Origin of the sequence: Pseudovibrio sp. Tun.PSC04-5.I4, from assembly GCF_900104145.1 — a bacterium.
Classification (GTDB): Bacteria; Pseudomonadota; Alphaproteobacteria; order Rhizobiales; family Stappiaceae; genus Pseudovibrio.
This window is the reverse complement of record NZ_FNLB01000005.1, coordinates 1-57671: the sequence shown is the minus strand read 5'-3', so window position 1 is coordinate 57671 and position 57671 is coordinate 1. Positions and strand designations below refer to the sequence as shown.

General features: G+C 50.3%; 46 protein-coding genes and 6 pseudogenes (1 of these 52 running past the window's edge). 11 read left to right on the top strand and 41 right to left on the bottom strand.

All coding sequences use genetic code 11. The features are described from left to right. The 4 genes in view from BLS62_RS04835 to BLS62_RS04820 are tightly spaced (at most 41 nt apart) and all read right to left on the bottom strand, a layout consistent with a single transcriptional unit that may run on beyond the window. Nucleotides 1–518, bottom strand: the 5' portion of a protein-coding gene (locus BLS62_RS04835) for a TrbG/VirB9 family P-type conjugative transfer protein (RefSeq protein ID WP_093177679.1). Its footprint begins 469 nt before the window's first position; only the first 518 of its 987 coding nucleotides appear in the window; the start codon lies at nt 516–518; the stop codon falls past the left edge of the window. Then, nucleotides 515–1273 carry a VirB8/TrbF family protein gene (locus tag BLS62_RS04830; RefSeq protein ID WP_093177676.1) on the bottom strand — a complete coding sequence of 253 codons (759 nt, stop codon included), beginning with the start codon at nt 1271–1273 and terminating at the stop codon, nt 515–517. The genes BLS62_RS04835 and BLS62_RS04830 overlap by 4 nt, the downstream gene beginning before the upstream one ends. Beyond that, nucleotides 1257–1436 (bottom strand): hypothetical protein, encoded by a 180-nt coding sequence (locus BLS62_RS04825; RefSeq protein ID WP_093177673.1) that lies wholly within the window; start codon nt 1434–1436, stop codon nt 1257–1259. Before BLS62_RS04825 ends, BLS62_RS04830 begins: the two co-directional genes overlap by 17 nt. 41 nt (nt 1437–1477) lie before the next feature. Beyond that, nucleotides 1478–2377 carry a hypothetical protein gene (locus BLS62_RS04820; RefSeq protein ID WP_093177671.1) on the bottom strand — a complete coding sequence of 300 codons (900 nt, stop codon included), beginning with the start codon at nt 2375–2377 and terminating at the stop codon, nt 1478–1480. On the opposite strand from BLS62_RS04820, the gene BLS62_RS04815 reads away from it, so the two are divergent. Then, nucleotides 2376–3083, top strand: coding sequence for a hypothetical protein (locus tag BLS62_RS04815; RefSeq protein ID WP_093177668.1), 708 nt, complete (start codon nt 2376–2378; stop codon nt 3081–3083). The genes BLS62_RS04820 and BLS62_RS04815 overlap by 2 nt on opposite strands. A 23-nt stretch (nt 3084–3106) precedes the next feature. Here the strand turns inward: BLS62_RS04815 and BLS62_RS04810 are convergent, their stop codons facing one another. The 19 genes from BLS62_RS04810 to BLS62_RS04710 form a co-directional block, all read right to left on the bottom strand. Then, nucleotides 3107–3886 carry a hypothetical protein gene (locus BLS62_RS04810; RefSeq protein ID WP_093177665.1) on the bottom strand — a complete coding sequence of 260 codons (780 nt, stop codon included), beginning with the start codon at nt 3884–3886 and terminating at the stop codon, nt 3107–3109. Continuing rightward, a complete protein-coding gene (locus BLS62_RS31290) occupies nt 3883–4404 on the bottom strand; it encodes a hypothetical protein (protein ID WP_200798467.1) in 522 nt (173 codons plus the stop codon). Before BLS62_RS31290 ends, BLS62_RS04810 begins: the two co-directional genes overlap by 4 nt. Nucleotides 4405–4603: 199 nt before the next feature. Continuing rightward, a complete protein-coding gene (locus tag BLS62_RS04790) occupies nt 4604–5068 on the bottom strand; it encodes a hypothetical protein (protein WP_093177655.1) in 465 nt (154 codons plus the stop codon). Next, nucleotides 5050–7410 (bottom strand): VirB4 family type IV secretion/conjugal transfer ATPase, encoded by a 2361-nt coding sequence (locus BLS62_RS04785; RefSeq protein ID WP_093177652.1) that lies wholly within the window; start codon nt 7408–7410, stop codon nt 5050–5052. The genes BLS62_RS04790 and BLS62_RS04785 overlap by 19 nt, the downstream gene beginning before the upstream one ends. Beyond that, nucleotides 7407–7730, bottom strand: coding sequence for a hypothetical protein (locus tag BLS62_RS04780; RefSeq protein ID WP_093177649.1), 324 nt, complete (start codon nt 7728–7730; stop codon nt 7407–7409). The genes BLS62_RS04785 and BLS62_RS04780 overlap by 4 nt, the downstream gene beginning before the upstream one ends. Nucleotide 7731: 1 nt before the next feature. Continuing rightward, the gene (locus tag BLS62_RS04775; RefSeq protein ID WP_093177646.1) at nt 7732–8058 is read right to left on the bottom strand and encodes a TrbC/VirB2 family protein; all 327 of its coding nucleotides are present in this window, start codon (nt 8056–8058) and stop codon (nt 7732–7734) included. Between the two features lie 7 nt (nt 8059–8065). Next, nucleotides 8066–8584 (bottom strand): hypothetical protein, encoded by a 519-nt coding sequence (locus BLS62_RS04770; RefSeq protein WP_143521514.1) that lies wholly within the window; start codon nt 8582–8584, stop codon nt 8066–8068. Nucleotides 8585–8601: 17 nt separating this feature from the next. Then, nucleotides 8602–9327: a zeta toxin family protein gene (locus tag BLS62_RS04765; protein WP_143521513.1), complete on the bottom strand. Its 726-nt coding sequence runs from the start codon at nt 9325–9327 to the stop codon at nt 8602–8604. A gap of 14 nt (nt 9328–9341) precedes the next feature. Then, nucleotides 9342–9668: a hypothetical protein gene (locus BLS62_RS04760; protein ID WP_093177637.1), complete on the bottom strand. Its 327-nt coding sequence runs from the start codon at nt 9666–9668 to the stop codon at nt 9342–9344. Nucleotides 9669–10447: 779 nt separating this feature from the next. Next, nucleotides 10448–10591: a hypothetical protein gene (locus BLS62_RS31005; protein ID WP_159436498.1), complete on the bottom strand. Its 144-nt coding sequence runs from the start codon at nt 10589–10591 to the stop codon at nt 10448–10450. 353 nt (nt 10592–10944) lie between these two features. Next, on the bottom strand, nt 10945–12339 hold the full coding sequence (gene ltrA / locus BLS62_RS04750) for a group II intron reverse transcriptase/maturase (protein ID WP_348271861.1): 1395 nt from the start codon (nt 12337–12339) through the stop codon (nt 10945–10947). A 693-nt stretch (nt 12340–13032) separates the two neighbouring features. Further along, nucleotides 13033–13497, bottom strand: coding sequence for a hypothetical protein (locus BLS62_RS04745; RefSeq protein WP_093177632.1), 465 nt, complete (start codon nt 13495–13497; stop codon nt 13033–13035). 319 nt (nt 13498–13816) lie between these two features. Beyond that, a complete protein-coding gene (gene ltrA / locus BLS62_RS04740) occupies nt 13817–15055 on the bottom strand; it encodes a group II intron reverse transcriptase/maturase (RefSeq protein ID WP_200798466.1) in 1239 nt (412 codons plus the stop codon). Between the two features lie 702 nt (nt 15056–15757). Next, on the bottom strand, nt 15758–16147 hold the full coding sequence (locus BLS62_RS04735; RefSeq protein ID WP_093177626.1) for a hypothetical protein: 390 nt from the start codon (nt 16145–16147) through the stop codon (nt 15758–15760). Continuing rightward, complete coding sequence (locus tag BLS62_RS04730; RefSeq protein WP_093177623.1) at nt 16147–16383, bottom strand: type II toxin-antitoxin system prevent-host-death family antitoxin; 237 nt, start codon at nt 16381–16383, stop codon at nt 16147–16149. The genes BLS62_RS04735 and BLS62_RS04730 overlap by 1 nt, the downstream gene beginning before the upstream one ends. Nucleotides 16384–16629: 246 nt before the next feature. Then, nucleotides 16630–16959, bottom strand: a complete 330-nt coding sequence (locus tag BLS62_RS04725; protein ID WP_093177620.1) for a hypothetical protein — start codon at nt 16957–16959, stop codon at nt 16630–16632. A gap of 52 nt (nt 16960–17011) precedes the next feature. Continuing rightward, nucleotides 17012–17404, bottom strand: a complete 393-nt coding sequence (locus tag BLS62_RS04720; RefSeq protein WP_093177617.1) for a hypothetical protein — start codon at nt 17402–17404, stop codon at nt 17012–17014. 383 nt (nt 17405–17787) lie between these two features. Then, entirely contained in the window at nt 17788–18378 is a 591-nt protein-coding gene (locus BLS62_RS04715) for a hypothetical protein (RefSeq protein WP_093177614.1), read from the bottom strand. Then, nucleotides 18375–18875, bottom strand: a complete 501-nt coding sequence (locus BLS62_RS04710) for a DnaJ domain-containing protein (protein ID WP_093177784.1) — start codon at nt 18873–18875, stop codon at nt 18375–18377. The genes BLS62_RS04715 and BLS62_RS04710 overlap by 4 nt, the downstream gene beginning before the upstream one ends. Before the next feature lie 414 nt (nt 18876–19289). Between BLS62_RS04710 and BLS62_RS04705 the strand changes: the two genes are divergently transcribed. Both BLS62_RS04705 and BLS62_RS04700 read left to right on the top strand, forming a co-directional pair. Then, entirely contained in the window at nt 19290–20168 is an 879-nt protein-coding gene (locus BLS62_RS04705) for a hypothetical protein (RefSeq protein WP_093177612.1), read from the top strand. Between the two features lie 759 nt (nt 20169–20927). Beyond that, the gene (locus BLS62_RS04700; protein ID WP_093177609.1) at nt 20928–21647 is read left to right on the top strand and encodes a LuxR family transcriptional regulator; all 720 of its coding nucleotides are present in this window, start codon (nt 20928–20930) and stop codon (nt 21645–21647) included. 443 nt (nt 21648–22090) lie between these two features. Here BLS62_RS04700 and BLS62_RS04695 read toward each other — a convergent pair whose 3' ends face one another. Then, nucleotides 22091–23020, bottom strand: a complete 930-nt coding sequence (locus tag BLS62_RS04695) for an alpha/beta hydrolase family protein (RefSeq protein ID WP_208990686.1) — start codon at nt 23018–23020, stop codon at nt 22091–22093. Nucleotides 23021–23730: 710 nt separating this feature from the next. Between BLS62_RS04695 and BLS62_RS32785 the strand changes: the two genes are divergently transcribed. Both BLS62_RS32785 and BLS62_RS04685 read left to right on the top strand, forming a co-directional pair. Beyond that, complete coding sequence (locus tag BLS62_RS32785) at nt 23731–24165, top strand: toll/interleukin-1 receptor domain-containing protein (protein ID WP_348271853.1); 435 nt, start codon at nt 23731–23733, stop codon at nt 24163–24165. A 31-nt stretch (nt 24166–24196) separates the two neighbouring features. Beyond that, nucleotides 24197–24670 carry a hypothetical protein gene (locus BLS62_RS04685; RefSeq protein ID WP_093175420.1) on the top strand — a complete coding sequence of 158 codons (474 nt, stop codon included), beginning with the start codon at nt 24197–24199 and terminating at the stop codon, nt 24668–24670. 536 nt (nt 24671–25206) lie between these two features. Here the strand turns inward: BLS62_RS04685 and BLS62_RS04680 are convergent. The 3 genes and pseudogenes from BLS62_RS04680 to BLS62_RS32100 form a co-directional block, all read right to left on the bottom strand. Continuing rightward, nucleotides 25207–26247, bottom strand: coding sequence for a restriction endonuclease (locus tag BLS62_RS04680; RefSeq protein ID WP_093175416.1), 1041 nt, complete (start codon nt 26245–26247; stop codon nt 25207–25209). Further along, a complete protein-coding gene (locus BLS62_RS04675; protein ID WP_143521469.1) occupies nt 26237–29197 on the bottom strand; it encodes a class I SAM-dependent DNA methyltransferase in 2961 nt (986 codons plus the stop codon). The genes BLS62_RS04680 and BLS62_RS04675 overlap by 11 nt, the downstream gene beginning before the upstream one ends. A gap of 443 nt (nt 29198–29640) precedes the next feature. Continuing rightward, nucleotides 29641–30285 (bottom strand): annotated as a pseudogene (locus BLS62_RS32100) (recombinase family protein). 229 nt (nt 30286–30514) lie between these two features. Here BLS62_RS32100 and BLS62_RS04660 point away from each other — a divergent pair. Beyond that, nucleotides 30515–30859 (top strand): hypothetical protein, encoded by a 345-nt coding sequence (locus tag BLS62_RS04660; protein WP_093177601.1) that lies wholly within the window; start codon nt 30515–30517, stop codon nt 30857–30859. A 13-nt stretch (nt 30860–30872) separates the two neighbouring features. Then, entirely contained in the window at nt 30873–31307 is a 435-nt protein-coding gene (locus BLS62_RS04655; RefSeq protein ID WP_093177598.1) for a hypothetical protein, read from the top strand. A 99-nt stretch (nt 31308–31406) separates the two neighbouring features. Here the strand turns inward: BLS62_RS04655 and BLS62_RS04650 are convergent, their stop codons facing one another. Continuing rightward, nucleotides 31407–32015, bottom strand: a complete 609-nt coding sequence (locus BLS62_RS04650) for a recombinase family protein (protein ID WP_093177781.1) — start codon at nt 32013–32015, stop codon at nt 31407–31409. Between the two features lie 702 nt (nt 32016–32717). On the opposite strand from BLS62_RS04650, the gene BLS62_RS04645 reads away from it, so the two are divergent. Then, complete coding sequence (locus BLS62_RS04645) at nt 32718–35678, top strand: class I SAM-dependent DNA methyltransferase (protein WP_143521469.1); 2961 nt, start codon at nt 32718–32720, stop codon at nt 35676–35678. Then, nucleotides 35668–36708 carry a restriction endonuclease gene (locus BLS62_RS04640; protein WP_093175416.1) on the top strand — a complete coding sequence of 347 codons (1041 nt, stop codon included), beginning with the start codon at nt 35668–35670 and terminating at the stop codon, nt 36706–36708. Before BLS62_RS04645 ends, BLS62_RS04640 begins: the two co-directional genes overlap by 11 nt. Nucleotides 36709–37244: 536 nt before the next feature. Here the strand turns inward: BLS62_RS04640 and BLS62_RS04635 are convergent. The 8 genes from BLS62_RS04635 to BLS62_RS04600 form a co-directional block, all read right to left on the bottom strand. Continuing rightward, nucleotides 37245–37718, bottom strand: coding sequence for a hypothetical protein (locus BLS62_RS04635; RefSeq protein WP_093175420.1), 474 nt, complete (start codon nt 37716–37718; stop codon nt 37245–37247). A 31-nt stretch (nt 37719–37749) separates the two neighbouring features. Further along, nucleotides 37750–38184: a toll/interleukin-1 receptor domain-containing protein gene (locus BLS62_RS32780; protein WP_348271853.1), complete on the bottom strand. Its 435-nt coding sequence runs from the start codon at nt 38182–38184 to the stop codon at nt 37750–37752. A 571-nt stretch (nt 38185–38755) separates the two neighbouring features. Then, nucleotides 38756–39166, bottom strand: coding sequence for a hypothetical protein (locus tag BLS62_RS04625; RefSeq protein ID WP_093177595.1), 411 nt, complete (start codon nt 39164–39166; stop codon nt 38756–38758). A 104-nt stretch (nt 39167–39270) separates the two neighbouring features. Then, nucleotides 39271–39858: a recombinase family protein gene (locus BLS62_RS04620; RefSeq protein WP_093177592.1), complete on the bottom strand. Its 588-nt coding sequence runs from the start codon at nt 39856–39858 to the stop codon at nt 39271–39273. A gap of 224 nt (nt 39859–40082) precedes the next feature. Further along, nucleotides 40083–41399 carry an HlyD family type I secretion periplasmic adaptor subunit gene (locus tag BLS62_RS04615; RefSeq protein WP_093177590.1) on the bottom strand — a complete coding sequence of 439 codons (1317 nt, stop codon included), beginning with the start codon at nt 41397–41399 and terminating at the stop codon, nt 40083–40085. Continuing rightward, nucleotides 41392–43137: a type I secretion system permease/ATPase gene (locus tag BLS62_RS04610; RefSeq protein ID WP_093177588.1), complete on the bottom strand. Its 1746-nt coding sequence runs from the start codon at nt 43135–43137 to the stop codon at nt 41392–41394. The genes BLS62_RS04615 and BLS62_RS04610 overlap by 8 nt, the downstream gene beginning before the upstream one ends. An 8-nt stretch (nt 43138–43145) precedes the next feature. Continuing rightward, the gene (locus BLS62_RS04605) at nt 43146–52001 is read right to left on the bottom strand and encodes a putative Ig domain-containing protein (protein ID WP_093177585.1); all 8856 of its coding nucleotides are present in this window, start codon (nt 51999–52001) and stop codon (nt 43146–43148) included. Then, entirely contained in the window at nt 51998–52741 is a 744-nt protein-coding gene (locus BLS62_RS04600) for a hypothetical protein (RefSeq protein ID WP_093177583.1), read from the bottom strand. The genes BLS62_RS04605 and BLS62_RS04600 overlap by 4 nt, the downstream gene beginning before the upstream one ends. 427 nt (nt 52742–53168) lie before the next feature. Here BLS62_RS04600 and BLS62_RS32095 point away from each other — a divergent pair. After that, a pseudogene (locus tag BLS62_RS32095) lies at nt 53169–53285 on the top strand (IS5/IS1182 family transposase); the annotation flags it as partial. 65 nt (nt 53286–53350) lie between these two features. Here the strand turns inward: BLS62_RS32095 and BLS62_RS04595 are convergent. The 5 genes and pseudogenes from BLS62_RS04595 to BLS62_RS04575 form a co-directional block, all read right to left on the bottom strand. Further along, a pseudogene (locus BLS62_RS04595) lies at nt 53351–53497 on the bottom strand (integrase core domain-containing protein); the annotation flags it as partial. 197 nt (nt 53498–53694) lie between these two features. Next, the gene (locus BLS62_RS04590; protein WP_280141823.1) at nt 53695–54300 is read right to left on the bottom strand and encodes an IS5 family transposase; all 606 of its coding nucleotides are present in this window, start codon (nt 54298–54300) and stop codon (nt 53695–53697) included. Nucleotides 54301–54315: 15 nt separating this feature from the next. Next, nucleotides 54316–55681 (bottom strand): annotated as a pseudogene (locus BLS62_RS04585) (ISKra4 family transposase). A 32-nt stretch (nt 55682–55713) separates the two neighbouring features. Then, a pseudogene (locus BLS62_RS32775) lies at nt 55714–56291 on the bottom strand (recombinase family protein). 121 nt (nt 56292–56412) lie between these two features. Further along, nucleotides 56413–57075: a plasmid pRiA4b ORF-3 family protein gene (locus tag BLS62_RS04575; protein WP_093177576.1), complete on the bottom strand. Its 663-nt coding sequence runs from the start codon at nt 57073–57075 to the stop codon at nt 56413–56415. Nucleotides 57076–57136: 61 nt separating this feature from the next. Here BLS62_RS04575 and istA point away from each other — a divergent pair. Next, nucleotides 57137–57671, top strand: a pseudogene (gene istA / locus BLS62_RS04570) (IS21 family transposase); the annotation flags it as partial.

Genomic DNA, 57671 nt, shown 5'->3' with positions numbered 1-57671 from the left:
GCGCGAAGGTAGAAGCTGTAGACCTGCCCATCTTCGGCGTAGACCTGAAGCGAACTGTCCACCCCTGCCGCCAGTGGCTTGATGACCAGTGTGTTGTCATTGCGAACCTGCGTATCAAACAAGGTCACATCAGCCACATCTGCGTTTTCAATCTTCACGCCTTCAGGAAGCTGGATCACGGTGAGCATGAACTCGCGAAGGCGGACACGGTAGACACAGGTCCCGCACTCAACTTGGGTATGAACACCGCTCTTATTGCCTGCTTTGTCCCATGCCTTCTGGATCTGGCCGAGTGGGACTGTGGTCCGGCTCATGGGGCCAAACTGGCCGCGCCGCTGTGCTGCTGCCTGTTGCAAGGCATCTTGAGGGACGCTTGCAGACACACTGGAGGCGACTTGCTGACCCTGATTGATCCGCTGGGTTGGTGTTTGCGGACCACGGTTCAAGCCTGTCTGCGCGGCCGCTGTGTTTGAAACAAGTAAGGTGGTTGCGACAAGAAGGGAGAAATAAGACTTCATGTGGTCGGTCTTTCCTGAACAGCCAGTTTTAAAATGCGAATGCCAAGGGGATTTTCAAACCGCTCCACTGTGGTGACCTCTTGCGGACGTGTGGTCAGTTCCAGATAGGCGCGAAGCTTGGCTTGTTCCGGCTTTTGCCTGCCAATCCGATCTGTCTGGATGAAATCAACGGCGTACTGATAGATCCCGCCATACGCATCAACCTGATTGGCGCTTTCAATGGTGATTGAGCGGTTCAAACCATCTTCAATTGCCTCATTGATGCGGCCCTCGTTTTCCTTCAGGAACTCACGGTAAAAGTCCTGGTCAGAATAAAGAGCAACTTCCTGAAACCGCGTCGCTTGAGAGATTGGATCAACGGCAAGGATCTGCGCCACATAGCGCCGTGCCATCTTCTCCAACATCAATTCAAAACCATCCACCTCAACAGAGACTGGCTCAACACGGTAGATGCGGTCATCTGCTGGATCGACGCGAAGCAAGGCAATTTGCGTTGTCTTCAAGGGCACCAAGACTGAGACCGCTTGCGCCAACAACACCGCTATAACGGTTGCGGCAACACCATAGCCAACCGCGATCCTGAAGAGTAACACCAGCCTTCGATGAGAGCTCTGGTACGCAAATGGATCAGCCTCCAGCACAGCTTTATGCTGGCCCCTGGGGGTATCGCGAGCGCCCAGCTCCGCACGTTCCAGTGCAGGCTCGATCTTCTCATCGCTCTCGCGCCGCTGTGATTTCCTAAGCTTTTGAAGCATCAATCCACTCAAAGGTTTGAGGTTGATAATCAAGCTCCAGACAGGCGCAAGGCGAGGGCCGCATCAGATCGGTATCAACCGGCTCATATGGCATCTCATCGTTGGTTGCACAGCCAGCCAGAAACAGGGCGAATGAGAGAGATGGGATGGACAATTTGGTCATTGGATTACTTCTCGGGTTAAAAGGTCAGGCTGTTGTTTTTGCTAGTCGGATTTCTTGCCCACATACATATCGCGCAGCTTCTCATAGCCCTTGGCAACGCCTTTGCCCGCCATGCCAATGCCTTTGCCGTAAGCCCCAGCCGTCTGTCCAACACCAGACATCATCATACCGGGAGTGGCAGCATTGAGTGTGACTTGCGCTAATGTGCCTGCCAGCGAGACCGCTTCTTGCACCAGCGCTACACCGGACCACGCGGTCAGGATCACCAGAACGTATTTGCCCCATGTTTCTGCTTGGAAGATATCGGTGCTGAGCTTCTGACCAGCGGGCATTAAAGAACCCACACCTGCTATAACCAGCAAGAACACCAGCGAGACCGCGACCAGTGTCAGGATCGCGCTCAGCAAGGTTGAGATCCCGGCTCCGATCTTGTCCCGGCCAAAGGGAAACGCGCTGATGGCAATCACATAAGGGGCCAGCAGGCACACGATCATGACGCGGAACAGGCCAATCGCCACATGGGTGACAAAGGCAATCATCATGAGAATAAAGGGCAGCATGAGCGCGGCGACAAACAGGACAACACCAGCCTTATCGAGCCATCCAGCTCCGTTCATCATGGCTTTTCCCATGCTGAAGGGCCGCGTAAAGGCAGTCTCCAGATTGGAGACCAGACCCGTGATCGCATCGGTGCCACTGCCTGCGCCCATGAGAGCGCCGGGAATGCCAAACATCAAGGTCGTGGTGGCCGTGTAGACCTGCCCGGCAAGACCGAATTTGAGGGCGGTCAGCACCCCGAACCCGAAAAAAATAAACACAAATTGGGTGACAACCCAGCTCATATCCGTGGTGCCTGTGACCAGCTTAAACCCCTGCCAGACCGCCCATAAACATGCTAGACTGGCAAATATTGTCACCATAGGATCATAGGCTATATTCATGAGACCATTGACGTACTGGTCACCACTTTCGACATACTTTTCAATCAACGGGCAGCTGATACAGGCATTACTCATTGCCCTCTCCTTTCTGGGGTTTACCAGTCTGGCCCGCGCCGAACCCGATATTGACAATCTGAAGGGCTCTATTGCTCTGAAAGGCACAGGCTCCACAAATATCATTGTGATTGATATCAGCGCCGCCACAATTCTGGATCTGGCTTACGCCAAATGGGCGTGGACCACGCTGAAAAGCCATGAAGAGGTCACTGCCGAACTTGCCAAATACGAGGGGGCCTACAAGGTCTTTGAACAAGCGGCGCAGGCTGAGTTTACTCCACGCTGGAAGGTCAAGATTAAAGCCACTCCAATCCTTCAATGGGAAAAGACAAAACGTAAGTTTCGGGCCCAGGTGGACCGGGAGGTATTCTTGCAAAGTACCGATCAGGTCGCCATTGCTCGCTACCGCGACCTGACCCTGCTGGAATACAAATGGTACGGAAACTTCGGCAACACTGCGCCGTGGCATCCTGAGGACTGGCAAGCCTTTGAGAGTTTTTATTGCGACAAGCACACTCGGTTCCTTGGCTTTGCAATGGACGGCTGTGCTATTCCCAACTGGCGCAGACCCGATACGGACGAATTGTACAAAAGCATGTACGAAGAACGAAAACGCGAAGGCCGGCTTGAATTCCTGCAAGACGGTTGATCTGGTCGTCACACAAAGGGAGGTCATTTCGAGCCTCCCTTTTTCTTCATGTCGCCTTTAGCCAGCTCACTCTCAATGGGAACGCCCTGAACAATGGACTGCGCCGCCGAAACCTTAAGCATCTGTGCAAGCAACTGATTGGTCTGGGACTGGCTTTGCAGCAGAGCGGTATTCACTTCAATAAGCACCTGCAGGCGATCATTGACGGTTTGAGCAGACGCGCCCGCACTCTTTAACTCCTGCGCCGCTTTGAGCGTTTGAACTGCGTTTTCCTGCGCCATGTCTGCCTGAGCCAGACCTTTAAACGCGGAATCGGCCACCGTATTGACACGGGCCTGATTGACGGCGTCCTGCGTCAAACTCTTCTCTTCCCAACTCATGGAATCCATGTCTTTTGTCTCGGCCACAAGACCATTTTGATAGGCATCAGACCTTGAACACAGCGAGCCCATGTCCACATCCTCAAAGCTGACATTGGGCATCATCTTGTCGAAGTCCGGGATCAAACAAGAATTGTCCGACATGATCTGACCGGTGATATCGCTGAAGTTGATTGACGGGATAGAGATCGAGGAGACCTCACCAATGCTTTTGAGCGTATTATCAACGCCAGCTCGCACATCCTTAGCCACATCAAGCTGCTCTTTGAGCGTCTTGATCTGATCTTTCATATGCGTCAGTTGTTTCTTGAACTCCGCCAATGCCTTCACATCAATGACCGGCTGCGCGGCAAAGCTGGCCCCAGCAGTCAGGCTGAGCGACAGTGTTAAAGCGGTGATCGCGAGAAACCGTGAGATCTTCATTGCCCGGCCTCCGCTTTTTGCGTGGCAGGTTTAGGTGATTTTCCTGAAAAAGTGACGACCGGCCCTTCAATCACTGATTTACGCGTAATCACGAGCTTTTCCGCCGGGCTTAAAAGAGGCGGGGAAGGAAGGAGGGTCGGTTCAACCTTTGTGATCACAGGAGAGGGCGGCGAACTAACCCGGATCAATTCAAAAAAGGTCACACCCTGTTCTTCAGCAACGTATCTTACCGTTTGCTGAAGCCGGGTAAGCTGGCGTTCAATTCCGCCTATATCCCTCTCTTGAGAGCTGTCGCTAAACAGATTATTAAATGTCACGACCAAGGCTATGGCTGCCGCGCCAAGCACGAGCCAGCCATCGCGTTTTTTTGTGTAGAGGGTCTTGGAATCAAGAGCCATTTTCATCAGCGCAAGATCGGCTGCATTGCTATCAAGGTTTTGCTGCAATGTGCCCTTGCCTGTTGGCAACGTGAGCATGACGGTTTCAAGATGGCGCAGCGAATTCGCAGTGTTCTGCATCCGAAGTTCCAACTGGGAGAGAAGGTCGCTCGTCCTCACCTGTTCCAGATGCGGAGCCCCATCCAGGTCTGCATTTCTGGCTGCATCCGATACTCGGGTCTCAATACCCAACGCATGGTCAAGCTTGCTCCTGAACTGAACATTCTGATCGGTATTTTCTTGCATCTTCTCGTCTCCAGACGGCATCAGATAATTTCCTTCAGATAGCCATGCGTAACAACGGATGGTGGTTAAGCTGGAAGTTGCGGCATTCTGTGCGCCAGGAGAGTGCCCACGGCTGCTTAGTCGGTGTCAGGAAGTCCAAGACACAAATCGGACACTCACGAGCATGCGGGTTAAGATCTTCGCTGATGAATTTGTAGCTGAACGCATCAGGCGTTCTGGTCGCCAGAACAACCAAGCCTTCAACCCGAGGCAACTGCTCCTGTTCGCCGTTGATGTAGACAGCTGCATAAATTTGGAATTCACCCGTGTGCAAGTCATGGGGAGCTGTGTGCCCGTGATGCAAAATAAGCTGGCGACAATCGCCTTCAAGAACTTCGACTGACTTGAAGATCGAGTGTATGGCCTGGGTGATCGAGGTCGTCTTTTCTTTAACAAGAGTGGAGCCCATTGCGGTCATCCCCGTTTGAGTTTGGTCTGCTGTTAAACGTGAGAAAGCCATTGATCCCCCCACACTTCTTGAATTTTGCGAAGTTCTGCTACCGGATCCGGGCCAGAGCGATAAAAGCGCAGTGCATCGCCATAAGGGGTCAGATCCACATCAATGATGGTGCTCTCATTGTAACTGGAGGCTTTGTCTCGCTTGATAACAAGAACCTGTCGCCCTCCCGCCAGATCGGTTTCACCGCGAATAAAGGCAATCTGATCTTCACTTAAGTTGAACGGCTCCAGATCCGCGTCACTGCCACCACAGCCGAACATGAAGAAAAGGGTTGGGGCATTGCTGATAATGCCATCGGCTTCCTTGCCATGGATGACCAGATCTGAGGGCGACTGAAACGCCATGCCAACAACACCGCCAAGCTTGCGGTATTCTTTGTACATCTGGCTTGCAAGGTCCCTGAACCCTTTGTTTTTCAGGAGATTTGCAGCCTCATCTATGAAGATGGAAAAGCCATTGCGGTTGGTGTGAGCTGCTTCAAAAATCGCACTGGAAATGTGTGTCACCAGAGCAGGACCAAGCAGAGGATCCTTGAGCGGTTCGGTCATGTCGATGCCGGTCAGATAGCTTTGATCCAAAAAGGAGCGAATGCTGTCTCGCGGGGCGTTGAAGATATGGCTGTAAGCCCCCGCTCCTTGTCGCTCACTGCTCACCCATTGCTGAAAGCTTTGCTTGATCTGAGTGTCAACCGGGAATGCTGTCTTATAAATATTGCTGAAGGTCCGCTCCCCGACATCCAGAACACTTGCCATATCGAGCACATCATTGATCTGATCACTCATGTCCTGGGTGTATTGCTCTCCCAGCATCACGCGCATCATGCGGTTTGCCCGTTGGCGGGCGTTTGTATCTGAAAGATCGCAATCAAGTGGGTTGAGGGAAAGCGTATCAAAGGACTGATAGCGTCCGCCCATCACCTCAATCATGTACTGGGCGCCATGCATACTATCAAAGATGTAATTCGGGACGCCTGGGAACTTGGCGATGCCGCCTAGCAGATGCATGATAAACGTGGATTTACCGCCGCCAGTTGGGGCAAACAAAAGGTAATGGCCCGCTACATCTTTTTTATCAAACACATGAAACTGAAGCGCATAGTTCTGCCCCGTTGGGGTCTTGAACAAACGCAAAGGACGGTTCCCGAATGGGGAGGAATACAACCCTTCAGGCGAATACTGGAACGGCCACAAAGCCGCGATATTGGAGTCAAAAAGACGTAATTTTCGCACCAGCTTATTGCGGCCCGGAAGACGGTTAAACCAGCAGTTTGCCGCTGGAGCTGTCTCCACTGAATGCCTGACACGGCGCGTGTTCAAGATCGCAGAGATCTGGTCCAGAACAGTGTTTAACTCCTCTTCCGATTTGGCGCGAACCGTGAACTGGAGCTGGGTCTGATACAGGGTGTTTGAGTTGTTGGTGAGCTCTTCCGTGGCAGCTTCCAACTGATCGACCATAGAAACAGATGTGAGGAACCCGTTTAACTGCTCTGCCTTCTTGCGGGTGTATTCAAGGATGGTCTTTTCCGTGTTGAGCGGAATGCAAATCTGCGTCACTTCCAGCTCTGCTGGCAGCGCAAGCACTTTGGAAATCATCATCCCGGAAACACTGTCTGGATATTCGCTCACACCAATGGTTCTGTGAATGTGCTTGCGCGGGGTCTGCGTGAGGATCGTCCCATCTTTATTGATGATCAGATCACAGGCAGGCAGATTTGCGTTGATGGAGCGGCTGACCCGTTTCACATTCTCCGGCATATGCCCGCACACCAGATAGGTGAGAAAGGCGGTCAGTTCACAGTGTGCCTTTAGATCCTCAGCGCCCTCAACCACCTCTATTTGGTATCTGTCAAAACCAGACAGCAGCGTTTTGGTATGTTTGTTTAAGGTCTCAAAGGTGGTCGCTTCCAGCACAACATACCAGTCCATGGTGTAAGCGCGTTTGAACAGATCCTGCTCGGCCTTGCCAATCTCGCGTAAGGCAGGAGAGGGCCACTCAGAGTCAAAGGAGATATCTTTTAATTGTTTGACGGCTATCAGGCGAAAAGCAGATCCAGACCCGCCAAGTTGGTGCAAGATATTGGAGCGTTGCTTAAACAGGGCCTCTTGCTCTGCCATATTCATGGTGTCGTAAGAAACGCCCTTCAACCGAAACACCCGAAACAAGGAGCCATCCTTCAAGGCAACGGTGGTGCGGTCTTCAAGCAGATGATCAAAGTCCAGCTCATCGGCAAGCCAGTCCTGCTCAAACCCGCCGCCATCAGCTGGGCGCAGCAACTTGTTTGCATAAAAGGCCGCGCCGCCCGCAAATCCCAAAGTCGCTGCGGTTGAAACAAAGATGCTCATTTTTTCAATCCTTTTTTCGTCGTCAAAGAGCGAGCGCCAGCCACAAGGCAGCGATCCTTTTTCCCCTTGAAGAAGGTGTGAGGCAGCAACAGTGTCGCCTCACAATGAGCATCCTTGCGGCGCAGCGTGATCGTGAAAATCAGCGCGGGCGGGATTGCGAAAATGCAGAGCAGCATGGCAATGGGAGGATCAATCACCGTTGTTAAGAGGATGCCGATGAAAAACACCCCGCCCAGTGCAAGAGCTGCAAACATGGGCGGCATACCAAAGATGGTAGAGGGCGATTGAAGATGCCGATAAACGCCGTCCTGCACTTTCATGTCAGCCTCCTACGCTGACAAGAGCGCGGATTGCTGTGGGGGCAGCGACAATAAGGACGGCCCCAAGAATGTACTGGAACATTTTTTGCCAGCGCATCTCGCCAAAGATTGCAGAGTAAACCCCGTAGCCGACAAGACCGATCCCAACGGCCACGGTGCCGATTTTGACCATGCCGCTTTCAAGGTTTTGAAAAGTTGTGACCGCAGGAGTTGCCCAGTCCCCGCTCCCAGCAGCAAAAGCGGCGGTCGGGGTTAAGAGCAGAACGGCAAGGAGAAAGAGTTTGACCTCACGAGTGAAAACCGAGCTTGAATGTTTGGAAGACTGCATGACAGACCTACTTCATAATGAGATAGAGAGCTCCAACGGCAAGCCAGTTGAGAGCGGTGAAGATATAAATCGGCAGTGAAGAGCGTTTGAGTTTTGATGTGAGAGCGCCAAGCTCAGCGGAGAACTGAGCCTGCTGCTTCAAAAGTCCCTCAATTGAGCTGACCTCAACATCATGGCGGATCTGACTGAGCGTAGTACCAAGATTGGAAAGCTCGCCTTGCATCTCATCGCTAAGGACCTTGGCACTTTCGCCCACCATGGCTTTCAGCTTTTCGCGCTCGCCCGTCAGACGGGTTTCAGCCTCCACCAGCAGCACTGACAAATCAGAGACAAACACCTCAAACATGGAGTAGAGCATCCAGATCGGATCATCAGATCCCAGGGACTTTCCGCTATGTTTTTTGGCAATAAGCGCCTTCACCTCATCAAGGGAAGAGATCTGCGCGCCCTCAAGCCCTCTTGACTTCTCGTCCTCGACAAAGTCGAAATTGGACTGATTCGCATCGATTTGAGCTGCTGTTGTCATCACATCCCCGCTCACGCTTACAAAGCCATGGCTTCAAGTTGCGAGGAAATGTCAGCCCAAACCTTCTTAATGCGCTGGCGTGACATGAGACCAAAGCCCTCATTTACGATTGCCTCCGAGAAGGTCAATCGTCGCTCGATCATGGTCTGAATGTCGTGATTGAAGGAGGAGCCGGTGCGCTGCGCTAAAGTAGGCACTGCGTAAATACGAGCCTGATTATCTTTAAACAACTTCAGCTCTTCGAACGGCTTGCCGTTTTTTTCTGCACGTCCTGAGTATTCATTCTTCCAAATGATGATTTTCTGTTCAGGGAATACTTCGAATAACTTCTCAATACAGGAGAGTGTCGCATCAATTGCCCCTCCCCCGCTCACGACCGTATGGATGGCAACCTCACAATCGTGCTCGCCCAAGAGAATCAGTACGTCGTTTTCGGCCAGATATTTCACCAAGGGCAGGAATGTGGTGGCTCCAGTGTCGATTACGAAGTGAATTTCGTCCTCAGCGCTAATTATACCCTCAATTATTTTATCGAAACTTCGATGGTCAATTTCGGCATTTTCCATCATTTGAATGAGAGTACAATTGAGCGCCTTATAAGAAGAAAATGTTGGGTTTACTGGATCTGTATCAATCGCAATAAGATTTCTATTTTTCAAACGTTGATACTCGGCAAGACAATGGGCAATAAAACTCTTACCGGCCCCGCCTTTTCCTTGCATTACAAAGTTCACGTATTTCATATTACTTATACCTATCACTCGTAATCGGGGATTTTGGAGGCCATCTGGAACCGGTTTTTAGCTACTGGCTGAGATGGGAGGAGCGGAACCGGGGGTGAATTAGTCCCGCTCCCCCCCGTTTTGGGTGGGGGTACAATGGCACTTCCCTGAGCCAATTCAGCCTTAGGGTTCAAAGCCTTAGCCACATTCTCATAAAAAGATGTTTTTGACATATCGATCTTTCCTTCATCACGAAGGGCCTCAAAGATCTTACGTTTAGATACACCTCTCCCGAGCTCTGCCTCTACCTGCGCACGCACAAGCTGAAACTGAGTTCGGGCATTTCCCCAAGGAAGCGCCATTGTTCGATTACCCGCGTGTAAGACGGGTATCCCTGATGTTTAATGTTTGGATAAATAAATTAGGCATAGCTCCGCTTATCGCGTTCCAAGACGAAATGCGTTAGGCCTCAAGCCGTTAACGGACATGAGATGAGCTACGACCAATTTGTGAGTTGTGGGTTCTCCCTATGCGAGTGCCAAGTTCTGTTTGGTACTTGCTAGGCTCTGATGGTTATGACCGGCAAAGTAATAGCCATCAGAGCCGCATAGCATTTGCCATGCGCAACAAGTGATGACGTGCATAAAGCATTATCACAACTTTATCCAGCCCCTTTTCAGTCACAATTAAGCAGTGGGCAAGAATTATTATAACTACAATTTTATTCAATATTTAGATCACGAGTCTTGCTGCGGATTTTTGATACAAAGTAGCGCAAATTCCTAATTATTTTATCCACAGATATACCTACCTAAAGATACTCCAATTTTGCGCAGCAAAAGGCGTTGAGCACAGCAGTGCGAATAAGTTCAGTTGTGCGGGTTGGCTTCAACTCGCACAATTTCCGCTAACCAGCTCCGGTTAGCATATCTTGCCAACTTCCACTCCCGTAATCTCCCGGAACCCCGCGGAAAGATCCGGAAACTCATGGGATCTCCCGGAAAGACCCGTAATCTCACGGAATAATAGAACGCATCTCACGGAAAGATCCGGAAATTCCCGTAATCTCCCGGAACTAACTCAGGAAAGTCCAAGATTGAGAAGGCCTAGGGGTTGAGCTGCTTGAAAGGGCAAAACTGTGTCAAGCGACGAAGAAGAGAAAACGTTCAAAAGCTGCCTCGCGAGCAACGCTCGCATGAGAGGCGCGGGGCGCTGTGCGAGCTGCAAGCGAGCCAGTGCCCCGCGCCGACACGGACTTGATCAGGCAAGCTGAGCGTTTTGGCATCGTGTCTCCTGCAAGGAGCCGATGCCAAAACGCGATGTTTGACTGACAAGTCAAGAGAAAATGCGCGCAGCTCTGAAGGCTGGAAGGCGCGGTGTGATCGGCAGATCGCCCGTGTCCTGGAAGCCTTCAGAGCAAGCCCAATATCACAGCGGATTTTCAAAGCCGGGGTATTTGATTTTTAGGGAAATTCGTATTAGTATACCGGAGTGGCAGGGAGCTAAGCCCCCTGCCGTTTACCTGCTATTTGAATTTGACCCGGAGAGACAGCGTCCAACTGCTCCTCGCGGTAGGGACACTCATTACTGAGTGCCCCCCGCACAGATCCGGACGAGCGGAACTACCGCATCCGGCTCCTACCTTGGGTGTTTGACGGCAAATCGCTTGTTAGGCCAAGGGTGAAGGACCCTCGGGACTGGTAACCACTCCTCCGCAATGTTCTCCATTCGCTGCCACGACATCTTATGTCTCTGGCTACGCCGCCGAAGCACACGCATCCAGATCGTTTTGACATAATGCCTGAAAGCTCGGATTGACCGAGAGTTGGTCGGCACTGCGTGGTAGGCAAAATAACCATTGAGGACTCGCTTCAGCCACACCCCTTGTTCCGGAATAGGGCGGTTGATATGCCGCCGCAGCACTTCTTTTATCTGTTTTAGCTTTTCCGTTCTGCGGTCACTCCTGCTCTTGCGCTGAAGTTGAAATGCTCCCTTTCGGGATCGCCCGCAGATATGGGTAAAGCCTAGAAAATTGAAGGTTTCTGGTCGCGATACTCCCCGCCTCTTTCGCCGATAGGCCGCGTGGCGCCCAAATTCGATGAGGCGGGTTTTATCGGGATGGAGCTGGAGGTCGAATTGTCCCAGTCGTTCCCGCAGCATTTTCTGGAAGTGCAATCCATCAGTTTCGTGCTCGAAGCCAACCACGATATCGTCCGCATATCGAACGACAATCATGGCCCCTTTAGCTTCCCGCTGTCGCCAGCGGTTTGCCCAAAGATCGAAAACATAGTGCAGGTAAATATTAGCCAGTAGCGGCGAAATTGACGCCCCTTGACCAGTTCCCTTATCACTAATCGATGTGACACCATCCTCCAGCACCCCGGCCCGTAACCACTTACGGATCAGGCGAATGATACGAGGGTCACCGACACGATGTTCCAGAAAACGGAGCAACCATTTCTGATTGACGTTGTCAAAGAAACCTAGGATGTCGGCATCGAGTATGAAGTTCACTCTGCGCGTTGTAATACCAACGTAAAGGGCGTCCAGCGCATCGTGCTGGCCGCGCTCTGGCCGGAAACCATAACTGAACCCGAGGAAGTCTTCCTCATAGATTTGGTTCAATATGGTTGCCGTTGCTCTCTGAACAATCTTGTCTTCGAGCGTAACAATCGCGAGTGGTCTTTCCCGACCATCTGCTTTGGGTATGTATGTCCGTAAAGCCGGTTTAGGTCGGTACGCTCCTGTTCGTACCTTGTGGTGTAGAGTTCTAATCTTTTGATCACTCTCCGCCTCAAATGCTTGCCACGTCACCCCATCGATTCCGGGGGCTGCATCACGGTTTATTGCGTAAAATGCCTCCCGCAGACTTGCTGGGCTCATGTGGTGAAGGAGCGCAGTGAACTTATCCTTCTTCTTGTGCTTTGCAGCGTTGCGTATGCGATCCAGCGCACTTAGCACGCTTTCCCGGTCCTGTGCCCGGCGCGTGTTTTGCTGCTTCGCATTCCCCTTGGTTCCCGCCCTTGGCTCCATCTACTCCGCCACCTTCATTGTTTCAGCTTTGTTCGCAGACTTCTTAGCTACTATGGCGAGATCGGACTTCTCGGTACCGTTCATCTTTGGCTACGACTCCTCGTCTTCCCATCGCGGACCAGCAGCTTTTATGAAGTCAGCTCTGGCCAGTATCCGAGACCTCCCGGCTCCCGTGTAAAGAATGTCCGTGCATGCTAGGGTCTAAGACCACGCTGGGTCGAGGACGGCACTTGCGATATAGCGCACCGCCTCGTGTTGCCTTCCGCCAAACCCGAGAACGTCGGCACCCAGAACATTTAAATTATCGCAGCTCAATGGCTAGCCTGCACTTCACCTGTCAACGCTTCGCGTATGACCTCACGATCATACCCGCATGACTCGGGGCCACTGTGGGTCGCTACTCCTTCAATGTAATGGACTTCCACCATCTATTCTTTACCGGTTTGTGCCGGCGCACCGGGTCTTTTCAATTTTTAGCGTGACAGAAATTGGTAAAAACCACATCTCTACACCTCCGGTTTAAAAGCAAGGCTGTTGCCTCAGTCAGGAGAGCCTATCTTTCCCGATGCGCTGGTTGGCTCAGCGCCGCTGCTTCTGCTTTTAAAACTTTCAATTCCTTTTAGCAGATGCACCCCGTGGTTGCTATGAGCAATGCACTCTGCCTTTCAGTGATCCCGTTGTTTTGCTGCGATTTCAGAACGCGGCCCATTCAACGTCTTGGCATCCGCTGCGCTGCATTTGCTGCGCTTCATGAGCGAGGTGCTGCGCTTCAAGAGCTTCTGCGCTCTGCTCATACTTGTGGCTGTGTTTCGCGCCGGTCCAGTCCCGTGCCTGTACACTCCATGAGTAATCAGGATCAAAGCGAGCTGACAGTATTTCAATCACTTCGGTAAAACTAAACGCTTCAATGACCTCCTGAAAGTCAATATCCACTTCGTGGATCAACCCTTCGTATTCAAGAACACAAATGGTGCAGGCAAACTCGCCTTCTTCCAATTCCGTTTCCAACCGCTGAAATACATCCAACTCATCATCAAGGCACTCTTCAACCGGCTCCGCTTCAGGGTCATGCTGTGCAGCCAAATGAGTTTCCTGTCTCTTGAAGGAGGTGCCACCAAGGAAGGTCTTAAGGGAGTTCAAAAGGTTACGAAGTGACATGTGATGTGCTCCTGTCTGGGAAGGTCCGTTTCATTTCTCTTGCCATTAAGAAACGGGTGTGCGGGAGCTTGTGAGGAGAGAGGCTGTCCATGATCTCCCGCAGTCCAGGGGACGAGGAAGATTGTGGTCAGGGGAGCGACGAACTAGCTCACGTGAGGGCGCAAGCCCTTGAAGCACTGCATCAGGTTAAAACGACAAGGAAGAATGAGAGAGGCGCGGCTTGCTGGAAGCTGGCATGGTCGAGTAGGCCGGGGGAATTTCACCCCCAGCCTCTCACAGAACCGTACGTGAGCCTCTCAACTCATACGGCTCTTCCTGTTCAACCAAAGCGATACAGTTTCCAATGCACAAGCAACTCTGGGGATTGCTTATGCAACCGCCCAATGAATGCTTTGCTCTGTCGGTAACTACGTCGCAGCTTCTTATATTTCTTCCGAGCCCATCTGATTAGCGCAAATTCGAGCAAGTTGTAGATGCGAGAGAGTTCCCGTCTGCCGAAATGTCCATAGTACCCTATCCACCCAGCCACAACCGGGTTCAGCACACGGGCAATATCTTCAATAGAACGCCCGCTCCATCTTTGAAGTTTCCACTTCCTGATGGCCGTACTGATCCTTTTGAGGGCCTTGCGACTAAGTGCAGGGGTGTATCCAGTGGACACGACTCCATGCTTTAGCATGACCCGTCTTGGCCGGAAGGTGAAACCTAGAAAGTCAAAACTGATCTCAGGATAGGCTCCTTTACGGTTACTATCCTTACAGTAAACAATCTTGGTTTTCTGAGGATGGAGGGATAAGTGACATTCCTTCAGGCGTTGCTCTAACGCTTCCAATAGTCTTTCCGCTTCACCTTGAGAAGCACAATGGTAGACACCATCATCCGCATATCGTTCAAAACGGACCTGCGGAAAGTGACGGCTTACCCAGACATCCAGCGCATAATGCAGAAACAGGTTTGCCAGCAAGGGGCTTACAACACCACCTTGAGGCGTACCGACAGTTCTGCTTTCTGTCATGCCATCGGGATGGACAACAGGTGCTTTCAACCATCTCTCAATGTAAAGCAGCACCCACTTGTTCTGGATGTGTTTCTTGACTGCTTTCATCAGGAGATCATGATGAATGGTATCGAAGAACCCCTGAATGTCCAGATCCACCACCCAGTTATACTTCCAGCAGCGCTGCCGGGTCTGGCGAACAGCATCGATTGCTGACTTCCCAGGCCGGTAGGCGTAGGAATTGGGATGAAAGATTGGATCAATCTGCGGTTCCAATACCAGTTTTACGACCGTTTGAGCCACCCGGTCTCCCACTGTGGGAATACCAAGTGGCCGTGTGCGGCCATCATCTTTGGGTATGTCCACCCTGCGAACAGCAGGCGGAAAATAGGAACCTGACGACATCCGATTCCATATCTTGTACAAGTTCTTCGGCAGATCAGCCTCAAACTCTTCCAAGGATACGAGATCGATCCCGTAGGTTCCCCTATTGGCTTTAACTCGCTTCCACGCTTCCCAGACAAGCTGTTTGGAAACATCGAAGGGCTTTGTGTTTGTCATTAAATCATCCCGTTCCCGGTTGTTTAATAATTTCCAATGAACAGGGCAGCCCCTTCGCTCCGGGTCCATTACAGACCTTTCCTCACTACTACGGACTGCTCCGCCCCTGTGCCCGGTCTTGGTACTCAGGCTCTTGCAGGTCCTCTGCTTGAGCTTCTCCCTTAACACCCGGACGACAGGTTCTCACGTTCCGTGCATAAGCCTGTATCAAGGTCGCGCCGTCTCTGTGCCGGATGCCGCTCAGCCAATAATCAGGTTTCCACTGAGCTTGTCCCAACTACCCCCCAGCAATTGGTTTTGACATCATCTGGCCGTTTCGACACCTCATCAACGGTTCACTTGCGTTCGCCTCCTTTGATACGCACCTGACATTTCTAGAATGCCTTTTCCTTAACGCTCACCACCATGGCTCTTAACCACAGCGGCTTAAGGTGGTTTGGAACCTCCTCCTGAAAGGCGGCTCCGAGGGGCCTACCCTCATCTTACGCACAGTTCGTCTCCGAAGAGACTTCGTGACACACTGGGGGGTGCGGCCACCGCTTGCCAGCTTCCAGCCCTTCAAGAAAACATGAGTGAGCTGGATTGTGAGCGCACAGTGGGATCAGCCGATCCCGCTGTGAGCTTGCAAGCCAGGTCGCCCCGCTTCTTAGATCACCGGATCTGGAAAGCTAGCCAAAACGAAAAAAGGGAGCTTGCGCTCCCCTACGTACGATGAGTGTTTTGAATTTGTCTTTTTTCAGCTCTTGCATCCTTCAGGACACGAGCAATTTTGCGCAAGAACTGCTCGGAGAATTGCCCTTGAGGTCTAAGGCTCTCAAAGTCGTATAGCTGTCCATCTCGAACGATATTGAACTCATCAAGCACAATGAAGGACCGCGCATCAAGATTAGCTCTCTTACGCTCCAAGTCTGGAATTTCAAGGTAGATACGCCCTTGTCCTTCTGGTTCTTGTGTCGTGCATGGGAAGAGTGCAAGTTGATCTCTAACCTTGATTACCAAACAGCAAGGGCGGCTCTTACGTCCTGCTTCTTCTCCGCGTTTGGCTTGGTATGCCCATAGATAACGATATTGGAAAAGGTCGCCCTGTCTCATTAGTCGTCATCTTTCAGTATGTTGTCTAATCCTTCATCCAGAAGGGCGGAAACCTCTGGCGGCTCTTCCCCTAGCTTGTAAGCGGCTTGAGTGTTGCTCGCTTTTTCGTAAGCCTCATAAGGGATCATCACGATTTTGGGTTTTCCATTCTTGCACAGCGTTACCGGTTGCCTCATTGCATCGTCTAACACGCTGCCGCACTCTCTATTAATCTGGGTGAACGAGTACTCTTTCATTTCAGTCCCTCCGGTGCTGTGACTTTGTGTATTATACAGAATATTCAGATAATGCGCAAAGTATGTATTTTTCGAACTGCTCTTCTTTTTTCCCACAGTGCTCACAATGAGTGGGCACACAAGCTCCCGACAATCGGTCCATCACAGTCAAAAAGAATATGGGAGCAATCCCGCGCCATGCCGCTGCGAGGCAAGCAAGCAAATCAAGGGGAAGCTTCTTGCCGTCCTAGTCTTTGGATCTGTCGTTTAGAAAAGGCTTGGTTGCTGGTAACCGACCGGGCTCAGCTCAACTTGCCGCCGATAGGCTGCAGCCTTGCTGGAAAGTTTCTCGGTGGGGATGTGAGCAAGGCTGGCGGTCGTCTGCTGCCATTGTGCAAGTCCAAATTTGGAAAAGTCCTTTTGCATGGCTTGCTTCAGTTCGGAGTCTGTTTCACTTAGGCGCATGAGCGCTGCCACCACAAAGGCTCCATCATACATTTCAAAGCAGTTATCAAAGGCGCGGCTGTCTTCATTACGAAGAAAGGCCAATCGGGCGTAACGAACACGCTGGTTGAAAGAAGGTAGTCGGTAAGTCATGGGCTCAGGCTTTCAATTATTTCAGGGGCAAATTGGGAGGGCTGCAGCCCCCCTAATCCGCATAACTGTAGACCCAGGCTTCAATCCCGTGCTGCTCCAATACCTCTACAAAAGCGCGGCAACCTTCCTCATAAATGATACGGGACTGAACCCGCATTCCACCACACAATGAGATTTTCCAGCCTCCCTCAAAGTGGCGCTCCCCCTCCCCCTGCTCCTTCAGGTAACGCACAAATTTTGAACGTGCATTCTGGATAACCACCCATGCTGCTCCGCAGTCCGCATGGTCGTTACATGCCGCATGCGCTTTAAGAGCAGCGCTGGTCGCGGCATCCCGTGCCATTTCATAGACCCAATCAAAGGAACCCTCTGCAGGCATTGGCAAAGCGCCCGCCTCACTTAGAAGTGTTTCCATGTCGGTGAGAATATCTTGGGTGATGTTCATTTGGGTCGCTCCCTGTGAGGTCCGTTTCATTTCCCTTGTCTAAAAACGGGTGTGCGGGAGCTGGTGAGGAGAGAGGCTGTCCATGATCTCCCGGAGCCCCAAGGTGAGGAAGATTGTGGTCAGGGGAGCGACGAACTAGCTCACGTGAGGGCGCAAGCCCTTGTAGCGCTGCATCAGGTTAAAACGACGAGGAAGAATGATGGAGGCACGGCTTGCTGAAAGCTGGCACATGACAGATTTCAGCCCATCAGCAAACATGAGCTGTTCTGTCTTGCAAGGTCACAGTGGGATAGGCAGATTCCGCAGTGACCTTGCAAGACAGAGCGCACCGGATCATTTCAACTGCAACCATCAGGGCGAGCGATCCCACCCGCCCTTACGATTCAAGCCTCATTGAGAAACCCTAGCAATCGCTCCATTTTCTCTAATGACAGATGTTGAATCTCAACATCGCAATATTCGCTGTCTGCCCTGACTTCAAACGACCCTCGCGCTTCAGGGGCAAAGCAGCGTATCGCTTTGCGCATACTGTACCGGCCATGGATATTCACCTGGGCTTCTGTTGGGGCAGCGCGTTCAACAGCTGCCGCAATCTTGCGTTTTTTGTTGTGATGATCGGCAATAGCTGCAAGTGCTTTGAATGCCAGCGGTAACGCTGGCTCTGTGATATGGCAGTTAATCTCATTGAGAACTTGCTGAGGCTGAGAAACAAATCGTCCTGGCGCAAACGTGCGGCGCAAATCGGGCTGCGCTCCCAATGCAGCATAGGCTTTCAGGTTGCGCCAATAGTGACTGTCTCCCAGATCATGGCGCAGGCTGGCACTGGTACTAATGCGGCCGCGTTGCTCCATGAAGCAAATCACCAAGGCTCCCATGGGAGCCTCTACCGTGACAGTGTGGCCTTGGGAGAGGATTATCCCCTCCCCCTCAAACAGCAGTTTAGCGACCGGTGAGACTGTTTCTTCCAGCCTCATGCAGCAACCCCAAGAGCAAAGCCACGCCGAGCAGGACGGGACGGGCGAGCGCTGCCGTGTGCCTCCCTGATATCTTCCATGGAAAAACCGCCACGGCTGTTAGATTTCCACGCAGCAGGGCGGAAGTTCCATTTCTGCTTTTTTCTTGCAAACTTGAAGCTTGCAGCCTTCAAAACCTCTTTATGAGGAAAGGTATTGCCACCAACCCAAAGCCATGCGCCACAGATCTCAATTTCCAGCCCCTCCAGATCAATAATGGCGTTTAGCGCGGCGTTGAGTTCTTCGCCGTAGTTTACATCTGCTTCTTCGCTCGTTTGGGTGCTGGTTGCATTGCGCAACTCATCAAAGGCAGCATTAACAAGCTTCATCATCTCCCCTCCTGCGGGGTTCAAATCTGGGTGGTATTTTTTGGCGGCAAGCTTGTAGGCCGCTTTGATTTCGGTTTGATCTGCACCGGAGGAAAGTCCAAGGATTGAAAGGGCGTCTGAGATTTTCATGAGTGTTGCTCCAGCATCTGTGAGGTTCGTTTCATTTTCCTTGCCAATAAAACGGGTGTGCGGGAGCTGGTGAGGAGAGAGGCTGCCCACATTCTCCCGGAGCCGCAAGGTGAGGAAGATTGTGGTCAGGGGAGCGACGATCTAGGTGCCGTGAGGGCGCGAGCCCTAACAGCCTCTCTTATGGGAGAGCATTGGGTAAGGACACCAGGCTACCAGCCCTGCAGGTCTGATGCCTCCTTGTGAACGCCAACCCTGTCTGCCGGGCCTGCGCAAAATATAACCGCCGGCATAAAAGCTACCCGAACACGCGCCAAAAGAATTGAGGTGCGTGATCCCATTGTTGCAACCTGCATCAACAACGACTATTTCCATACAAATATTGAGACCAACTAAATTCACCCTGAGAGTTGCTAAGTGATCACGCCGTTCAAAAACCGCCAGACCCTTCAAAAGCTCCGCCTTAAAATGGAAAAAGAACATCAGCTAACGGCTTTGGATCCCAAAGAAGACGCGCTTGAGCCAAAAAACTCCGCATGCGTGAAAAAAGCCTCTCGCGGCGAGGACCAAAATGACGGCAGTAAGAGCAGTCAAGAACGGGTGAAAGTATCTGAGGAATCAGTCGCTCTGTGGGCCAGCCTCACAACATGGGCCACTGAAGAGAACTGCGAGTACCTGAAACAAAACAACGTTCAAGGATTTGGTGTCAAGAAGGACAAGGACGGGCGCATGGTTGTGCCATTGCGTGACATGGACTTTAAGTTCCAATCCCTGCTGTTTATCGGACATGTAACAACCAATATAAAACATGGCCGCAGAGCAGGTTTGTTCCATGTGATTGATCCGCAAGGTCGTCTGAGTGAGGAGCGCAAACTCACTAGTCAAGAGACACTTGTGATCACTAGGAGCTACGCCAGCGCAGCTGTAGTGCATGAGATGGTGAAGGCACCGGTCATTGTCGCGTTTTCTGTTTTGAATATAATCAAATTTGCCAAATCTTTTCGTGAGAAATACCCGGATGTGACCCTGTTGTTTGCCTTGGACGCTATGGCTCATCAGAAGGTGAACCCACGCTTACCGGTGATGCAAGCTGCACAGGACGTTGGCGGCCATGTGATCATCCCTCCCTTTAGAGAAACAGAAAAATCCCAGGGATTAAAGGACTGGAATGATCTGGTCGGGCTGCATGGTAAGGATCGGGCAGAGCTGCTTTTTGCAGCGCAGGTGCGTTATGTTCTCGATAAAGAGCGTAACAGGAAGAACTCACGCGAGCAGGAACGTGGGTGTGTGCTTTGACGCCAGAAAAAACGCTCAGCCCTCCTTCCCTGCTTAAGGCTGATACGGGGTATTGTAGGAGAGTAACAAAGCCTCATACTGACGAGGACTTAGCGGACAAAGCTGGCATTCGCAGCAGTGCGGGAACACAGGCTGGTGGGAAGCCGTTGCAAGCATTGAGGGCCACGACCGGACCTTTACGTGTTTCTTGCAAGGGTTGCGCAAGTCTTTGCAGATGAGACTACGGTCTCTTTCTGGAGAGTTCTTCTCAGTATATGGTTATGTGAAGCGCCCGATAAGATAAGGGCATTTTGAGCTCAAAGCAGCTCTGGGATGGAGTTATCCCCGTTGTCCCCTCAGGCATATCGTTGAAGTTTTTGCATCTATGCAGGGCAAATAGAAGCGCGAAATCCGATCTCGACCATGTGTGAAAAAATATAGTATTTTCATTGGATTAAATGCGGAACAGTATCAGTAAGAAAATACTAACTAAGTGTTAATGCACTCTTTTCAATGGATTTTGCCAATAAAAATCTATTGCCAATTTTGAATCTGAAGTTTTTATATAAGATCTTTTTGAAGAAAACATGGTGCAATTTAATAGTACCAATATTCATGGGCACATTTATATTGGTGGCGAAGTAAAATTGAATACATTTATTTATTATTGGGAAAATAATTAGCCTCTTTTAGATGATGGGTAATAGCTTCACCTTATAAATCAGGTGAATATTTCGTAAGGTAAGATTGTTGGAGGCATTATATGTAGGGGCGTATAAAATGAACTCATTGACTGCTGCACTAGAATTTATTGAATCTGTTAATAATGAAGAGACACCTGATCTTGTTTCTAAGCGTCTTGCTGAACTTGGTCAGTCTTTTGGCTTTACAAGTTTTTGTCTTGCCGCGATCCCCGAAGCTAACGCATCCTTTGATGGGTCTATTATGTTGACTGGTTGGCGGCCTGAATGGCAACAACGTTATCTCGATCGTAATTACATACAAAATGATCCGATTGTCGCGAAAGCGCGTACTGCTAGTCGTCCATTCCTTTGGTCCAGCGTTGCCCGTGATAGTAATCTTTCTGCAGCTGCACAGCAGGTTCTGTCAGAAGCGCGCGATTACGGAATGTATGACGGAGTGTGTGTGCCAGTGCGTGGCCTTCAGAACTATCAAGGCATGCTGATTTTTGGTGGACCAGAAGTTCGACTGAACGAACGCGAAATCAGTGTTCTTCATCTGGTTGGTATTTATGCGAGTAATAAAGTGCGTGAACTAGCTGGTTCAAACATCAGGCGTCCTCGTCATCGCATTACTCCTCGTGAACTTGAGTGCCTGAAGTGGGCAGCTGCAGGCAAGACAAGTTGGGAGATCAGTAAGATCCTAAACATCTCTCAGCATACTGCGGACTGGTATCTGGCTTCGGCTGCCAGAAAGCTGCATGCTTCGAATAGAACACACGCGGTAGCTGAGGGTTTTCGGTTCGGCCTTATTCGATAAGTCTAAACGACACCTACTTATGCTCTCGGCAGGGTTCGAACCGCGCTTCCTGCTGTTTGCACTTTTACAGCATCCCGATTGTCGCAATTCAACCGATCTGTAATGTGCAGCTACTCACGAGGCGATTAAGGCGTTGACTGTAAGCTTTTCTCTGAGTGCTTCGTAAGCGACCGGTGAAGGTTGTAAAATCGCTCCCACTGGTCGAGTTTTTCCTCCAGATCGACGTCCCCCTTGTAGCTGAGAAGTTTGCCGAATGTGTTGCAGCGATTAGTTGAGCCCACCAGACAAAGCCGACCTTCGCCGCATTGCAGGAACACAGACTGGTGGGAGGCAGTTGCAAGCATTGAGGCTACACCTGTCCACCAGTAACCGTTTACATGAACGCATGACAATCATAGGGCCATATAAATAGAGGGGATGGAGTTTTATGGGCATGCCACCATCTACTGCATCACCCGCTCAAGAAACCTTTTCGCATGCGGGCCCCAAGTTTCTGATCCATCATCTCTTTGGAAGAGATCGTGGCCGTCTTCACCACTGGGTGGGTAAATGACCAACTCTTGCCCCGCATCACTTTCTGATTTATATGCCTTAAAATAGAATCGAGCCAATTTTGGGCTCTCATATTGATCGTTCTCAACATAAACCCAAAGAACTGGTATCTTGTTCGTGGAACCAAGTTTTTTAAAGCCCTGCTCTACTAAGTCTGGTTGGACAAGTTCATAGCGATTGTTATTCGCCACGCCAGGAGCAAACGCGATTACACCTTTTACCCCTTCTGGATTTTTGCTCGCAGCGGCAAGAACAGCGTTTCCGCCAGCCGATATTCCAGTCAGAACGATACGATCATCAATAACAAAAGGCTGACTCCGAAAATATTCCACTGTGCTATTAATGTCGTTAGCCCGCTCATCAAGGGATTTTTTCATGTCTGGCCAGGTCGAGGCCTCTAATGCCGTCCGTTTTCCTTCTGACCGTCCATATCCTCTGCGGATCAGAACCGCAACTGCATACCCCTTTGAAAGAAACCATCTTATTGCATTGTCGGGGCGATAGTTCCATGGACCATCACTGGGAGCTGTTTTATTTGCTCCATGATTGATAATCACCAATGGGAATGGAGCAGCGGCATCAGGCCGGAATGTAGTTGCTTCCAAAATTATCGTTCTGCTACTATCTTCAAGCTTAACTGGCACCCCCCAAGTCTGCATATTCAATGTGCCAAGCGGCTCACTGGTAGGCCCTATCTCGCGGTTATTGGATTGCCCATGAGATGGCTGGGTTAAAGATAAACATATCAAAACTGAGAAACTGGTGAACACTCGCCAGAACTTCTCTCTTTTATAAAACCCCAAAAGCATTTTCTGATCCATAGTGTATTACGAATGAGATACAATATGACTACAAGCAAAACACATATTCCGCATTGCTGCAAGTTGTGGTGGCAGGGCATGTTTCAGTGAGTGGGCTATACAGGTATTCAGCAGGGTGGATGGTTTTGGCAGGTATTGTCACACAGCAAATGCTTGTAATCAGGGCCACAAGCAGCCACTCAGGTGGTTCCATCATGGGTTGAGCCACGCTCACCTGGAGGCTTCTACAGTAGCTCTTATTGGCGATATGGAATTACTCGACTGACCATTAGCTGCCATTCGCTATGTCTCTGAACATCCTTAGCCACAGCGAAGACACAACTTAAGCTTGCGTATTTTTGACGTGTACAATAAGTTTTTCTTGAACTTGAATGGGGCACAAAGTGCATCAATTACTCCACGAAGTAGCGTAGTGGTGACGGAGAGAAAATGACATGGCTAGATGCACCGCACCAGTAAGGGGGCATAAATCAGCGGCCGCCGCTGCAAACTGCCCTGCATGTGGAAGTCGCGGTCGCTTCGGCGGTTACGGTGGTCACAGCAGCTACAGTTCAAACTCGTACCCTTCATACCTCCCCTCAGGGAGCAGTAGCAGTCGGAACGGGGGCGGTTCGGGGAACCGTACCAAAAAGCCGAGCTGGTCTGGAGCGAGTTCGACTGCTTCGTACACGCCTGAACAAGTGCAGGCGCTGACACCGGTTAGAGAAAGCGTGGAGAACCTAGCTGTCTCGCAGCCTGACCTTCGTGACGTGTTTCTCTGCCATGCATGGGACGACAGGCAAGGTTCAGCGAAGGAACTGCATGATCTGCTTGAAGCGCGTGGTGTCCGCGTTTGGTTCAGCGAAAAGGACCTTGGCCTAGGGGTGCCGATGATGCGTGCAATCGACAAGGGCTTGGTGAACTCACGCATCGGTATCGTTTTGGTTTCTCCAGCCATGTTGCGGCGCCTCCCAGCTGAAGGTGTTGCAGATAAGGAGCTTTCAGCGCTCCTTCGACGTGAGCGTCTCATTCCTGTTATTCATGAAACGACCTACGAAGAGCTTGAGCAGGTCAGCCTCTTGCTAGCTTCTCGAGCAGGTCTGAGCACAACTGAAGAGACGATGGCCGAAGTCGCGACCAAAATCGCAGAACTAGTTGCCACTTAGTTGCGATAGGGTTGAAGCCGGAAATTGTAAGATGACAAAACACAGTGAACTAATCAATATCATTAACCATTGTTCTGACGCTGATAAGCTCGAAAATTGGATTACCAATGCTGAGCGCGAAGGGGCAGAAGACGTAGCGGACGCTGCACGGCGGCGATTGATTAAGATAGTAGCTGCAACTAACGATAGTAGTTCAAGTGATCCGGTGGTCTTGGATTTCTGGAAAAGCATAATTGCACTCGAGTTCGTATTGTCCGGAGAGCGAAACAAAACTATTCGCCTTAGTCGAACTCGTCAAAAGATATCCCGCGTGGGGGTTCACAAAACACTCACCGATTTGACGCTTAAAACTACACCGTCGGAAGGGTATAATCTTCTGCGTGATAGGGGCATGTTGGATTTGAGTGCCGAAGCTGTTGTCCTTCGTTTTCCAAATCAATTTGACAAAGAAGTCTTGCAGGCGGCACGGACCAAACTGGAACTACATGACGATGAGAATGCATAATTCGTTGCCATTGAGGGTTCAGCCAACAATTCACAAGTTCAATGGTCCGCTGTTGGCCGGATCTCACAGCCGTTCCCGCTAGTTAGCGGCGTGACCATTGCTACCATTCACCTAGTTACCGAACAACCCCATCCAGAGCGAGACTCAACTTTGGATTGACCTTAATCAGCTTGTAGTCAGGGCCAACAGCTGCCACTCAGGTGGTTCCATCATGGGTTGAGACACGCTCACCCGGAGGCTTCTACAGTAGCTGTTGTGGGCGATATGGAATTACTCAACTGACCAATAGCTGCCATCGACCTAAATCTAGGCACATCCGGCTAGGAAGTGACTTCAACCATAGGTCGATTTTGGGCAGCTTGTTGCTGAGTGACCTAAGTTGACATTTGTCAAAGACTAAAGGCACCTTGAGTTAAATCGATATTTCAATCTCAAGTAAACCTCATTCAATTTTGTTTAGATCGAAATTTGGTGCCGAAGCGCAGTATGTTTCTTGGCGGCACAAAACACAGAACCGCTATTGATTTCTTGAGAAGTCATTCCTGCGTAAGATCAGGTACAAAAATTTGCTTGAGGGGAACTAGAACCCGGTATCGAGGTGCTAGATTTGCGTAGTTTTCAAACAGGATCATTACGAGCTGTTCACCATTGATCAGCCGCAGTTTTGCTCGATTGCGCTCAAGTTCGACCGCACCACGAGCAAAAGAGCCTAGGTTTATGAACAGGCCATATTCCCCATCCCCAAGCGTCCCTAATAGTTGGTCAACATCCGGCCTTGAGGTCTGGCTGGTTGTGCGCTTACATTGTACCTTTACAATAGGTGGCTGAAAGCCCAACGGGTCCATATGAGCAATAACATCGACCCCGCCGTCACCTGATTTTGGTGTTACGCGGGCAGTATACCCCATGCATTCCAAAAGATGCGCAATTAACTCTTCGAACTGATGGCCACTAAGCTCTTTCATTAGCCGCTTTATTACAAAATCACTCGTGCTGGTCTCGGCCTGTATTGTAGCGGAAACAGTAGCGGTGTCGTCATCAGCAATATCATCTTGTGCATCCGCCTGAGCCGCTGCCGCGTCTGGCGTGGTTCCATCACCCATGAGGTTTACTTTGCGTAGGAACTCGTTGGCGTGGCGACGCACCCTAAACATAGTCAGGAATGAACCGATTTCGTTCAAGGCAGTCTGGCTGAACTCGTCACGTGGAAAATGGCCTAACCATTCTACCTTTTGGTGTGTCGGGTATTCGTCATGATCATCCGGCACGTAAATTGCTTTGCCTGTAAAGCGCCCAATATTCACCATGCGATCAAATTTGGACGGGTATACTACAATGTCATCCGCTTTGATTTTATGCAGGAACTTAAACATTGAACCTGCATCGACTGGAATGGCCCCGGTTTTCTTGTCTGGATAAGCCGCGACCAACGCGGTTTTGAAGGCTTCACGGCTAGCGCCTATTTTTGTTAAATCGCCCATAGCGAGCCAACCGATGCCTACATAGCCGCCCTCAATAGGCCGGTCAGAGACATGCACACCCATGTGAACGCCCCAGACTGTTGGGTTACTTACCATTTTTCTTACCCTTTGATTTTGCTTTGACCTTTGCCGCCTTTGTCTTCGCAGATTTTTCAACTTTAGCCTCAGCCTTGGCGCGTGTTTGGTTCAGGTCGAACAGACGGGCCAAGATCTCATCCTCGGTCAACAGTCCAGCACGCCAATCATCGCCCCAGCCGTAAGCCTCTGCCACTGCCTCATCCAGCACCTTATGCGCATGATCAAGCCATGCAGGGCGGGCGTTATAGAGATTGGTAAGGGTGCGTTTCTTGAGCTCCTTGGCAGCGGCACCGTCTTTGGGCGCGATGCGATCTGGATAACCCGGTACTACCTCTGCCACGCGATCCACCAGATCGGCAGGGTTGAGCCAGTTTTCCCGTAACTCATTCAGCCGAGCAGCGGCGGCGGCGATTTTAACCGCGCGCGGATCGGCAACGTAATCGTCGGCTGGTATGTTGGGGGTGAGGCCCTCAGGGAAGGGATAAGTCTCAAACGTGGTGGAGGGGGTGTAGCGCGGCCGATCCTCAAGTGAGGTGCCCAACCGCAACGCCCAAAGTTCGTGAAAGCTACAATGCAAAATGCCGAATGTGGTGTTGTCATAGCGAGCGATGGCAACAATAGCAGAGTCTGGAACTAACTTGGCGTTTCGCCAAGCAAATAGGCGATATTTTGAAACACGCGGGGAAACGATCATTCTATGCAGCTTTGAAACGGCCTTTTTTTGAGCTGGCCGTGGATCACCGTGCAACCACCATTTCAGGCGATGCCAATCACGCCTTAAGTGTTCGCGTGTCGGTTTTACGTCGCAAACCACCTTTTCGAAGGGATCTTCGTATAGTGATGCATCTTCCTGTTTCATCGCAGGTCCAAAGTCGATGATCCATTTATCGGGATCTCTTTGCGTTATGGCAGAACCGTTACTCCAAGGAAAAATCACATCAGAATTGGGCCTGCCATTTGGGTTCAGTGGGCTCTTAAGATAAACTCGAGCAATTTCGCCAGAAATATCGAATGGCCCATTTTTTTGCGTACCTATGAAACAGACACCCTCATTAATTCGCAGCCGTGTTGCATCCGTTAAATCGAAGTCAAGCGCATTAGTTGTTAAATCAGAGTAGATAACCTTTACGACCTCACCGTTTAACACCACTTTCTTTGCAGCTTCTTTTCTAAAGCAAACAAGAGAAACCCTGACAGCAGCTCCTTCTACGGTCCAAGCTTCATCTGACCACGCGGCAGTGACGCACCCGTTCTTGACAATTTTCTGGATAATTGTTCGATTTGCGCCTCCTCGTATCGAATTAGTTGCTACCAGCCCTGCACGGGTGAGCAGACTATTTTCTATTTGCCCCCAAGCCTTTGCAAACCAGTAGCAGACCAAATCGCTACCGCCAGGAACCATTGTGGAAAATGCACTGCGCAATTTAAAGGTATAGTCTTCGCCGAGCTCAGCAATCATCCTCCTATCACCCAAGAACGGCGGATTACCGATCACAACATCTGCCTTGGGCCACTTAGCCTGCGTGCCGTCTGCGTTCAGCACCGCATCACGATTCTCAATCGTATTCAGAGTCCGCAAAATTGGATTTTTTGCCGCCTCAAAGCCGTTGCGACGCATCCATTGAATCTCTCCGATCCACACCGACACACGCGCTAGTTCTGCAGCGTAACTGGACAGCTCAATCCCTAGCACACATTCTGGCCCAAGCTGGGGGAAACCACGTGGCAGGCCAAGTGCCTCAGCCTCTAGGTTCACTCGGTGTTCGATATTCTTCAGCTCCAGTAGCGATATGTACAGAAAGTTCCCCGAACCGCAGGCCGGATCGAGCGCGCGAAACGCTTTGAGGCGCTCAATAAAATGCACGTGCAATTTCTCGGCCTTAGACAGTGCACGAGTACGGGCTGCGAGCTCCTTACCACGTAGTAACTTTTCCTTGGTTGCTTTTGGTGCTTTTTCTATCAAGCTCTCAATCTGGGCTTTTGCTCCTGCCCATTCAGACAAAAGCGGTTCCACGATCACCGGCGTCACGATCTGCATAATCTTATCACGGTCGGTGTAGTGCGCCCCAAGTTGGCTACGTTTCTCCGGGTCCAACCCGCGCTCAAACAGAGTACCAAGAATAGAAGGGTCAATATCAGACCAATCCAGCTTGGCCGCCAAAACCAGATCATCCAGATCATCGTGTTCCAAAGGCAAGACGTCATCGCTGTCAAATAGCCCGCCGTTAAACCAGTCAACAGTTTCAAAACCAACAAGCCCGCCGGTTTTCATTGCCCCAAACAAGGATTTAGCATGGATACCGAAAGTTTTTGGCTTGGGCAGGGCGGCTTTTATCATCCGCTCAAATATCTTGTTTGGAAGCAGATCCACATCCTCTGCGAACATGCAGAACACCAGCCGGTTGATGAAATGCGCCACCTCTTGCGGCGCATGGCCACGACTACGCAGGCGTTGGGCCATATTAGCAAATCTTTGGGCCGCCTCTTCTGTGACTAACTTCCGGGTCTTGGTTGGCTTCAGTTTGTCAGGATCGAAGAAGGCATTTCGCAACAGGTCGCGGTTGGCTGCATCGGTCAAATCTTCAAGCTGGATCGTGTGGACATTCTGAACAGTGTTTGTCCAGTTTGTGTGCAACCGGATAACGTCCATATCAGAGACGATCAACAGCGGCGGGTTTTCCAGTGCGATGGCATATTGCAGCAACTGATCAAAAGCTTTGTCCAGATTGGCGCGCTTGCCCTTGTACTCCCAAGCGAAGCTATTTTTGCGCCAAACGTCGGCCCAGCCTTCGCCACCACTCGTCTTGGAGGCGCCTTTTTCAAAGGTAAACCACTCCCCTCTAGGGTCCGCTGTGATTGGGTCCTCAATTTCCAGCAGTTTACAAAGGTCGTTGAAATGGGATTGGGACGCTGTCCGCTCTTTAAGCTCGACATTGTTCCACTTTTTGATGAACTCAGCAGGCGTCATAGATATCCAATAAGCATTACACAATCAATTTTGTAAGACACTAGCTGTGATTAGTCATGTTTTCTAGGCGAATGTGCCGGGATGAGTTTGAAAAACATGAAGCTCTGTCACCCAAATGCTCGTGGAATAACTTAGTAGGCAGATTCCATAGTCCTTATTGCTTAACGATCAGACATCTGCTGCAATCGACAGTTAATGACGGTTCTCCGTCCCTCTTGTCACAAGGCTATATCCGTTTTGGGCAACTCAAGTGATCACAGAGCGCTTTTAGCGTTAATGGCAAAATCCTTTCCAGAAACCTAGTTCAACCATTGATAGAACCGCTCGAATGGCAGCTCATGGCCCTGATTACAAGCTGATTGAGGTCAATCCTAGGTTTAGGTTTCGCTCTGGCTGGGCCTGTCCGGTCTCAGGTCGAACGGCAGGTATGGTCACAAAGCTACCTAATACATTGATGGCAACCCACATTGGTCATCACTGAGTGACTGCGCTTCCAATTGCAAGCGATGGTAGATTGAAGATCTGCGGACCCCAGCTAGCGTTGCTGCTTTCGCGATGCCTTGCCACTTCCCGTTGTTATCTGGATGAGGTGTTATGTGTGGCCTTAAAGCCTGCCACTGCTCGTCGGTTAGCTTTTGCGGCCTGCCAAGCTTCACACCCGCAAGCTTGGCACTCTCCAAGCCTGACCGAGTACGCTCGCGAATTACGTCACGCTCAAATTGCGCAAATGCTCCCACCATATGAAAGTAGAGCATTCCGCCTTGGCTATTCGTATCAACCTATTCCTTAATGGAGTGCAGATGCAAACCACGCTGCTGCAGATCCTCCATCAAAGCAAGGAGGTCTTGCAGGGATCGGGAAAGACGGTCCAGCCGCCAAACTACAATGGTATCCCCGTCTCTGGCTTTGTCGAGAAGGCGCGCGAGCTGAGGTTTGACAACAGCATTGCCCCACACCCCTCTGTCAGCTAGAATCTCTTCGCAGCCAGCCTCCTGCAAAGCTTGCTCTTGCATTCTTAGATTCTGCTCTTCGGTAGAGACACGGGCTCTGTTGCAAAGATTTTTTTGCCTAGCACCAAAACGGCACAAGCTAGGAGGCTGATCGACTGAATTTTGACCGGATTGGGAAATTCCGAAGTGATGCTTAGCGTATTGAGGGATGTACTGGAATGATTTTCTAGTTTTTCGGTCCAAGCAAAACTTTGCAACAGAGCCGAAATTACAGCCACCAGCGTCGAGGGGCTCGAAGCGATGGCCCAACAAGTCAAAGAGAGCTCATTGAGCGAAGGTAGTCCATAAAAGGAGAGTTGTTCGGGATATGTCAGATGTACCAGGAGCCAGTCTCGTTGAAATAGGTCAGCGACTGGAAATAATTAGGCATGAACAGGATTTAGATCCTCCTGTATTCGCTGCTCAATTAGGGGTTAACGAGGCAGATTACGTCGAGTGGGAAGCTGGAATGGCGCGGATCCCGCTTGCGGCTGCACTGGAGGTCAAGAAACGGACGGGGCAACCCCTTGATTACATCTATCTGGGGAGAGACCCAAGCCAAGTACAGTCTTTAGAAGAACTATCTCTCCTAAGAAAGATCCACCTATTTTTTGTCGTAAAAAAGATAAAGCTTCTGCTTTGGTGGGCAAAGAAACGCAAAAATTCCAACTAAGGAGCCCCCCAAAGTGGGATACCAACCCCGCCTTAAATGGCACCTGAGCTGGCGCGATAAGCCTGATGACGGAACCGCCAAAGACCCAAACAGGCCAGATGTATACTTAAGAACTTACAAAGAGCTTGCACCTAAGGGCGGCGAGCAGTGGTATTGGGTCGCTGCTGATATGAAGCTTATCGAACAAGGGCTTGCGCCGACCAAGGAAGAAGCTCAGCGGCAAGCTGAAGACGCTTATTTCTCATATCTTGCTAAGATGGACACAGAGAAGGAAGGCAAGGTAAAAGTCCTTAAGGAAACTACTGTGCCGTCAGGCGTTCGTTTGGAGGGGCGCTACCCCAAACACTTGACCGAAGAGCAAGTAAAAGAGCAGCTCGTCGGTCCTTTTGGGGGACGCTTAGAGGCGTTTGGGTATGGGTGCTTCGTTTATATCGCTTACAACGATTGACCAACACCGAGGCATCTCATTGACCAATTACACAATACTTAAGGCGTTTGATCCGTCAGCCAGCATCAGCAAGAGTTACATTTTTCCTAGCAATCTCTCTTAGGTTTCGACCCCATTTGCCTGTAGCGCTTCCTGCGCTTCCAACTGCAGGCGATGGTAGATTGAAGATCTGCTGACCCCAGCAAGCGTTGCAGCTTTCGCGATACCTTGCCACTTCCCGTTGTTATCTGGATGAGGTGTTATGTGCGGCCTTAAAGCTTGCCATTGTTCGTCGGTTAACTTTTGCGGCCTGCCGAGCTTCACACCCGCAAGTTTAGCACTTTCCAAGCCTGACCGAGTACGCTGGCGAATTACGTCACGCTCAAATTGCGCAAATGCTCCCACCATATGAAAGTAGAGCATTCCGCCTGGGCTATTCGTATCAACCTGTTCCTTAATGGAGTGTAGATGCAAACCAGGCTGCTCCAGATCCTCCATCAAAGCAAGGAGGTCTTGCAGGGATCGGGAAAGACGGTCCAGCCGCCAAACGACAATGGTATCCCCGTCTCGTGCTTTATCGAGAAGGCGCGCGAGCTGAGGTTTGACAACAGCATTGCCCCTCACCCCTCTGTCAGCTAGAATTTCTTCGCAGCCAGCCTCCTGCAAAGCTTGCTCTTGCATTCTTAGATTCTGCTCTTCGGTAGAGACACGAACATAGCCAAAAATCATTTTTGCAGCCTGTTTGTCCAAAAACATAAATATTGATAAGATGCGACAATAGGAATTGAAAACTAACCCACTGTATTTTCTAAATATATTATGATTTCAGCGTGTACACAAGTAGATGTACAAAAATAAAATAAATGATTTACTTTTGTACATTCGCAAAAAACAGGTTCAAAAACCCAGTATTTTCAATGCACCCTTGGCCGTTATGGACATGTACAATAACGGTGGTCTTTGTACAGGTCTATCATTAACGCAGCATGTAGCTCTGTGACCATACCTGCCGTTCGACCTGAGACCGGACAGGCCCAGCCAGAGCGAAACCTAAACCTAGGATTGACCTCAATCAGCTTGTAATCAGGGCCATGAGCTGCCATTCGAGCGGTTCTATCAATGGTTGAACTAGGTTTCTGGAAAGGATTTTGCCATTAACGCTAAAAGCGCTCTGTGATCACTTGAGTTGCCCAAAACGGATATAGCCTTGTGACAAGAGGGACGGAGAACCGTCATTAACTGTCGATTGCAGCAGATGTCTGATCGTTAAGCAATAAGGACTATGGAATCTGCCTACTAAGTTATTCCACGAGCATTTGGGTGACAGAGCTTCATGTTTTTCAAACTCATCCCGGCACATTCGCCTAGAAAACATGACTAATCACAGCTAGTGTCTTACAAAATTGATTGTGTAATGCTTATTGGATATCTATGACGCCTGCTGAGTTCATCAAAAAGTGGAACAATGTCGAGCTTAAAGAGCGGACAGCGTCCCAATCCCATTTCAACGACCTTTGTAAACTGCTGGAAATTGAGGACCCAATCACAGCGGACCCTAGAGGGGAGTGGTTTACCTTTGAAAAAGGCGCCTCCAAGACGAGTGGTGGCGAAGGCTGGGCCGACGTTTGGCGCAAAAATAGCTTCGCTTGGGAGTACAAGGGCAAGCGCGCCAATCTGGACAAAGCTTTTGATCAGTTGCTGCAATATGCCATCGCACTGGAAAACCCGCCGCTGTTGATCGTCTCTGATATGGACGTTATCCGGTTGCACACAAACTGGACAAACACTGTTCAGAATGTCCACACGATCCAGCTTGAAGATTTGACCGATGCAGCCAACCGCGACCTGTTGCGAAATGCCTTCTTCGATCCTGACAAACTGAAGCCAACCAAGACCCGGAAGTTAGTCACAGAAGAGGCGGCCCAAAGATTTGCTAATATGGCCCAACGCCTGCGTAGTCGTGGCCATGCGCCGCAAGAGGTGGCGCATTTCATCAACCGGCTGGTGTTCTGCATGTTCGCAGAGGATGTGGATCTGCTTCCAAACAAGATATTTGAGCGGATGATAAAAGCCGCCCTGCCCAAGCCAAAAACTTTCGGTATCCATGCTAAATCCTTGTTTGGGGCAATGAAAACCGGCGGGCTTGTTGGTTTTGAAACTGTTGACTGGTTTAACGGCGGGCTATTTGACAGCGATGACGTCTTGCCTTTGGAACACGATGATCTGGATGATCTGGTTTTGGCGGCCAAGCTGGATTGGTCTGATATTGACCCTTCTATTCTTGGTACTCTGTTTGAGCGCGGGTTGGACCCGGAGAAACGTAGCCAACTTGGGGCGCACTACACCGACCGTGATAAGATTATGCAGATCGTGACGCCGGTGATCGTGGAACCGCTTTTGTCTGAATGGGCAGGAGCAAAAGCCCAGATTGAGAGCTTGATAGAAAAAGCACCAAAAGCAACCAAGGAAAAGTTACTACGTGGTAAGGAGCTCGCAGCCCGTACTCGTGCACTGTCTAAGGCCGAGAAATTGCACGTGCATTTTATTGAGCGCCTCAAAGCGTTTCGCGCGCTCGATCCGGCCTGCGGTTCGGGGAACTTTCTGTACATATCGCTACTGGAGCTGAAGAATATCGAACACCGAGTGAACCTAGAGGCTGAGGCACTTGGCCTGCCACGTGGTTTCCCCCAGCTTGGGCCAGAATGTGTGCTAGGGATTGAGCTGTCCAGTTACGCTGCAGAACTAGCGCGTGTGTCGGTGTGGATCGGAGAGATTCAATGGATGCGTCGCAACGGCTTTGAGGCGGCAAAAAATCCAATTTTGCGGACTCTGAATACGATTGAGAATCGTGATGCGGTGCTGAACGCAGACGGCACGCAGGCTAAGTGGCCCAAGGCAGATGTTGTGATCGGTAATCCGCCGTTCTTGGGTGATAGGAGGATGATTGCTGAGCTCGGCGAAGACTATACCTTTAAATTGCGCAGTGCATTTTCCACAATGGTTCCTGGCGGTAGCGATTTGGTCTGCTACTGGTTTGCAAAGGCTTGGGGGCAAATAGAAAATAGTCTGCTCACCCGTGCAGGGCTGGTAGCAACTAATTCGATACGAGGAGGCGCAAATCGAACAATTATCCAGAAAATTGTCAAGAACGGGTGCGTCACTGCCGCGTGGTCAGATGAAGCTTGGACCGTAGAAGGAGCTGCTGTCAGGGTTTCTCTTGTTTGCTTTAGAAAAGAAGCTGCAAAGAAAGTGGTGTTAAACGGTGAGGTCGTAAAGGTTATCTACTCTGATTTAACAACTAATGCGCTTGACTTCGATTTAACGGATGCAACACGGCTGCGAATTAATGAGGGTGTCTGTTTCATAGGTACGCAAAAAAATGGGCCATTCGATATTTCTGGCGAAATTGCTCGAGTTTATCTTAAGAGCCCACTGAACCCAAATGGCAGGCCCAATTCTGATGTGATTTTTCCTTGGAGTAACGGTTCTGCCATAACGCAAAGAGATCCCGATAAATGGATCATCGACTTTGGACCTGCGATGAAACAGGAAGATGCATCACTATACGAAGATCCCTTCGAAAAGGTGGTTTGCGACGTAAAACCGACACGCGAACACTTAAGGCGTGATTGGCATCGCCTGAAATGGTGGTTGCACGGTGATCCACGGCCAGCTCAAAAAAAGGCCGTTTCAAAGCTGCATAGAATGATCGTTTCCCCGCGTGTTTCAAAATATCGCCTATTTGCTTGGCGAAACGCCAAGTTAGTTCCAGACTCTGCTATTGTTGCCATCGCTCGCTATGACAACACCACATTCGGCATTTTGCATTGTAGCTTTCACGAACTTTGGGCGTTGCGGTTGGGCACCTCACTTGAGGATCGGCCGCGCTACACCCCCTCCACCACGTTTGAGACTTATCCCTTCCCTGAGGGCCTCACCCCCAACATACCAGCCGACGATTACGTTGCCGATCCGCGCGCGGTTAAAATCGCCGCCGCCGCTGCTCGGCTGAATGAGTTACGGGAAAACTGGCTCAACCCTGCCGATCTGGTGGATCGCGTGGCAGAGGTAGTACCGGGTTATCCAGATCGCATCGCGCCCAAAGACGGTGCCGCTGCCAAGGAGCTCAAGAAACGCACCCTTACCAATCTCTATAACGCCCGCCCTGCATGGCTTGATCATGCGCATAAGGTGCTGGATGAGGCAGTGGCAGAGGCTTACGGCTGGGGCGATGATTGGCGTGCTGGACTGTTGACCGAGGATGAGATCTTGGCCCGTCTGTTCGACCTGAACCAAACACGCGCCAAGGCTGAGGCTAAAGTTGAAAAATCTGCGAAGACAAAGGCGGCAAAGGTCAAAGCAAAATCAAAGGGTAAGAAAAATGGTAAGTAACCCAACAGTCTGGGGCGTTCACATGGGTGTGCATGTCTCTGACCGGCCTATTGAGGGCGGCTATGTAGGCATCGGTTGGCTCGCTATGGGCGATTTAACAAAAATAGGCGCTAGCCGTGAAGCCTTCAAAACCGCGTTGGTCGCGGCTTATCCAGACAAGAAAACCGGGGCCATTCCAGTCGATGCAGGTTCAATGTTTAAGTTCCTGCATAAAATCAAAGCGGATGACATTGTAGTATACCCGTCCAAATTTGATCGCATGGTGAATATTGGGCGCTTTACAGGCAAAGCAATTTACGTGCCGGATGATCATGACGAATACCCGACACACCAAAAGGTAGAATGGTTAGGCCATTTTCCACGTGACGAGTTCAGCCAGACTGCCTTGAACGAAATCGGTTCATTCCTGACTATGTTTAGGGTGCGTCGCCACGCCAACGAGTTCCTACGCAAAGTAAACCTCATGGGTGATGGAACCACGCCAGACGCGGCAGCGGCTCAGGCGGATGCACAAGATGATATTGCTGATGACGACACCGCTACTGTTTCCGCTACAATACAGGCCGAGACCAGCACGAGTGATTTTGTAATAAAGCGGCTAATGAAAGAGCTTAGTGGCCATCAGTTCGAAGAGTTAATTGCGCATCTTTTGGAATGCATGGGGTATACTGCCCGCGTAACACCAAAATCAGGTGACGGCGGGGTCGATGTTATTGCTCATATGGACCCGTTGGGCTTTCAGCCACCTATTGTAAAGGTACAATGTAAGCGCACAACCAGCCAGACCTCAAGGCCGGATGTTGACCAACTATTAGGGACGCTTGGGGATGGGGAATATGGCCTGTTCATAAACCTAGGCTCTTTTGCTCGTGGTGCGGTCGAACTTGAGCGCAATCGAGCAAAACTGCGGCTGATCAATGGTGAACAGCTCGTAATGATCCTGTTTGAAAACTACGCAAATCTAGCACCTCGATACCGGGTTCTAGTTCCCCTCAAGCAAATTTTTGTACCTGATCTTACGCAGGAATGACTTCTCAAGAAATCAATAGCGGTTCTGTGTTTTGTGCCGCCAAGAAACATACTGCGCTTCGGCACCAAATTTCGATCTAAACAAAATTGAATGAGGTTTACTTGAGATTGAAATATCGATTTAACTCAAGGTGCCTTTAGTCTTTGACAAATGTCAACTTAGGTCACTCAGCAACAAGCTGCCCAAAATCGACCTATGGTTGAAGTCACTTCCTAGCCGGATGTGCCTAGATTTAGGTCGATGGCAGCTATTGGTCAGTTGAGTAATTCCATATCGCCCACAACAGCTACTGTAGAAGCCTCCGGGTGAGCGTGTCTCAACCCATGATGGAACCACCTGAGTGGCAGCTGTTGGCCCTGACTACAAGCTGATTAAGGTCAATCCAAAGTTGAGTCTCGCTCTGGATGGGGTTGTTCGGTAACTAGGTGAATGGTAGCAATGGTCACGCCGCTAACTAGCGGGAACGGCTGTGAGATCCGGCCAACAGCGGACCATTGAACTTGTGAATTGTTGGCTGAACCCTCAATGGCAACGAATTATGCATTCTCATCGTCATGTAGTTCCAGTTTGGTCCGTGCCGCCTGCAAGACTTCTTTGTCAAATTGATTTGGAAAACGAAGGACAACAGCTTCGGCACTCAAATCCAACATGCCCCTATCACGCAGAAGATTATACCCTTCCGACGGTGTAGTTTTAAGCGTCAAATCGGTGAGTGTTTTGTGAACCCCCACGCGGGATATCTTTTGACGAGTTCGACTAAGGCGAATAGTTTTGTTTCGCTCTCCGGACAATACGAACTCGAGTGCAATTATGCTTTTCCAGAAATCCAAGACCACCGGATCACTTGAACTACTATCGTTAGTTGCAGCTACTATCTTAATCAATCGCCGCCGTGCAGCGTCCGCTACGTCTTCTGCCCCTTCGCGCTCAGCATTGGTAATCCAATTTTCGAGCTTATCAGCGTCAGAACAATGGTTAATGATATTGATTAGTTCACTGTGTTTTGTCATCTTACAATTTCCGGCTTCAACCCTATCGCAACTAAGTGGCAACTAGTTCTGCGATTTTGGTCGCGACTTCGGCCATCGTCTCTTCAGTTGTGCTCAGACCTGCTCGAGAAGCTAGCAAGAGGCTGACCTGCTCAAGCTCTTCGTAGGTCGTTTCATGAATAACAGGAATGAGACGCTCACGTCGAAGGAGCGCTGAAAGCTCCTTATCTGCAACACCTTCAGCTGGGAGGCGCCGCAACATGGCTGGAGAAACCAAAACGATACCGATGCGTGAGTTCACCAAGCCCTTGTCGATTGCACGCATCATCGGCACCCCTAGGCCAAGGTCCTTTTCGCTGAACCAAACGCGGACACCACGCGCTTCAAGCAGATCATGCAGTTCCTTCGCTGAACCTTGCCTGTCGTCCCATGCATGGCAGAGAAACACGTCACGAAGGTCAGGCTGCGAGACAGCTAGGTTCTCCACGCTTTCTCTAACCGGTGTCAGCGCCTGCACTTGTTCAGGCGTGTACGAAGCAGTCGAACTCGCTCCAGACCAGCTCGGCTTTTTGGTACGGTTCCCCGAACCGCCCCCGTTCCGACTGCTACTGCTCCCTGAGGGGAGGTATGAAGGGTACGAGTTTGAACTGTAGCTGCTGTGACCACCGTAACCGCCGAAGCGACCGCGACTTCCACATGCAGGGCAGTTTGCAGCGGCGGCCGCTGATTTATGCCCCCTTACTGGTGCGGTGCATCTAGCCATGTCATTTTCTCTCCGTCACCACTACGCTACTTCGTGGAGTAATTGATGCACTTTGTGCCCCATTCAAGTTCAAGAAAAACTTATTGTACACGTCAAAAATACGCAAGCTTAAGTTGTGTCTTCGCTGTGGCTAAGGATGTTCAGAGACATAGCGAATGGCAGCTAATGGTCAGTCGAGTAATTCCATATCGCCAATAAGAGCTACTGTAGAAGCCTCCAGGTGAGCGTGGCTCAACCCATGATGGAACCACCTGAGTGGCTGCTTGTGGCCCTGATTGACTTCGTTATCAGAGCCTCACATTTGATGCCGACTGCGCATTAGCGTCAGAGTGATCACTATCCAAACACCTATCCGTAAGGCCAAGGCCCCAACAGTTCGCATCTCATATGCCACACCTTGAGAAACCTGAAATCCGAACCCCAAGGCAACCAGGCCCGTTGCAACTGCGATAAACGCAGACAGACCAAGCGCCCAGTTTCGCTGCAGCCAAATCCCAATTGCAGCACCGATGTAGAGAAAACCTGCAAGAAAGTTGAACCAGAGCACAACTGGCATGTAGTCGCCCGCAGCCACTTGAGCCTCCACCGGCCCAAATAAGACGCTCCCGCCGGAAATCAGAGTCATCGCCCCAAAAATCACAGCGAAGAGCGCGAAGGACCTCTGCCAAAACGTGGAGCCGTACGATCGGGATTCTGCTGAAGTCATTGTTTGGGAACCTCTGTGAGAACGCCTTGTGCGCCAAATGAAGGATATAGGATTGGTTATAGAAATATAACTCTATAATGTGCCCTTCCCTATTGGAACATGGCTCAGACCTGCTGGGTCTTTGAAGTTCTTGCTAAGGTTCTATAAATTGTTGGCCGGGAGACGGTAAACATTTCCGCCAAATCGGAAATGGAGTACTCGCCGGTATCGTACATCCGGCGAAGCTCTTTATGTTGCAGCTCGGAGAGTTTGGGTTTCTTGCCGCGCAGTTTACCGAGCGCTCTTGCCCGCTTCATGCCTTCGCGGGTTCGTAGTCTAATAAGATCGGCTTCAAACTCGGCAAAAGTGGCAAGGATGTTGAAGAACATCTTCCCCATCGGATCAACCGGATCATAAACGCTGGCGCCCAGCTGCAGCTTCACGCCGCGCTCTGTGAGCTGTTCGGCAATCCATCTGGCGTCCGGTACAGATCTGGCAAGCCGATCCAGTTTCGCAACAACCAAAGTGTCCCCCTCGCGCACGGCTGCTAACGCCTGATCGAGCCCTGGCCTGGTGCGGTTGGTGCCGGTTAATCCGTGATCGCTATAAATTCGGCTGGCATCGATGCCAAGATCCGCGAGCGATGATTTTTGGATTTCAAGGTCCTGCTTGTCAGTCGAGCAGCGGGCATAGCCAATCAAGATGTTTTTCATGGCTAAAATGTACGTTAGTCGCCCCTTCACTGCAAATTATTTCGTACCATCTATTTGAGAATATCAAATCCGCGGATTTCTGCCAAACAGAGCGACGTGAAACAACGAGGTAAAGGCGTACGCATACCGGCCCTCTTACGGACGCTTATGGGCAGTCGCATTGGTCACACTCCCTGACAAATGGGTGACCCGACAATCTGCAAAGCCTACGACACACCAAATCCCTACTTCTCTTTGAGAGCATGAGCGATCTGATCGCGGAGGGGTTTGATGAAGTAGGAGAGGACTGTGCGTTCTCCGGTTTGGATGAAGCCTTCGACTGGCATACCGGGGACGAGGGTCTGTCCGCCAAGCTTTGGTAGTTCGCTTTCCAGGATCCTCAACCGGGCCAGATAGAACTGTTCGCCAGTGACCTGATCGCGTGTCAGGTCTGGCGCGATGTTAAGAACTATCGCTCCCAGTTCCGGTGTGGTGCGCTGGTCAAAGGCAGCAAGGCGCACATAGGCGCTTTGCCCCGGCAACAATTGATCCACATCGGTTGGAACCACTCGGGTTTCCACGATGAGTTTGCCGTTTTCTGGCACCACCAGCATGAGAATGTCACCGGGTGCAATTACGCCGCCAACCGTATGCACGTTAAGTTGATGCACATAGCCCGATTGCGGGCTGCGGATATCAATGCGCTTCAGTCTATCTTCTGCGGTGATTTCTTGTTCTTCTAGCTCGGCAATCTGAGCGCGTATCTCCTGAAGATCAGAGAGTACCTTTTCGAGGAACTCTTCATCCAACTGTAGAACCTGAATGCGCTTCTCGCTAATGGCTTCCTTGGTCTGGGCAACCTGCGAGATTAACCCACCGCGCTGTCCCACAAGCTCAGCTCGTTCACGTTTGATGGCCGTGACTTGCGAGGCGTTGATCAAGCGCTTTTCCAGTAGGATGGAGAAGTCCGAGAGCTGTTGGGTAACCAGATCAATGCTTTCCGCCTTCGCGTCGCGCTGCACCGTTAGCCCGACAATCTGCTGCTCCAGCTGAGAAACCTGTTCGCCAAGCTGCATCTTGCGCCCTTTGATACCTTGCTGGCGGGCGGCAAACAGAGCCTGCTCTCCTTCAAGGGTGGCAGATGTGATGGCATCAGTTTTAGCAAGGATCGTAAGCTTGTTCGGGAAGGTGACTTTGAGTTTACTGCGCCATTCAGCAGATAGCCGCGCTTCCTGCGCCTGCATCTGGTAAAGCCGTTTGCGGGTGATTGACAGATTGGCTTTGACCACCGTCTCATCCAGACGGAATAGGACATCGCCAGCTTTGACCCTATCGCCATCCTTAACGAGGATCTCACCGATGATGCCGCCTTCCTGATGCTGAACCTTTTTTGCCTGCCCTTCGACCACGATGGAGCCGGAGGTGATAATCGCGCTGTTAATTTGCGCAACAGAGGCCCAGCCTCCAAGGCCAACCACCAAAACACCCACAAGGCCAATGCCCCAGCCCATATGTTTACGGCGTGACTTTTGAATGCTGGAAAGTGTTGTTTGCTCAGACATGTGGCACCACGCTTAACGGTCCGGATTTGGCAGTAGCGGCAGCTGGCGCACTGATCTTGGGCAAGACTTCTTCTTTCGGGCCAAAGGCGGCTTGTTGACCATCCTTGACCACAAGCAACAGATCCACCGCAGATATGGCACTTGGACGGTGGGCGACCACAATCACGATACTACCGGTTTCGCGCATCAGTTTGATAGCACTGGTGAGCGCTGCTTCCCCTTCTGAATCCAGATTGGAGTTTGGTTCATCCAGCACGATCAGGAACGGGCTGTTGTAAAGTGCACGGGCGAGGCCAATACGTTGGCGCTGTCCGGCAGAAAGCAGCGTACCGCCTTCACCGACCTGTGTGTCATAGCCATTTGGCAGGCTGGTCACCAGCTGATGTACATCGGCAAGCTGTGCGGCTTCCAATACCTTGTCGTCACTGCGCTCTGGTGCAAAACGGGAGATGTTTTCCGCAATGGTGCCGTCAAACAATTCAACATCTTGCGGCAGATAACCAACAGTTGTGCCGAGGCGATCCTCGGACCACTGGTTAGGCTCTGCGCCATCCAGACGCATAGATCCGCGTAGGATTGGCCAGACGCCAACAAGGGCACGGACCAGACTGGTTTTACCTGATCCGGATGGCCCGATGATACCCAAACCATCGCCAGCGTTGAGCGCAAAGTTAACGCCTGTCAACGTCACCGCGCGGGCTCCCGGAGGGGCTGTTGCAATCTGCTGCACATTCAGGGTCTTGGTTGGCAGGGGCAATTCCGTTTCAGGTGCTGTCTCGTTCAGACCTTCCAGTGCTTTCTCAAGACGGGCACGAGATTGGCGGGCTGCGATAAAGATACGCCACTGACCGACAGCCTGCTCCACCGGGGACAAAGCTCGCGAGGTGATGATGGAGGCTGCAATCATAACGCCCGGAGAGACTTCCTGGCGGATCGCCAGCCATGCACCCACAGCCAGAACCGCAGAGCCAAGTATGAAACGGAAGGCTTTGATGGCTGTTGCAAACAAGGAAGCACGATCGCCAGCCTTGGTTTGTGCATCATAGAACTTGGCGTTGCTCTCATCCCACTTGGCGGTCATCGTGGAGCTCATGCCAAGAGCGCGTACAACTTCTGCATTACGGCGGGCACCGGAGCGGGTGTTGCTGCGCTGCGCATTTTGCATCGACAGCTCGCGTGCTGGTGCACGGCTCATAAACTCATTGGCCAGCACAAGAGCGAGGATAATCACAGCTCCGCCCAAAGCCAGCATGCCTAGCCAGAAATGAAGCACAAACACCAGACCCAGATAGATCGGCATCCACGGAATATCAAAGAGCGCAGCTGGACCCTGACCACCCCAGAACTGGCGCATAGTCTCCAGATCGCGGATTGGGTCCACGTTCTTGCCTGCATTGCCCATGCGCAACGGCACGCGCAGATTGGCAAGGAACGCGGTGCGCGACAGCCGTGCGTCGATCTCCTGCGAGATACGCGAAAGCCCACGGGCGCGGATGCCTTCAAGCAAAGCAAAGAACAGGTACAGGATACCGGCAAAACTGGCGATGATCACCAGCGTCGGCACACTGTGGCTCGCCAACACCCGGTCATAGATCTGCAGCATGAACATTGGGCCGGTCAGCATCAACAGGTTGATGACCAGACTCAAGACCCCGACACCTGCATACCCGGACCGGGACGCAGCAAAAGCCTCGGCGACCAATGGCCGCCGAGGTGTATTATTAGAAATGGATGTCATGTAATTACTCAAACAAACTGGAAGTCATCAACATGAAGATCGGATTTCTGTACGCCGTACAGCGTGATGGAATTGTCATCATCGAGGGTGATATAGGTGGTGCTACCGCCCCAATCCTCTGCCTTGCTCATGACATCGGCAAAATCAGCGAACACATCGCTGTCTAAGATAAATTTATCTTTCGATCCAGCGCCTGCTGTGAAATCATCAACGGAATCATGACCAAAGACACTTCCTTCTATCCGGATAGTATCGTCACCTACTCCGCTGACGATGTAATCGTTGCCGCTATCTCCGTAAAAGGTGTTATTCCCTGCCCCACCATGGAGTTCATCGTTCCCTGCACCGCCGTGGAATTCTTCGTCGGCATCCCCACCCCAAAGGGCATCGTTCCCAGCGCCGGAGAAGACAACTTCGAAGTGCCCTTGATCGAGTGAGTACTCAAAATCGCCAGTTCCCACATACTTTATGGTGTCAGTTCCCACACCGCCTGAATACCAAGTGTCATCTTGGTCCACATGAACGATGTCATCGCCTTCGCCACCAATCATGTAATCTGCTCCGGCGCCACCGATTAAGGTATCATTACCACCATAACCATGGAGACCATCATCTCCTGCACCTCCGATAAGGATATTGTCCGTTGCACTACTACCCCAGAAAGTATCATTCCCGGCACCCCCAGTCGCATTCTCAAAACCGTTTTGAGCCACGGCATAGCTTACATCACTGGATTGAGTAAAGATGATCGTGTCAGTACCTGCACCACCAGAATAAGAGATGTCATCAGCATCAACATAGAGCGTATCATTGCCTTCACCACCCGATAGAGTATCAGCCCCAGCATCTCCATAAATCGTGTCGTCTCCTTCATCTCCGTAAAGATAATCATCACCGGCACCGCCATTGATTTGATCTGCACCACCAAGGCCAGAAATAACATCAACATTGGTAGTTCCGGTCAGGATGTCATCACCCGCTGTCGCTAGTGATTGAGCGGCTATCACCGTGAGTGCAAACTCATCAGAGGCAGTTACCGAGCCATCAGATGCTGTGACCTTGAGGGCAAGCGCGCCGTTGAAGTCCTGCGGCGGTGTACCAGAGAACGTCTGGGTGCTGGCATCAAAGCTGATCCACGCTGGGAGCGCCGATCCATTGGCTAGAGAGGCAGACATGGTCAAAGAATCCCCGTCCACATCGCTAAAAGTTCCAGTCGAAACCGTATAGGTCCAAGTCGTATTTTCAGCAACAGACTGGTCTGCCTGAGCGACTGTCACAACTGGCGCATCGTTGGTGGCTGTTACTGTGAGCACGAACTCGTCGGAGACAGTTATCGCGCCATCAGATGCGGTGACCTTGAGGGTAAGTGCGCCGTTGAAGTCCTGCGGCGGCGTACCGGAGAAAGTCTGGGTGCTAGCATCAAAGCTCAGCCAGAATGGTAAGGCCGAGCCATCAGCTTGCATTGCACTATAAGACAGGACATCTCCATCAGGATCGGTGAAAGTGCTACCCGGTATTGTGTAGGACCAGGCGGTGTCTTCAGAAACAGACTGGTCCTGCTGAGCAACAGCAACTGCCGGAGCATCGTTGGTTGCAGTGATGGATAGTTGGAAAATATCTGCGACTTCAGAGGCCCCGTCTGACGCCGTAAGTTTAATATCAAGTGTTCCGGTGAAGTCTTGTGGCGGCAAACCTGAGAAGGTCTGAGTGGTTGCAAAAAAGAGAAGCCAATCTGGTAGGTCTGATCCATCTGCCAATGTTGCAGTTAGCGTCAGGGTATCATCATTCTCATCTGTGAAAGCACCAGTCGGTATCGTGTATGTCCACTCAGTGTCTTCTGCAATACTTTTGTCCTGTTGAGCTACTGCGACCACAGGCGCATCATTGGTCGCTGCGACAGTCAGCTCAAAGGTATCAGAGACTTCCGCCGTTCCATCAGATGCCGTTATTTGGATATCTAGAGTTCCGACAAAATCCTGCGGTGGTGTGCCGAAGAGTGTTTGTGTAACGGCATCAAAGGTGAGCCACGTCGGCAATGGAGTTCCATCCTCCAAAGAGGCTGCCAGTACCAGGCTATCCCCATCTATGTCTGAGAATGTTTCAGCAGGTACTGTATAATTCCACGCTACAGATTCTGGAGTACTTTGATCGACCAACACGGATGCCACCACCGGTTGGTCATTCACAGCTGAGATTGTGAGCTGTACAGAGCCGGTTGCTTCAAGTCCACCTGCATCCCTGATCGTATACTCAAACTGAGCTGTTCCGTAGAAATCTTGCAGTGGCACAAACTTCACAACCCCCGCGTCAATCACAACGCTACCGTTGACTGCATTACTGACAGACACCAATTCGGGGTTTGCTCCATCTGGATCATTAACGTAACTCAGTAAGTCACTGACAAACAAAACGAGATTATGGTCTTCAAGACTTGTGAACTGAGCTGTCGTCGCTTCTGGGGCGATGTTTGCCACAAGAACTGACACTTCCTCGTTGCCGTCATTATCAACGAACACAAGCTTTTCTACATTGATAAGTTTTTTTGTTCCGCTCGGTCCGTCAACAACCGTGTAGGTGCCATCTTGGGTAACCGTATATTCTGCCTTTTTTCCTTTTAGAATAACGGTATCGGTGCCAGCTCCTCCATCAACGGTATCGTTACCTCTGCGAGCTTCAATCTCATCATCGCCATTGCGGGCTTCAATATGGTCATCTCCATTAAACGCAACAATAGTGTCAGCGGTGTCTGTGATTGATTGAGACAGAAGGATGGTTTCGATGTCTTTGTTCGTGAAATAAGTTCCGTTTGCTAACTTAAATAGCTCAACTTCTTTCCCGTTATCTGCAAGCTGGTCTTTGATAAGCATCGAGTTGCGCGCAACACCGGCAAGTTCTATGAGCAGATCGTTGCCGTCATCTCCCGAACGCGAGAAAACGATCTCACCGAAGGATACATCGCCATTAAACTCGATGGTGTCCCAGCCTCCATCGTCGGAAACAACATCGTTGTCATAGCCTTCTCCGAATTTGATGATATCGTTTCCAGTTCCCCCTTCAAGGACGTCCTCCCCGGCACCGCCATCCAGAGTACCCCCGTTTTCGTCCGTAAAAATGAAGCCCTCGGAAGTTTGTTCCGTATATCCCACTTTTGTTGCAAATTCTTGGCGGGTGTACTCGGTACCATCAGCAAAGATAAATCGCTCAATCCCGCTGGAAAAGAGAGCTTCCACACCAAAGCTGCTTGCAAGATTTTTCATCCAGTAAGCTTTTGAGATCTCACCATTCGGGCCAAGTTCATCGGCATTTATGGCGTCGATGTTCACTTCAGATAGACGGCCCCAATTTTCCTGAGGGTTCAACTGGTCTTTAATAGTGATACTGTCAGAGCTGTTCTTAATGTAAATTTTCAGGTCGGTGCTATTCTCACCAACAACCTCAAATTCCAAATCCTCAAAAGATATGTCCGCACCAAACTCCAGCTTGTCAATTTCCCTGTAGGTATCGACAGGAAGCTCTCCAAATTCCACATGACTTGTTTGGTAACGAAGGTTTGCTGAGTTTTCGAGAATGAGATCTTCACCAGCGCCACTATTGAAGTGATAGGTATCATCGCCATGCAAGCCCTGCAGCACATCATTGCCAGCACTTGCTGCAAAGGTATCTGCACCTCCAGAACCGATAAGTGTATCATCGCCATAGCCCGACACCATTAAGTCCGCCTCAACCTCACTTAAGTCGAGCTTAGTTCCATCCGAGAATTTTATCGTGGAGGCATAGCTCTCAGATTGAACTCCGACAAAGTTTGCAATGACCGCATATTGATTGACAATAGTTACAGAGTCAGTCGCGCTATAGGTGATCGTAAGGTTTTGATACTGTTCGCCAGATCTAGAAAAACTCAAATCCGAAGCGGTAATACCATCTCCGAAGGAGATGGTTCCACGACCAGATAAGCCGTAAGTTTCGTTAACTGACACGTCAATAGTGTCGTGTCCATCCCCAGCGTCGAACTTGAATGTATCGGAACCTCCGCCCCCTGCCAGGACATCGTTACCCTTACCGCTAGAAATCTCATCACTACGGAATGACCCCACGATGACCTGATCTTCATCGGACGAATTGCGCAACTCCTCAATGATGTCGCGGAAGTAGATCTCATCCGCGCCACTGGCGTTTGAAAAGTTGACAGCTGCAAATACACTGAAGCTATCAAAGCTATCAAGGGCAAAGGTCATGCTCCCTGAACCAGCAACTTCAATCTTCATAGCCCAGTTCGTATCAATAAAACTGTACTTGCCTTTGTACGCAGTACTATCGAACGCGACGAACGAAAATGTAAGATCTTCCGGAAGAATGTTGTCGCCAAGATGTACCGAAACTGAGAAAGTTTGAACCCAGCGTTCCTGGAGAATTACATCATCTCCGTCGCCAATATCGTAGAAGAAGGATGGACGTTTGTCAGAAATAATAATCAGGTCATTCCCCTCACCGCCATCAAAATCACTGACGCCACCATCTCCAATGAGGGTGTCATCACCACTTCCACCGTCAAGGGTGTCAGTCCCTTCTCCGCCATAAAGAATATCATCGCCGTCGCCGCCGTAGATATTATCATTCCCTAGGAGCCCGAATATAATGTCGTCACCAGTGGTACCATTGAGCGTTTCGCTCTCATCACTGCCAACAATAGCGCCACTGTCAAAGCCTGTCGTATCTAACATTCGAAGAAGGTCTTTGAGGTTGTAGTCCGCTCCGTTGTCTGAAAATCTGAAGTAGTCTATGCCGGAGTATTGCTTTTGAACTGCAAGCTTTCCAGAGGTGTCTTTGATGCTGAAATAGTAATAATCATCATCTTGGGTTACTTCTATTTGACTCCGTGGAGAGTCGAAAACAATGCGATCGACAGTGCCAGAATATAACTCCTCAGTAATTGAGTGAGTAGCTTCGCCCGCATAGTACTTGTAGGTATCCGCGCCATCTCCGCCCAGATACAGCGTATCCTCAGTGGCGTTCATGTGAAAAGTGTCATTTCCGCCGGTTCCGACAATTTGACCGTCTTCAGTATGGAGCAGGTTTACAATGTCCAGATACGTCAGAACTGTGCCATTGCTAAATTCGAACCTGTCGACAATAGGGTATTGCCCCTTCATCTGACGAATGATTGTCAGGCTGTCATCCGTACCTGAGATCTTGATTTGAAGGTCGTTGTGAACTCCTGCTCTCAAATAGCTAAATTCAAGGTCATCCAGGGTTACATTCGTGCCGAACTTTACCGTATTTATGACGCCTGCTGCCGCTCTGTCGAATATAGTGTCATGACCATACCCAAGATCAAACTTGTAGGTTGAACTCTCATCAGAACCAACCAACTGGTCGTCCCCTCCAAGACCGTCAAGCTCCTCGCTCTTCGCTTGAATTAAGAAGTCTTCTCCTTCAGTCACCGTTTTATTTTCGGCGATGATATCAACAATATTCTTTGTGAAATTAGCGTCGAATTCGAATAGAAAATTCATTTTGGCGACGTTAAGCGAGTCGCTTACGATCGTCAGAGTTTCTCCTGTTGCAGATATTTTTATGGTCAGACGGAAACCACCGCCATCTGCATTTAGAATAAACTCACATTCATCAAAGCCAACCTCAGGAAGTATAACTTTATGTTTGTCCCAGCCATTTCCAATGAGAATGGTGTCATTGCCCTGATTTTTACCCCAGTATACTGAATTTACACCAGAATCTGAATGATAATCTTGACCGCTGCCAAGCTTGATTTTGTCATCACCTTTCCCACCAATCGCGATTGAGTTTTCACTACCGAACTGGTTTCCAGGTGTTGTAATCATCAATATATTGTCGTCTCCATTCCCCCCGATATTGGAAACCATGAAGTCGTCGTATTGAACGTCAAGGCCGATTGAGGACAAGATGTCTTCGACCTTCTGTTTGTAAGCGCTCTTCCCGTTATCAAGCTGCTTTATATCGAAAAACGACAGAAAGACGGTGTCGAACAATTGCAAGCCAGCATGGTAGAAGGCCATTTTCTCGGCCCAACCCGCCGGCGCATTGTCGGCGAGGCGTTGCAATGCAACATCGCTTGAAACCTCTGCTTCCAAAATCAGAAAATGCGGAGGTCTTAGCTGAAGTTCAGGCAGTAACTCACTACCTAAATCGGTTTGAACCATCAATCGGGCCAGCATATTGCGGTGGATCATCGCATACTGGTCTGTCAGTACAGCACCCGCCTTGGGGAGAGGGCTTTTGCTGTCATGCTGCCTAAACTCCGTATCTGCAAAGGCCTCAATTACTGAGATTTTCCGCGCATCCGCGAAAACGCCACGATGAGTGCCGCGGGAACTCGGCTCTAGATCAACTGAGGTGCCTGCCCAACGATACAAAATTTGGTCAACAAGATCACTTACTTGATCAACGCCATCAATACTTAAGTTGGCAAAACGTTCGACAAGCTCAAGGAGAACTGGATCCTCCGAGCAAGTCGTTTGCAAATCGCGAACACGGCCTCCTCCAGATAGGTTGGGAAGTGCAAGTATTGCGGGGCCGACGTTATTTATCGCCTCGTATTTGATGTCGTATTGGTTGAACTTGAACCAAACATCGAGAAGTTCCTGTTCGCCATTTACGCCAGAGTATGTTCCCTTGTCTGTTACAAGATTCTCTTGATTCTTTTCGTTCGCCGGACTTGAGTTCAAAGACAGGCTGGTAACTCCCGCCTCAGCGAGAGATTTCAACTCTTCTGTGTCGGAAACGCCGTCGCCGTTTGCATCTTGCCAGATCTGTAATTGAGAAAATATGTCATCATTTTTATCAATCTTGCCATCATTGTTTGAGTCATAATAGGCTAGAGCATCAAAACCGTTGCCATACCGTATGTTAAGACCACCAGGACCAGAAAACGTATCATCGTCGCCAGAAGAAAAAGTTTCCCCATATCCGAACAGCTCGTTGGAGTCATCGATGACTCCATTCCCATTTTTATCCAGAGCTAAGAGAGCATCATCTGCTGCAACCCAACCGGTTCTTTCTCTGATACCATCACTATCAATGTCAAAAAATGAAACTGAATCAGAAAGCGAAATCAGTTCGACGCCGTCTCCGTCCATATCAAGAACCAACGGAGATCCATAATGATCTGGTGATGGATCGCAGGAGTCGCCACCTTCAGGACCTTCCGGGTCGAAGGAAATTCCTAGATCACCGTTAGACCTCCAGCTCTTAATGGTGAGCTTTTGGCCATTGTACTCGACGGTAAGGCCACTATTGCTGCGATGATAGATTTCTCCTTTGCGACCTTCGATCGTGTCTTCATCGTCGCTCTTATTTTTTTCATCGTCGTCATCGCAGGAGTCTTTCTTTATCTCCCCACCGTTTAGCAATATGCCATTAAAGAAGACTTTTCCGCTATTATCGGAGTCATCAATGATATCATTACTATAAGCGTAATAGGTGTCGCTTCCATCTCCCCCCATCAGGCGGTCAATATCGGTGTCATCTCCTCCATCCAGTGTGTCTCTGGAATCACCGCCATAAAGATTATCTTTCCCTTCATGGCCATAAAGGACGTCATGGTCATCATTACCGTAAATATCCTCACCATCAGAGGAGCCATGAATGTTGTCGTAGCCTGCCCCTCCGGTTATGACCATACGGTTACCATCTGTATCGGTTACTTCAATTTTGTCATCGCCATCGCCCCCATCAACCTGATCAACATTTTTGCCAACCTTAATGGTATCGTTGCCCCCATCTCCAAAAACATGAGTTTGCCCGCTTTCGGCACCTTCTACTGTAATTTTGTCATCACCCGCTCCGCCATGGAAGTCACCGCTGGATTCCTCGCCAACGAGCACGTCATTGCCCTCTCCACCAAAGACTAAATGATCACCGACACCTACCGTAATCTTATCATCACCGACCATCCCATAAATTTCATCGCTATCGGATTCTGTTGGATCAGAGTAATTTGAACCTCCTTCACCAGAGATGACATCATCCCCTTCTCCGCCGTAGATCACATCTGACCCACTTCCTCCATAGATGGTATCAGTTCCATTCCCACCCAAGATCTCATCATCATGATCGCCCCCATAGATGGTATCGTTCCCGGTGCCGCCGTACAGCACATCATTCCCGCGCTGACCATAAATCGTATCGTTACCGCTTCCACCGTCGATATTGTCTGCACCGTACTCTTGGCTATTTTGGTCAGAGCCATGAATGGTATCGTTACCGCTTCCTGCAGCAACCATCGGTGCTTTGCGGCCGCCATTCACATGGATTGTGTTGCCTTCGCGAACATCAACAAAATGACCATAGCCAGCATGTATCGCGTACATCTCGGGAATTTTTTCCTGAGCAAAGAACTCAAGGTCAAACGAGTTCTCTATAGAATCGAGAATGAAAACGGCAGCGTTGTCGGTGACAAAGCTAGCGACAATTCCAGATACAATCCCGACACCTGCTCCAAAAGGGCCTCCGACGGAAAAACCTGCCGCCCCTCCAACCAATGCCGCGGTACCAGCAGCGGTTCCCCAGCCTATGAGCGCTCTGACAGCAACCCTGATGGTGCTCCATTCTACGCTACGGTCAGTCTGATCAAGAACAAATTCATCAACAGCAGAGAAAATTACACCGAAGGCAGCACCAGCTTTGCTAGCATACTTTTGCATTTCAACTAGTTCACCAATAACCTTTTCACTAGTTGCATTTTGAATTGCACTCTCAAGCAAAATATCGATCTTGCTCCAATAAGCATTCAAAGATAGGCCGACTGCAGTCCAAGCATTCTTCTTGTCTTCGGTGGTTAGACCTTCATATTCTTCATTTGAAATAGGATTTGCGGTAACAGTCACTTTTCACTCCATGTCGCGGCAATCACCGCAATTGAGATAAAACAAAAAAAGATAATATTGATCATTGATACGAATAATAAGTTTGTAAGGAAGAAGAAGTCTCCAAGCTTGTAAGCATAGCAAAAGTCAACAACTACGTGCAGTGAAGATCGTTGAGGGGTAATGCAGTCAGACACCATCCATATTAGGGAGGACAATAAAGATATCATAATAACAATACATGTTATTAATGCCTTTTTAGGGTTTGTTACATTGGCGTAAAACAGCAAAGTGCGATAGAATGACTGCGCATGTCTGATCGTATAAAAAGACATCAAAGATGCAGAAGAATACCCAAAAAATAAAAGATAAATCATGTCTTGTGCTTGGTTTACACTTCCTAGGTATTCTGAGTTTGCCTTTAATAACTTATCAAGATCAGTACTATTTTCAGCAATATTCATGACTTGTACTGTACTTATTAGTACATCGACAACGCGAATTATTAAGCCATTATCTAAAGCTAAAAGTAGAATCGGAAGAAGCGGACTTGCGAATATCAATAATGAGGTTTTGAGCTCCGTAGCGTTAATGCTCTCTGGCTTGTCGTTTTTGATAATAGGTAATATGGGAGCGATACAACAGACTGTATATACGAACGGGATACAAACAATGCCCCATGGGAACACGGTCCAGCATGCCAGCGTGCCGAGTATGCAGGCGGTATACAATCCGATTTGCTGTACCATAGTAATTTTCATTGAAAACTAATCCCCAAACTTTATACGTGTAATTAATATATACGCAATTATAACGGCCCTGTTGCAAATAATATTCGGATGCCTGATGTTTGGGTAAAGCAAGAGGTATTCCAGTGAGGGTTGTGTCGCAAAGTTTTCCGATGGTTAAGATTGGCTTACCTTTGGACACAGCTATTCTGCAAGGCTCGTGATAACCTGGAAAACTGATTGACCCGGCCTTGTTGCACGGGTCGTGAATAGCTTAAAGCACGCCCAAACCCGTAAATTCAGGTCATGGGGTTGCTTCGAACGCGGGCCTGCCGAGTTTGGTTATTGTGTTGAGAATGCTAACGCCAATCTTTGTTTCGGCCCTCTGATTGGCGCTGTTGCATAAATACGCTTCAGGCGTATATTCCGGCTGATATTTCCTTCAATGAAGATTCACTTCATGCCGTTTAAAGCCAATGCTGATCGCCGACATAAGTTTGCCAAAGCCAAATACAAAGTGACGAACTGGTCGAAGTATAATGAAAGCTTGCGTCGTCGCGGCGATGTCACGGTTTGGATTGAAGAGAGGTGGTCCCGTTTGTTTGGACAGTTGATCGTGTTTTATAAGTAGATCGGCTCCGATTACGCCGCAGCTTGAGTTATGCCTTGCGGGTGGTTGAAGTAAGCCTGATCCGGGGTATTCCAGTCAAGCGATGAATGTGGGCGTTTCTGATTATAAAAGGCGATGAATTTACCGATGGCCTTTCTAGCTTCTGGCACACTGGCGTGGCGCTGTTGCACAATTCGAAATTAGCTTGCAGCTTGCCCAATCCCATGCATCTGATCATGCAGAAACCTTCTCGAACGTGGCGCGTCCGAGGGCGGTCATTGTGTTGAGAACGGCGACGCCAAGTTTTGCTCTGTCCTCTGATTGTTCAACTTTCGTGACCGGAGCGTGGTCCCGATCACCTGCTTAAAGCGACCCATCAAAGTTTCGCCTCGAGACCTTCGGCCATATCCGGTTTGCTTTTGCCAAGACATCCTGCCGTTCTTTTGAATGCAAGAATATCCCGGTTGCGAGCAGTGGGAGTGGTCGTAGCCTGTGAGCCGGGGATAGCTGTTTTGGGAGGTGGAATGATGACCTCGATACCTTCAAAACGGTCTGCTAATTCTTGCCTCACAGGCGCCCCATCATAAGCGCCATCACCAAGGAACGTGGCAACTGTATCTTCGATCTGATCCAACAGATCCGGCACAACGGTTGGATCACCAACATTGTCTTCGGTCAGTTCAGAACATACGATTTCGCCGGTATTCAGATCAAGGCCAAGGTGAAGTTTGCGCCAAGTTCTGCGCTTTATCCTGGTTCCATGCTTGGTTTCCTGCCATTCTCCGGCACCAAAGATCTTAACGCCTGTACTATCGATTACCAGCTCTACTGGCTCTGAGTTCGTTCGCGGTTTGGGATTTGAAAGTTTCAAGCCATCTGCGCGGCGCGACAGGATTGAAAAGTCAGGAACCGGTAAAACCAACTCCATCAAATGGAACACAGACCTCACAAACCCTTGAGTCTGCCTCAAAGGAGAGTACAACAAAGCGTGGGGCAATTAGGCTGCCATTTTTGCTTCCCCGTCTGGCTTCATGCCCGGATACCATTGCCGGAACTTTGTGCGCAGTGTGCCGTCCAGCGTGCGTGTCCGGGTTTGCAGCATGAGATGAGCACCGGTTTTTGACCAGCGCATCTGCTGGCGTTTGCAAAACCGCTTACCGACAACGGTATTGACAGTGCTTTCGACAAAGCCGGTAGAAACACGTTCGCCGTAACGTCGTCGTTCTGCATAGTTCGGGATCATCCAGGCGGTGTTGGCTATGTAAGTCTGGAATTCGGCTGCTGCTTTTCGTAGGGCCTTAATGCTGGCGTATTCCGTTTCGATTTCGTCAAGGTCCATGACCAAATCATCTATGGCCGCCTGCCCATCATGCAGATTGCCATTCCATAGATACCCTTTGATCTGACGAAGCGCACTGGCCATCTCCCCGGCCTCATTCGAGTTCAGATGGGCAAGGCCTTTGACATATTGCCCCATCACGGTGATGCGCATCGTGACATGGAACCAGTCCAGAAGATGTTCACACGCAGGGGCCATATTACGGGCAATATTGATGACAGTTTCGCCGCCATCGGTCATAAATGTGACTTGCTGATTTTCTTGCCAACCCTGTTCTTTCAGGACTTCATGCAATCGCCGTTTTGGTTTTTCATCATGGCTTTGCACAAGGCCAAGGTAACGATCTGGTTGGTCTGTGGGGATGGATTTGCCAACCATGACCTCAAAATGAGATTGGCCCTTTTCGCGCGATCGCACATATCCGCCATCGATGCCAACCGTGATCGGGCCTTCCGGGTTTGGCAGGTGTTCCCGATCAAAGGCACAGGTTTCGATAAAACTGTACCGCTCGTCGGCCAACTCAGCCTCCATGCGGCTTGCAACACGCCCTAAATGCCTGCGTACGGTTTCTGCATTCAGACGCTTCCGATTGGCAGTACGTCTTTAAGCAAATCTACTGTGATGCCATATGAGACCAGCGAGGCCCATTTTGTTTCCAGCCAGAGCATTTCCGGCGCGACATGATCGGGCAGTAGTTCTGTCAGTGGGCTGAAGGTCTGGGCAGACCCTGGCTGGCATCCGCAATGATTGAGGCGTGGGCTGTTTATGGTGATATCGCCAAAGACGGTTCGATATTGAATACGCTTGCTGCCTTTTCGCCTAAGTCTAGCTGCACAACTTGGGCAAGTTGAACGTGCAGCGCAAAACGCCGCTGTTTGGGCCGCAACAATTTCCCGTTGCAGTTTCACCAAAAGCTCCTTGCTTTCCTCAATGGTTAGTCCGATCTCGCGGCGTCTACATGCCCCTTTTCAAAAGCGGCAATGTTAAATTCATGTATCTCCCCATCTGGAGCGGTGATCGCTATCTTACCTGAATGTCCATCTCTACTAGCCCTTCTTACCCGGCAGCATCCCGAGCTCTCATGACAGTTTGCCGGCTGGTCTTTATGTCCCGTGCGATAGCAGAGATGCTCTCGCCATTGGCCAGCCTTTGGCGTACGATGTCTTGTTGTTCACCAGACAGAGCGGGTGGGCGTCCCAGGGTCTTCCCTTCTGATTTTGCGCGCGCCAAACCAGCCTGTGTCCGCTCGATCAAAAGGTCGCGCTCAAACTGGGCGACTACGTTGATCACACCCATGGTGAGCTTTCCGGCGGAACTCGTCAGATCCACTCCACCCAGAGCAAGGCAGTGAACGCGAATGCCAAGCTGCTCAAGCCGTGCCACAGTGCTGGACACATCAATGGCATCGCGACCAAGCCGATCAAGCTTGGTGACAATAAGCACATCCCCTGTTCCAGCTTCTCCAGCAAACTGGCGAAACCTTTGCGTAGCGCAATGGATACAGACCCGGAGATAGTTTCTGTAACAATGCGGTGTGGTTCGACCTTGAACCCAGCCGCTTCAATCTCCGCGACTTGGTTTTGTGTTTCTTGGTCGGAGGTCGACACCCTAGCGTAGGCAAATATTCTGGACATATCGGCTCAGTGCACTGTAAAGAAATAGGTGTCCGTAATGTTACCTGTGTCCTATACCCCGTCAAGCTAAGTTTTGAACAGAGCCCCGCGACCTGTTCAAAATCGCTCGATTCTGGACAGGTCAGATCAACTGCTGGTGCATCAACTCCCGATGTCGTCCCTCCCGAAAATAAGCATTCAACTGTTTGCGTGAAAAACGCCAGGATGTGAAAGGCTCTCGGCCGTTCACTCGGTCTACGGCAAACTGCAGTTCCTCCAAGTCCAGGTCACTCAGACTTCGTTCCGTGTCACGACAGTCCAGAAGGTCTTTCGCAAAGCCAGATAAGAGGTCCAAGTCTCGCCACGCGTCATAGTCATTGGCCTCATCCCGGCGCACTAGAAACCCGCTCGCTCCTCCACAATCCTCCGGTGGGCAAGCGCATGTTCCACCGGTGCAAATTGGATAGAACTTCTTGGGATCAGTATCCAATAAGCTTTCAACACGGACTTCGTGTCGCCAGTAACTTCCCATATCGTAATTGTAGAAAAACCGATCATTACGGCGAAATCCGAAATCGCACAGCGAATTATCCGGGCGCGCCATATGTAGTTCCCAAGAACCATAGTCGACGGCCCGAATATCAAACTGAAACAGATGAATGCCATCCCACCCCATCACCACCTGTAAAATCCCGTGCAACTCGTGCAGGGTGGTCGATGATGAAACAAGGATCCGGCGCCAGATCATCGGGCTGATCCCTAAAAGGCGGATTTTGAGCTGGATAATTTCCCCGAGTGAAGCCATCCTAACACCGTCGCATCAATGGCCCAAAACAGCAAATACCCACGCTTTGTGGTGCTCTCTGTTGCTTTGGGAAGAGTACCGGGCGGTTCATCCTGACGGCTTTGGCTATAGCCGGTACTGTGAACTTTACACCCGTTGGTCAGGTAAGCTGTCGCCGGTGATGCGCCAGTGTCATCCTGCGGGCGAGCGTCTGTTTCTCGATTATGCGGGTCAGACCGTGGATGTGGTTTGCCCAAAGTCCGGCAAGGTGCGCACGGCACAAATTTTTGTCGCCACCTTGGGGGGGCCTCCAGTTACACTTATGTTGAAGCCAGTTGGACGCAGAGCCTGCCTGATTGGATATCCAGTAATGTCAGGGCGTTTGAGTTCTTCGGCGGCGTGGCCGCACAACTGGTACCGGACAATCTTAAGGCGGGTGTAACCAAGGCCTGTTTTTATGATCCGGCGATCAACCGCACCTATGGCGATATGGCCAACCATTACGATACGGCGATTGTTCCAGCCCGTCCGCGTAAACCCAAAGATAAGGCGAAGGTGGAAGGCGCAGTTCTGATAGCTGAGCGCTGGATTTTGGCGCGGCTGCGCAATCAGCGGTT

Coding starts and splice junctions, on each gene's coding strand:
- BLS62_RS04830 (WP_093177676.1), bottom strand. CDS start 1,273: ATGCTTCAAAAGCTTAGGAAATCACAGCGGCGCGAGAGCGATGAGAAG.
- BLS62_RS04825 (WP_093177673.1), bottom strand. CDS start 1,436: ATGACCAAATTGTCCATCCCATCTCTCTCATTCGCCCTGTTTCTGGCT.
- BLS62_RS04815 (WP_093177668.1), top strand. CDS start 2,376: ATGAGACCATTGACGTACTGGTCACCACTTTCGACATACTTTTCAATC.
- BLS62_RS04820 (WP_093177671.1), bottom strand. CDS start 2,377: ATGAATATAGCCTATGATCCTATGGTGACAATATTTGCCAGTCTAGCA.
- BLS62_RS04810 (WP_093177665.1), bottom strand. CDS start 3,886: ATGAAGATCTCACGGTTTCTCGCGATCACCGCTTTAACACTGTCGCTC.
- BLS62_RS31290 (WP_200798467.1), bottom strand. CDS start 4,404: ATGCAGAACACTGCGAATTCGCTGCGCCATCTTGAAACCGTCATGCTC.
- BLS62_RS04790 (WP_093177655.1), bottom strand. CDS start 5,068: ATGGCTTTCTCACGTTTAACAGCAGACCAAACTCAAACGGGGATGACC.
- BLS62_RS04785 (WP_093177652.1), bottom strand. CDS start 7,410: ATGAGCATCTTTGTTTCAACCGCAGCGACTTTGGGATTTGCGGGCGGC.
- BLS62_RS04780 (WP_093177649.1), bottom strand. CDS start 7,730: ATGAAAGTGCAGGACGGCGTTTATCGGCATCTTCAATCGCCCTCTACC.
- BLS62_RS04775 (WP_093177646.1), bottom strand. CDS start 8,058: ATGCAGTCTTCCAAACATTCAAGCTCGGTTTTCACTCGTGAGGTCAAA.
- BLS62_RS04770 (WP_143521514.1), bottom strand. CDS start 8,584: ATGACAACAGCAGCTCAAATCGATGCGAATCAGTCCAATTTCGACTTT.
- BLS62_RS04765 (WP_143521513.1), bottom strand. CDS start 9,327: ATGAAATACGTGAACTTTGTAATGCAAGGAAAAGGCGGGGCCGGTAAG.
- BLS62_RS04760 (WP_093177637.1), bottom strand. CDS start 9,668: ATGGCGCTTCCTTGGGGAAATGCCCGAACTCAGTTTCAGCTTGTGCGT.
- BLS62_RS31005 (WP_159436498.1), bottom strand. CDS start 10,591: ATGCCAAAACGCTCAGCTTGCCTGATCAAGTCCGTGTCGGCGCGGGGC.
- ltrA (WP_348271861.1), bottom strand. CDS start 12,339: ATGGAGCCAAGGGCGGGAACCAAGGGGAATGCGAAGCAGCAAAACACG.
- BLS62_RS04745 (WP_093177632.1), bottom strand. CDS start 13,497: ATGTCACTTCGTAACCTTTTGAACTCCCTTAAGACCTTCCTTGGTGGC.
- ltrA (WP_200798466.1), bottom strand. CDS start 15,055: ATGACAAACACAAAGCCCTTCGATGTTTCCAAACAGCTTGTCTGGGAA.
- BLS62_RS04735 (WP_093177626.1), bottom strand. CDS start 16,147: ATGAGACAGGGCGACCTTTTCCAATATCGTTATCTATGGGCATACCAA.
- BLS62_RS04730 (WP_093177623.1), bottom strand. CDS start 16,383: ATGAAAGAGTACTCGTTCACCCAGATTAATAGAGAGTGCGGCAGCGTG.
- BLS62_RS04725 (WP_093177620.1), bottom strand. CDS start 16,959: ATGACTTACCGACTACCTTCTTTCAACCAGCGTGTTCGTTACGCCCGA.
- BLS62_RS04720 (WP_093177617.1), bottom strand. CDS start 17,404: ATGAACATCACCCAAGATATTCTCACCGACATGGAAACACTTCTAAGT.
- BLS62_RS04715 (WP_093177614.1), bottom strand. CDS start 18,378: ATGAGGCTGGAAGAAACAGTCTCACCGGTCGCTAAACTGCTGTTTGAG.
- BLS62_RS04710 (WP_093177784.1), bottom strand. CDS start 18,875: ATGAAAATCTCAGACGCCCTTTCAATCCTTGGACTTTCCTCCGGTGCA.
- BLS62_RS04700 (WP_093177609.1), top strand. CDS start 20,928: ATGAACTCATTGACTGCTGCACTAGAATTTATTGAATCTGTTAATAAT.
- BLS62_RS04695 (WP_208990686.1), bottom strand. CDS start 23,020: ATGGATCAGAAAATGCTTTTGGGGTTTTATAAAAGAGAGAAGTTCTGG.
- BLS62_RS04685 (WP_093175420.1), top strand. CDS start 24,197: ATGACAAAACACAGTGAACTAATCAATATCATTAACCATTGTTCTGAC.
- BLS62_RS04680 (WP_093175416.1), bottom strand. CDS start 26,247: ATGGTAAGTAACCCAACAGTCTGGGGCGTTCACATGGGTGTGCATGTC.
- BLS62_RS04675 (WP_143521469.1), bottom strand. CDS start 29,197: ATGACGCCTGCTGAGTTCATCAAAAAGTGGAACAATGTCGAGCTTAAA.
- BLS62_RS04660 (WP_093177601.1), top strand. CDS start 30,515: ATGTCAGATGTACCAGGAGCCAGTCTCGTTGAAATAGGTCAGCGACTG.
- BLS62_RS04650 (WP_093177781.1), bottom strand. CDS start 32,015: ATGATTTTTGGCTATGTTCGTGTCTCTACCGAAGAGCAGAATCTAAGA.
- BLS62_RS04645 (WP_143521469.1), top strand. CDS start 32,718: ATGACGCCTGCTGAGTTCATCAAAAAGTGGAACAATGTCGAGCTTAAA.
- BLS62_RS04640 (WP_093175416.1), top strand. CDS start 35,668: ATGGTAAGTAACCCAACAGTCTGGGGCGTTCACATGGGTGTGCATGTC.
- BLS62_RS04635 (WP_093175420.1), bottom strand. CDS start 37,718: ATGACAAAACACAGTGAACTAATCAATATCATTAACCATTGTTCTGAC.
- BLS62_RS04625 (WP_093177595.1), bottom strand. CDS start 39,166: ATGACTTCAGCAGAATCCCGATCGTACGGCTCCACGTTTTGGCAGAGG.
- BLS62_RS04620 (WP_093177592.1), bottom strand. CDS start 39,858: ATGAAAAACATCTTGATTGGCTATGCCCGCTGCTCGACTGACAAGCAG.
- BLS62_RS04615 (WP_093177590.1), bottom strand. CDS start 41,399: ATGTCTGAGCAAACAACACTTTCCAGCATTCAAAAGTCACGCCGTAAA.
- BLS62_RS04610 (WP_093177588.1), bottom strand. CDS start 43,137: ATGACATCCATTTCTAATAATACACCTCGGCGGCCATTGGTCGCCGAG.
- BLS62_RS04600 (WP_093177583.1), bottom strand. CDS start 52,741: ATGAAAATTACTATGGTACAGCAAATCGGATTGTATACCGCCTGCATA.
- BLS62_RS04575 (WP_093177576.1), bottom strand. CDS start 57,075: ATGGCTTCACTCGGGGAAATTATCCAGCTCAAAATCCGCCTTTTAGGG.